The following is a 55544-nucleotide window of genomic DNA, read 5'->3' on the forward strand; positions in this document are numbered from 1 at the left end:
CGACCAATGTCGGGTTGGCTGGGTCAAGGATGTCAAAGGTGGTTTCGACGCTGTATTGCACATCCTGCTGGGCGGAGACGGTCCATGCGCGGTTGATGGTAGTCATTTCAGGCCTCTCGGGAGATGGTGGGTCGTGCGGGGAAGGGGTTTCGGGAACGCAGTGCGTTGTTGGAGGGGACTTCGACCAGCCGCCAGAGCAGGTGGGCGCAGCCGAGGCTGAGCACGAAGGCGGCCAGAATGGTGATGGCTGCGGGCAAGGGCTGCAGCGTGGCCGGTCCGACGATGGTGCGGGTCAGGGTCAGGATGATGTCGTGGACCATGTAGAACGCGAAGGACAGTTCGCCCAGGCGGACCGCTGCGGGGGAGGCGAAGATTCCCGGCGGGGATGTATCTTGCGCTGCGGCGATGACAAGCAGCAGCACGGGTATGACGTAGGCGGCGTCCATTTGCCAGGTGATGGGGAGAAAGAGGGACCCCCCGTAGCCGAGGGCCGCGAGCAGGAGGGACGGGCCGAGCGGGATGGTCGGCAGGTTTCTCTCACGCACCGCCCGGGCTGCGAGCATGCCCAGGGCGAACTCGAGGAGCCTGACCGGTGGCAGTGCATAGACGGCCCAGATTTGCGGGATGGAGGCGCCGAACAGCGGTGATTGGGCGTGGTTGGGGCCGAAGAGTTCCCCTGCTGGGAGCAACCCGGCGGCCAGCGGTGCCAGCGTGATCAGTCCGATCAGTGCAGCGCCGATGAGAAGTAGCCGGTGGCGTGGGATGCGGTTCACCAGTGGAAGAACGAACGGGAACGCGAGGTAGAAGAAGAGTTCGGCTGAGAGTGACCAGCTGGGGTGGTTGATGCTGAAGAAAGCGGTGTCGGCAGGTATCCAGGCGTGGACCAGTAACAGGTTGGCGACCGCTTCACCGATTGTGGAGGCGCCGAGCCCGCCGATGGCCAGGGCGATGAAAAAGGTCACGGCATGGTTCGGGACGATTTTGGCAATTCGTCGCCAGATGAACCTTCCGGGGGTGTCACCGGCGCGGGCTGACCACATGAGGACGAATCCGGAGAGGATGAAGAAAAACGTGACGCCGAACCATCCGCCATTTTTGAGGATGAACTGCAGGGGTTCAACTAGGCCCGAATCGCCGAGGTAGAAACGGCTCAGGCTGATGTGGAAGGCAAAAACAAGCAGCGCAGCGTAGAAGCGGAGCCCTGTCAGGGCGTCAAGGCGGCGGGCAGTTACCGGAAGTGTTCCGGTCGGTTCAGGCAAGAGGGATGCTTTGGGCATGGGAGAACACTCCCTTCGGGTCGTAGGTGGCGCGTGCGCGTTTGAGACGGGGCAGGTTGCCCTTGTAGTAGAGGTCGAACGAAGTCAGCCCGGAGGTGTTCCAAGTGCTGTCGTCCAGGTCCGTGTCTGCGTAGTTGATAAAAGCGCCATCTGCTGTGGAGTTCAGCGGAGGGACTCCTCCGGTGGAGGCGAACATGCCCCGGAAGGTGTTACGGGTCCAGGTGACGTTGGCTTGGTCATCTTCGGGGTTGTCCCAAATGGAGACGACCTGGAATTTGATGATGGAGTCCCGTTGGGGGACGGCTGTCGCGTCCGGGGCGACGGTGTTCACGGCCCCTCCGTAGGAGGCGATCATCAGCAACGCGCCTGGGTTGGTGATCGTTGGATCGTTCAGGCCCCGGTACGCAGCGGCGATTGCTTCGGGCGTGTAGGTTCGACGAAGGTACGCTGACTTGCCTTTGAACCGACGGGTCGAGTCGGGTCCGGTAAAACCGGTCCACTGCGTAGCCTGCATCCACGGCACGAGTCGTCGCTGGGTTACCTTCGCCGGAGGGATTCCCGCCGAGATCGCTGCCAGATAGCGGTTCAGGACGCCTTCGGCGTCAGGGGTTGCTGCATCGACGATGGTGTCCATGGTGATGAAGCCGTTGGAGCGGTGCCAGGTTTTGAGTTGGGCGAAAAGGTTCGCTTCCGGGGTCCCGGGGGCGGCGTGGTTTTCGTGCCACTGGCCGTGGTTGTTCAATAGGCGAGTAAATGATGCTTCATCGATGTCATCCCAGGACCAGGAGACGGTGCTGAGCCAGACGTGACGTGGCGGTGAGGGCAAGGCCTTTTCTGGCCGGTTTTCCGTGGCTGAGGGGCTGCGGAGCCAGTAGCGGGTCGCGATGCCAAAATTCCCGCCCCCGCCGCCGGTGTAGGCCCACCACAGTTCGTGGTGACGGTCCTGCGGGTCCCGGGTGCCGCGGCTGGTGGTGACAGAACCGTCCTGGCGGACGTGGACGGCTTCGACGGCCAGGAGGTGGTCGACGACGAGGCCGTCGCGGCGGTTCATTGATCCATAGCCGCCGCCGGCGATGTGGCCGCCGGCAGCTACGGTGGGGCAGTTCCCGGCGGGGACATAGACGCCCCATTGCTTGTAGAGCAGTTGGTAGACCAGTCCGAGCTGCGCGCCGGCGCCTACCTCGAAGGCATTCATCTCGGGGTCCCAGCGGACTTGGTCCATGGCGGAGAGATCGATGATGGATTTTACGGCCGGGTTGGCGACGAATCCTTCGTAGCAGTGCCCTCCGCTGCGGGCAGATGGTTTCAGTCCCAATCGCAGGACGGTGCGAAGTTCTTCGGCGACCTCGGCTGCTGTCCGGGGGAATGCGATGCGCTGGGCCTGTCCTTTCCATCGCAGGTTCGTGCCTTGTTGCAGGTCATCGAACTGTTCGGAGAGTGAGGTGATGACTTGATAGCCTCCGGTTCGGGCTGGGGTCTCGGTCGCTTGGGCTCGTGCGGGCGCACTGGTCAGGGCGATGGCGCCCAGCAGTGCACCACTGGCGCTGAGCATTGACCGGCGGGAGGCGGTGAGGCTCAAGAGAACGCTCCGATCGCGATGGGGGTCCGGAGCGCAGCGGCGTCCTTTTCGTAGGGCAGGGTACCGTCGGGCATGTTGATGATCTCGAGCTGGAGCCCGAATGGTGAGTTGAGGTACACCCACCTGTCCCCGGCGATGGGTCCATCTGTGATGGTCTCGGGTTCACCCAAGGTGGTGTAGCCGTTGATGGTCCGGAAGGAGTTGACCGTCTGGTCCACGTCGTCGGCGTGGAACGCGCCGTGATGGCCGCCCAGGTCGCTGTTGGCTGGCCGGGGTGAGGGGGAGCTCCCATGGAGTACTGCTACCGGAAGTCCTTGGTCGCTGCTGAAGAGGTAGCCAGTGGCCCCGAATGCTGTGATGGCCTCTTGTTGGCTGAAGCCGAGAGTGGATGTTAGTTGGTGTTGGGCGGTTGCGAAGTCGTATCTGCTCAGCGCAACTGCTCCGAGGAGGCGCTGCACTGGTCTGTGCTGGATTGCCAGATTGATCCCGGAAGGCAGTCCTATCTCATACCCGTTGATCGGGTGTTCGATGGGGCGGACTGTCGCGTTTTCGTTGTAAAGCCTGGCGATCACGCGGTCAGGGTCCGGGGTCTGGAAGATGAGGAAGAAACTGCCCGCCGCTCCCGGGGGAGTGTCCCAGGAGCGGCGTTCGGCGCCGTCGTATTCGAAAAGTTCGAGGTTGATACCGCGAACGTTCATTGCGGTCACCGTCAATGAGCAGGTTCCCCGAGCCCCCAGTTTCGCCGCCATCCATCCGGGTTCCCGATCAGTGATCGGTCCTTCTACGTAGCAGACCTCAGCGCCAAGGGCGTTCTTAAGGTCGTGGGTCGCTTGGCGAAGTGATCTGATAGTGAGACCGAAATGGTCAATTCCACGAATTCGGGCACGGTTCATGATTCCCCCTGGATGTGATGCGAGTCAGGCCTAGGTTGGGCCCTGTGCGGATGTGACGCGTTAGAACGCGGACGCGGTGCGCGTCCAGATGGTGCTGGTGGGTTAGAGGTTGGTGCCGCCGGTGGCGTCGATCTTCTGCCCGGTGATCCAGCGCGCTTCGTCGGAGGCAAGGAAAGCTACGATGCTTGCGATATCGTCGGGCTGGCCAACGCGACCCAGGGCGCTGCTGGCAGCTACCCCGGCTTGGGCTTCTTCGTTTCCGCGGAGCCAGCCAGCGTTGATGTCGGTGTCCACGACGCCTGGGGCGACCGAGTTTACGGTGATTTCCCTGGGCCCAAGGTGTTTGGCGAGGGTCAGAGTGAAGGCCTCAATAGCTCCCTTGGTGAGGGCGTAACCGATGATTTCCGGGAATGCTATGCGGGTGACGCCGGAGGAGATGTTGATGATGCGGCCTCCGTTAGCGATTCGGGTCAGCCCTTCCTTGACGATGAAGTAGGGTGCGTTGACGTTGATGGCCTGCTGGGTTAGGAAATCTTCCCGGCTGAAGTCTTCAATGGCCCCGCGCAGGGTGACCCCGGCATTGTTCACGAGGACGTGGATCGGCTGGTTCAAGGCGCCTGCTTCGGCAGCGGCCTTGTCGTAGGCGGCCCAAAAATCCTGTGCTGCGGTGTCGGCTCCAAGGTCTGCCTGGAAAGGGAAAGCCTTTCCTCCCGCAGCTTCGATGGAGGCCGCCACTTCCGCAGCCGCCTTCCCGTCGTGTCCGTAGTGGACAGCAACAGTCAAGCCTGCGGTGGCAAGGCGGGAGGAGATTGCCGCACCGATCCCTCGGCTGGCTCCAGTCACAACGGCGATGTGGTCTTTGTGTGTTTCGCTCATGAATGAGATACTTACATACGTTTAGCGATCACTACAAGAAAGATTTCGAAAACTTATTGTGGCGCTGGCCACAGCATGAAAAACCACTCTCGTGGAGGCAGCCGGAATAGATGCCGGCTGCTGGGGGCTCTTCTTGAGAGGAACGACGAGAGGACGACGATGTCAGGAAAAGCAGGCCAAGGCCGGAAATTCAATATCGACGACGCCCTGGAAGCAGCCACCTTGGTCTTCTGGGACAGCGGATACGAGGGCACCTCCTTGGCGGAGCTCACAAAAGCCATGGGCATCAACCCACCCAGCCTGTATAAGGCCTTCGGCTCCAAGGAAGACCTCTTCTTCTCCGTCGTGGACCACTACAACGCAACCCACGGAAGCTTCATGTCCACCGCGTTCGCAGAAGAAGAGAGCGGACTGAAACTCATGCGCCGGCTGCTGATAGAAGCCGCCGACCACTACCCGTCAACAACGTTCCCGGGAGGCTGTCTGGTGATCAGCTCCGCCGTCGCGGTCACCTCCGCGAACCGCCACGTCGCAGAACGGCTGTCCAAAATGCGCAACGACAACATCCTGGCCATGGCAGAAGCACTGACCCGGGACCGCGAAGCAGGCCGGATCTCCAAATCCACCGACACCCATGCAATGGCAGCCTTCGTCGGAGCGACGCTACAAGGTATGAGCCAGCAGGCCCGCGACGGCGCAAGCAAAGAGGACCTCCTCCGCATCGCCCACTACGCCATCACCGCCATAGAGGCATGACAGCGAACAGCACGTAGAACGAGTCTCCGTACGTGCCGTCGCGGGAGCAGCAGGGCGGCGCAACCAACAAGCCAGCTCGCGAAGTCGGCGACTCAACAGTGATTGTCCGGCTCCTCAGCAGCAGCGGACGGCGGTCACACGGGCTGGCTGTTTCCTCGACGGACGTCCCACCGGTTCGGGCGTTCCAGTTCCAAGGAAGTGGCACATCCGACCGCACCGCCAATATCGGGTGACGTGCCTGTCTTGTAACTAACGATGATTACCGATCTCGAAACACCTAGTTGCGAGGCATAGTTGCAAGACCCGCCGGGGTTCAGAATGGCAAGCTGCGCAGGGGAGCAGAGCTACATCAGTGAGACGTCTCTTATGCCAAGGGTTACGAGACGTGAGCTACCGCCAGGTCTCATTGGCTGGTTAGACTCGGGCGGTGAAAGCTGCCGCAATTTTGGCGTTTCCTCGCCGCTGCTTCAGGGCGCTCCTGTCATTGCGGGGGTTGCATGAGTCGAAACTCATGTCCATCCAACTCTCATTGTCACGGGTTCTCTACCGGAGGAGACTGGGGCGACGGCATCCCAACTCGGACCGCCTGCGAGGCCACCCGGCTGCGGGGCCTCACAGTAGCTTGTAGTGGCCTGGTGGATCAATGAGTTCTATGACACCCATCGAAAAGGCCGCTCAGCGGTCACGCCATTTCTTGCCCTTGCTGACTATCGCACTGATTGGATGTCTCGGCGGGTGCGAGTATGAGTCCGACGACGCATCCCTGCCGTCTGCCAGTTCTCCGATGACGGAGGCTCGCACGGTCCCACCGCTGCCTGAGAGTCGCGACCCTCGCACGGTCCCGCCGCTGCCGAAGAGTGGCGATATCGACGCCGGCACATATCTAGTCCCCGTCGACGGCTACAAGGAGCCTTTCGAGATCACCGTTCCAGGGGGCTGGTCTGCTCTCGACGGCAACAGCCTGGGCAAGGATGACCCGGATCACCCGGCTGAATGGGCCGTCCACCTGACCCTTGGGTCCGCGTTCTATGTGTCGATGGACGCATGCAACTGGAGGGGTGCCCTTGCCGATGTCGGTCCTGCGGACTGGGCCTTCACTAGGGCTATGGCGGCGCAATCGTCAACGGCAAGCACTCCTCCCGTAAAGATCATGGTGGGCGATTACCCCGGCTTCGAGTTCGACCACTCCGTCGAGGGCGACGTGGACATCCCGGCCTGGCGACAGCGGCAAGTTCTGCATCCACTCAGAAATGATGTACCACTGCACACACTGGTACTCGACTCAGAATGAACACGAGACCTACCGGGTGGTCGACTTGGAGGGCCGGCGGGCTGTCGTTGCGGTGGGCTATATCGACGAATCGATCAATCCGGAGCTGATGAGAGAGGCGCGCGCCGTTTTCGACTCGATCGTGTTCAGGTCCTTCAAGTGACCAGCTGATCCGATAGGCGATCCCGCCCGCGGTCTCCGACTCCTTCTCTGAACTCACCGGGGTGTTTCATAGCCTCTGTGTCTCGAAAAGCTGGGGTTTCGAGGCGAGTTCGAGCGGGCGCCGGAGGACGTTGCCTGCTGGCCCCGCACTAGACCTGGGTGAGTGATTCGAGGCGACACGGAGCGGATTCCCCCCGATGACTTGGCGCCACCCAATAGCCAATGCTCGCCCGGCCTTGGCTGAGGTCCTTCAGCCACAGCCCGATTTGGCCAACCGCCTGATCAGAAGAGGAATCAGCAATAGCGAAGGAGTACCCGGTGCCATCAACCAAGCGTTGGTGCTGTCTTTCAATGAAGGCCAGAGCTGCCTGGGAAGCGGTTTGTGATCCCGGTCTACGATTCCGAGGGTAAGAACATCGTCGGTGAATTCGTCATCGAAGACGGCAACGGTCAAACGGTACAAACCGGCATGCAGCCGTCAGCGCCAAGACGTGAAATCAGAAACAATAGTCGATGGACTATTGCCCTGTGGAGCTTGAGTGGGCCACCCAGGGTGATGCCCAGTTAATTGGCAGCGGCTACGAGTGCGGTGAAGACCCGTTCGGGTTCTTCTGCGATGCGGTTCAAGACGTATAACCACCATTGGTTGCCAAAGATCGAGTATTCGCGGGTGGCGTAGCCGTCCTTGCGCAATCGGTCTAAGGTGGCGGTGCCCAGCCCGAGTAGCATTTCGAATTCCACTTCAGGTCGGCGGATCAGATCCGGGTGTTCTGAGATGAGGTCTTCGATCAGTGTTGCGTCATGGGTGGCGATGGACAGCGGGTGTCCGGTCTCCAGGATGCGTCCCGCTAAACGGAGGTATGCCTCCCGAAGTTCGCCGCTGCCGCGAGGGTGAGCCCTGTCGGCCGGTTCAAGGAATGCTCCCTTGACCAAACGGATGACGCCCGGTCGTTCCAGCACCCGTTCCAGGTCGGCTGCACTCCGGTGTAGGCGTGCCTGGACGGTGATCCCCACAGGTAGCCCCTCAGCGCTCAGCTTGTCGTAGGTGTCCAGGACCAGATCCGTGCGGTTTGAACCTTCCGCGGAGATCATGAGCGAAGTACCCAACGGCGCTACGGCTTTGGCCATCGCGCGGACGTTCTCTGCTGCAAGTCCGGGGTCCACGAGGAGTCCCACGTGAGAGAGGTCGAAGGAAACGGTGCTGATAATCCTTGCCGCCCTGAGTGCGGTGATCAGCTCCAAAAAGACATTCGCTTCCTTACGCGCCAGCTCAGCATCGCGGACGCTTTCTCCTGCGTATTCAATACTGACCAGGTGCCCGCGTGCCATGGTGCGCTCAGCTGCCATCAAAGCATCATCAACGGTGTCACCTGCCGAATACTGCCGGGCGATCCTCGTTGCCACGGATGCCAACGAGGGCGAGGACATCACCTTTTCTTTGAGGTTTTCATCCAACGCCCAAGCGCGCAGCACATCCGCTGCCGCCTCACGATCAGTCATGCTCACAACTCTCCACTTCACGTTTATTCCGTAGTCATTAATACCGTATTGTGCGCTACGATATCTTATTGCTTATTGAAGGGGAAGTGGCATGCCGAGAACACGTGACGTCGAGAAACAAAAACGGGCCCTGACAGAGGCCACATGGGCTGTGCTCACTCGCGCCGGACTGACGGGGCTGACAGCCAGCGCCGTGGCGAAGGAAGCCGGATGCACCACCGGACTTGTGTTCCACACATTCCCCACGAAGCGTGACCTTCTAGTTCACGCGCGCAGGACGTTGACTGAACGCGCTGTCGCCCGGCTCGATGAGGTGGAGGCCAAAGCATCGGACCCGCTCAGCGCACTCCAGGATGTCGTTCGTGCGCTGCCCGCATATCGTCACGGGGCAACCGACGAAGCGCGGGTCTGGGTCAGTTTCCTCGCTGCAGCCGTTGCCGATGAAGACATCGCGGAACATCACCGTCTAGGTAATCGAATGCTGCTGCGCCGCATTGAACGGCTGGCCGAGGCGGCACGACCGGACTGGACTCACGACGATGTCACATCTTTTGCGGTGGACGTTTCGGCGTTGAGTGAGGGACTTAATGCAGTGTCATTGCTCGACACCCAAAGCTATTCCGCGGAGCGACAGGAGAGGTCCATCGACAGGCTCTTGGAGCGCACCAAATAGGTTCCTCGGCTGTACCTCTTCCAGGGGAGTGGAACATTCTCTGCTTGCCAGACAAATTATCTAGTGCGTCTGGTGCACAAAAGTCGGGCGGACGCTTGACTTGACAAAAGAATTCAGCCGCTTGAGACTCAAAGCGGCTTCGCGGTGTGATCGCCAACACATTCTTGGGGCGGGTGTGATGCCAGTAATTCACTAAAAATTCTGGGGAAGGAATTACGACATGCGTAAATCACGATTGGCTCTTTCCGGCGCTGCAGCCGCGGGTGCTATTGCAATCTCAGGGCTGGCCACGGCCCCGATGGCCTCCGCCAGTGCAGCGGCTTCGGTGACCGGGTCCTACGCCTACTACAACTCGTCCACCAACGTCCTAACGAGCCGGGACACCCGCGTGGATGGAGTCTCATCCGTAGCGCAGCTGAGGTACGTTTCGAACGGGACTACCTACATTGCGACGCTGACCAACAGTCAGGGAAGCGGCGAGCAGGCCCAAGCTCAGAGCAGCGGACTCCGAGGGACCGTTTACGTCCGGGCGTGCCTCAACAACCGAAGCGCCGGCACCGGCGTCTACGGCTGCTCAGGCTGGGTCGCCACGGCCGCTTAGGCGCGCAGTAAACGACGCGACGCTTCAGGGTTCCCTGCAACTACGGGAGCCCTGGCGCGTCCTGCGGTTTGACGGTCAACCAGTCGTCGCCGCCAAAGCGACGGCCCCGCAGCGAGATGGTGTCCCGCCATGGAGGCTTCAGGATTGTTGGTTCCGCCGCAGGCTGCGCCCGGACGTTGCTGCTCAGGAGGCGGTCGACTTGCTCAGTGGGTTGTCCGGCGAGGGTTCTCGAGGGCCTGAAGGAACACTGAACAAGGGCATGAGCCACTGAATCAACGGTCCGATCAGAAACGCTTCGGCCACGGTACCGATCCCCAGGGTCCCGCCCAGCAACCAGCCGGCTGCGGCAACTGTTACCTCGATCAATGTGCGGCAAGTGCGGATTGACCAGCCGGTCCGCTGCGCCAGGCCGGTCATCAGCCCGTCCCGTGCACCTGGGCCGAAGGAGGCCCCAAGGTAGCAGGCGCTGCCGACGGCCAGGAGCACCAGCCCCCCGGCAAGGTAGACGACTTGCCAGAGTAGTCCGTTGGCTTGGGGAATCAAAGGTATCGACAAGTCGACGAAGGCGCCGATCAACACGGCGTTCGCCAGAGTGCCCCAACCCGGGCGCATCCTCAGGGGGATCCATAGGAGGAGCACGAGAAAGCTGACCGCGATGATGACCATTCCGGTGCTGATTCCCGTCAGCCGGCCCAGACCTTGATGAAAGATGTCCCAAGGGGAGATTCCAAGTCCAGCTTTGATGAGGACGGCGATGGAAAAGCCGAAGAGCGACAGGCCTGCGAGTAATTGAGTGATTCTGCGTACCAACATCACACCAGCCTCCCCCAAACTGGCTCTGAAATATGTAGCCAGTTTGGACCTCTGGCTACCTCCAGATTCACGCCCCTGTGGATCTCATAAGGCACCCGTATGCCTGTCAGCGGTTGAAACCTCGGGAGCCGTGTCCACACGGGACATTCCGTTGATCAGGGTCACCAGAGAATCGCCATGCGTCAGTTGAGGATGGTGCCCGGCGCCCGTCACCGTGATCAGCTCAACATTTGGAAGTGACTCGAGCTGCTCAACTGCTCCTGGGGTGATGGGGTCCTCGCTTCCCACGATGATGCGGACCGGGCCGCTGAAACGCCCCAGCGCTTCCCGTAGTTCAGCACGCCATTGCTTGGAGCCCGCCAGGGCGAGATGCTTGGCCACCCTCTTGGCGCTGCTTCGCTTGAGGTCACTGAGGCTGGACGTGAGAGCAGCGGCGCTGGCTTCTGATCCGGTCAGCTGGCGTGACAGCCGTGCGGCGTCAATGTGTCGCAAGTAGGTGGATGCCAGCGGCCATAGTTTGGACGAAATACCCATCGGGGCTTGAAGGAAGAACGGTGCGATCAGCGTGAGGGACTTGACCTGTGCCGGGAGCTGGTAAGCCGCCAATACTGCCGCAGCCGCACCAATGGAGTGGCCGATGAGGTCAACGGGTTCGCCGTCCAGTAGAGCTGGCAGCCACTGTTCCCAGTCCTGAACGCCTGTTCCACTGCTGAGGCCGAGTCCGGGCAGGTCGACGACACGCGCGCCGATGCCCGACGCCACGGCTGCCCACGTGTCTGCATTGACCGGCAAGCCGGGAAGGACAACACGGCTGGACCCGGGTACGCCGAGCTCGAATGTGCGCAGACCGCCGACGTCGACGAATCGACGACCGTCAGACATGTCGGCGCCAAACCGATGAGCGGCCAGATGGTCGGCCCACCGCTCCACGGACACCAGAACATCCGGCATCTGAATCCCGTGTTTGTGGGCGAACTCGACGGCGGACTTTGTCGGATAGCGGTCGGCGGACATGAAGGTGAGCGTCTCGGGATCCGCTTTGGTGATCCGCTGCGGGAGTCGCTTGATGATCCCGATCGGCATCCTTAGCCGTGGGACGTTGACGCCGAGGTGCCGGGCGACATGGGTCAGGAGGTCTGCCAGCGGCGGGGTGGCGTCGTCGAGAATCCAATACGCCTTGCCGGCAGCAGCAGGATCGACCGCTGCTGCCGTCATGAAGGCTGCCAGATAGTCGACCGTGACCACCGGGAGGAACGTCGAGCCGTTTCCGGGCAGTGCGGCTACGGTGCCTTGCCAAATCTGCTCGATGGTGGTGGCCAGCCCGATGAGCTGGTCGGACTCCCCGGTCACGCTGTCGCCGATCAGGCTGGAGGGATTGACGATGGTCCAAGGGACCCCACCCTCCAGGGCCCGGGCCTGGAAGATGGCGTCGGATTCCACCTTGGAGGCTTCGTAGGCGCCAAGTTCCTTGTAGACCGCTGCGCGGTGGTCCTCTGACCATGGAACGGTTTTAGGGTCCTGTCCGCCGACGCGGTAGCCCGACACGTGGACGACGCGCTGCAGGTTGGGGAGGTCCCCGGCGAAGTCGATCAGCTTCTCGACGATGCCGACGTTCGCACTGCGTGCCTCTTGGGCGGTCATTCCGAATCGGTAGGACCCGGCGCAGTTGTGGATCTCGGTGATGGACGGGAATGCCGAGGGCCCGCCCGGGATGATCTCGGGAGCATCGAAGTCGACAATGGTCGTTCTGATGCTCCGTGTCAGACCATGCTCCTTGGCCCATCGCTCGACACCCGCTCCGGACTCGGCGGTCCGAACTGCCGCTGTGACGTTCGCGCCAGCTTTGGCGAGGGACAGGACGAGGTGTCGGCCGACCATTCCTGATGCCCCGAAGACCAGGGCGTGACGGGGGTTTTCGTGAGGCGTCATCGTGTCCCGCCAACGGTCTTGCAGCGCTGGTTGATGAGTTCCGCCACGACGTCAGCGGCCGATAACAGGGGTTGGGTGCTTTGCATGGCGCGGGAGACGATCACCGCCCCCTCAATCGTCGATACAACAACGGTTGCCAGAGACCGGGCTTCCTTGGCGTCAACGCCGCTGGCCTCGAGGAGCGCGGACGTCGGGGCGATCCACGCCTCGAAGGCAGCGGCACACGCCTGTCTCAGCCGCTCACTCTCTGCGCCCATCTCCAGGGTGACCACGGAAACCGGGCAACCCAGTCGGAAGTTGCTCTCGCTGACGATGGTGGCCAGAGCCTCGATCGCGGCCCGGGCAGCCTCAGCCGCGCTGCCGGCGGAAGTTGCTGCCTCCGCAATGAGTGTTTCGAACTGTTTCGCGGCGAGCTCGACCGCTGCGATGCCCAGGCCCTCCTTCCCGTCCGGGAAGTGGAAATAGATGGACCCCTTGGGAGCTGCGGCGTGTTCGATCACAGCATTCAGCCCGGTGCCGCTGTAACCGCTGGTCTGGATGAGCTGGAGCATTGACTCTGCCAGCCGAGCTTTTGTCATGTTTCCTTTTGAGGCCATGAAGAAATAATAGACTGGTCTACATATTTTGCAAACTCTCAAGAAGACAGTCTTCGTGAAACGCCAAGTGCCGCCGTCGTACTTCTTGTAAAAGTACGACGGCGGCACTTGCCGTATGCGGGTGGGTGACCGCTAAGCGGTCTGCCCGGCGTGCTGGCCCTCGGAGATCTCCTCGACCACCTTGGCGTTGAACGCGGGGAGGTCGTCCGGGGTGCGGCTGGTGACCAAGCCCTGGTCCACCACCACTTCCTCGTCGGTCCAGTTGGCGCCGGCATTCTTCAAATCCGTCTGGAGTGTGTGATACGAGGTGACGTTGCGGCCCTTGATCACGCCGGCGTCGATGAGAATCCACGGGCCGTGGCAGATGGATGCCACCGGCTTGTGCTGCTCAAAGAAGGCTCGAGTGAAGTTCTGCGCATCTTTGTCAACGCGGAGATGATCGGCGTTCACGACGCCGCCCGGAAGAACCAGTGCGTCAAATTCGGAGGCATCCGCGTCGGCAACTGCGAGGTCGACGTCGAACGTGTCACCCTTCTCCACGCCGTTGAAACCCTGGAGCTTTCCCTTGGAGGGAGCCACGAGGGTGGGTTCGCCGCCGGCATCCTTGACCGCCTGCCATGGGCTGGTGAGTTCCACCTGCTCCACGCCGTCCGTCAAGAGGAATGCGACCTTCTTGCCTGCGATGTTGTGTTCTGACATTGTTCCTCCTCCATTGCGCGGCGGGGTGCTTTTTAAGCGCGGGCCGCCACTGTGAGAGTTGTTTGTCTGACCTGCTCAAGCCTAGGGAATGCAGCTTTACTAAGCAAGCTGACTAATTTGCCGTCGCATCCGATGCTTGTTTAAGTATCGAATATCGATAGAATCAGGTTGTTGTTCGATAAAGGAGTTGTCCATGGGAAAGCTGACGATCCTCGCCCTGCGCATAGTGATCGCGATGGTGCTGGCGGGTTCGCTGTTCGTGCAGGTACGGATGGTGCCCCTGCTTTCCAACGACCTAGTGGAGGCGGGTGCGCCTGATGGGCCGCGGATTGCGTTGCTGGTCATCGTGGTCCTGGGAATTCTGTGTGTACAGGTGGTTGCGGTCTGTGTGTGGCGGCTGCTGACGATGGTGCGGCGTGGGACGGTCTTTTCGCATGGAGCGTTCCGTTTTGTGGACGTGATTTTTGGTGCCATCGCTGCCGCAGCAGTGCTGATGTTTGGCATCGCAGTGATCCTGGCGCCCGGCGATATCGCGCCGGGAGTCGTCATGCTGATCTGTGGCGCAGCGTTGATGATCGGGGGAGTGGCGCTGTTGGTGCTGGTGCTGCGGACCCTCCTTGCGCAGGCCGTTGCCCGGGACGTTGAGGCGGCCGGGTTGCGGGCCGAGCTCGACGAGGTGATTTGATGCCGATCATCGTGGACATTGACGTCATGCTGGCCAAGCGCAAAATGCCCGTCGGGGTGCTCGCCGAGAAGGTAGGCATCACCCCGGCGAACTTGGCCGTACTCAAGAACGGTCGTGCCAAAGCCGTGCGTTTTACTACGCTCGAAGCGCTGTGTGAGGTGCTGGAGTGCCAGCCGGGGGACCTGCTGCGGTGGGAGTCTGCTGATCGCTCGCATACCGCAACCCCATCTGCCGGCGGGCCTCATCCAGCAGTTCCATCGACCCAACCGACTCCGCTGGAGTCATGAACGGGCTCTCGGTCAGCCCGGATTGCAGGCAACGCGTCACCTCACGCAGCTCGTAACTGAATCCGTGTCCGAGCACCTCGAATTTCTCCGTCCGCGGCGTGCCGATGCGTGACTGAATAGTGAGTTCGGCCGGATTGAAAAGCGGAGCAGAGGACCGCAACCAACCTTCCGTGCCTCCCACTGTTATTACACTGGGGCATTCCGCGCCGATGGAGGTGATCAGCTGCGCCTGCGCGCCGCTCTGGTAGTTCAAGGTGAGGGAGTTCTGCAGGTCCACCCCCTCAGGAGTCAGGACTCCGGTGGCGACCATGTTTCGAGGCTCACCGAAAACTCCCAGCGCCCACGTCAGTGGATACACGGCGAGGTCCAGCAACGCTCCACCGCCTGCGGCCGGGTCCCAGATCCGCGCTGTGGGATCGAAGGCGGGCACGAAACCGAGGTCAGCCTGGAGCCAGCGCGGCTCCCCGATCTCCCCCGACTGCAAAATTTCGACCGCGCGGCAGAAACTGGGCAGGAACCGGGTCCACACGGCCTCCATCAGGAATAGTCCACGATCCCGGGCGAGATCCGCCAACTCCCGTGCCTGTACGGCGTTCATGGCGATGGGCTTTTCGCACAGGACATGCTTCCCCGCCGTCAGCGCGGCCAGCGCGACAGCATGATGCTGCGCATGAGGCGTGGCGATGTAGACGACGTCGACGGCGGGATCGGCCAGCAGCCGTTCATAGCCCGGCGTATCTCCGACATCCGAATAAGACGCTGCAAAGCCGAACTTCCCGGCAAAGCTGTGGGCCGACGCCTCCGAGCGCGAACTGACCGCCTGGAGAACGGCGTCCTCCAAGAGCGCGAGGTCTTGCACCACGCGTAAGGCGATGGAGCCCGTGGCCACAACTCCCCAGCGGATGGGACGGCCTGTCGCGACGGAAGGCGCGACGGTGCTGACGGGAGCAGGAAGCATGGAAGAGCCTTTCAAGGCAAGGGCTAAAAGCTAGACGGAATCGCGGATCACGATCGACGTTGGCATCCTGTTGACGCGTTCCGCCGGCTTGCCCTCGATCAGGTGAACCAGGGTCTCGGCCATTTTCTTGCCGAGTTCAACAATCGGGTGATGCACGGTGGTGAGGGCGGGGGTGACGGAGGTGGCAAAGGAATCGTCATCAAAACCCACGACGGCGATGTCCTCCGGGATGCGCAAACCCCGGCCTTGGATGGCGGTGTAGGCGCCGGCAGCCATCTGGTCGTTCGCTGCAAAAACGGCGTCAACAGGCACGCCGCGGTCCAACAATCGATGCATGGCTTTGGCGCCCGAGGCCAACGTGAAGTCGCCCTCCTCCACCAAACTTTCGCCAAGACCTGCCTCCCGCACAGCGGTCCTCCACCCCGCCAGGCGATCCAGGCCCGGGGGCATATCTTGCGGACCGGCAATAGTTGCAACGTTCTTTCGGCCGCTCTGGGTCAACAACCTGGTGACCTCGTAGGCCGCCTGCTCATTGGCCACATCCACGTAATAGCTTTCCTTGCCACCTACCAAGGGGCGTCCTGCGAACACCATGGGAAGGGACCCCGAGAGGTGCGTCCAGGAGTTGTCGCCGCTGTGGTGCGACACCACCAGGACGCCGTCCACGTTGCCTCCGAGCAAGAAGCTGCGGGTTTTCTCCGGCTTCGACTCCGAGGAGATCACCATGTTCAGGGTGTACTCCGTGTCGGTGAGATACAAGGCGATGCCCTGCACCACCGAGGCGAAGAACGGATCCGCGAAGACCTTGGATGTCGACTCCGGAACGATGAGCGTGACCGCGTTTGCCCTCCGTTTGGCCAAGGAACGGGCAGCACGGTTGGGCGTGTAGTCGAGTGCGAGGATGGCTTTCCTCACGGACTGCGCCATTTCCGGGTCCACACTGGGGCTGTCGTTGACCACGCGGGACACGGTGGCCCGCGACACCCCGGCCAAGGCAGCCACCATTTCAAGGGTGGGTACCGGCCGGGGGCCGCTGGTGTCCTGCGTCATGGTCATCTCCGGAACGTAAGAAAAAGTATGCCTCTGAAGGCTACTTTAGGCGTTCACTGTGGCCGTGGCAGAAGCCTTGGCTGAGGCGATGACCCGGGAATAAGCCAGTCCGCTGTCCTTCACCGTGCGCTCAAAGGTGTCGTAATCCACGCGAACCACCCCGAAGCGTTTGCCGTAACCCCAGGACCACTCAAAGTTGTCCAGGAGTGACCACACAAAGTAGCCGCGCACATCGGCGCCCTGGTCCAGTGCCTCGCCCACGGCCGTGATGTGATCCAGCACGAACTGGGTCCGCTCGGCATCATGGACCGCCCCGTCAGGAGTGACGACGTCGTCGTAAGCGGCACCGTTTTCGGTGATGTACAGCGGGGGCAGCGTGGGGTATTCCTCGCCAAGACGCACCAGGAGCTTCCGAAGTCCGTCCGGGTTGACCTCCCAGTTCATGGCAGTGCGCGGCAGGCCGCGGCTGGGGAATGCGATGTCCTCCGAACCGATCCAGCACGACGACGTCGGGCGGGTTGCGCCGCCCGAGTGGCCGTCGCCGTGTTCATCAGTGGGGTGACCACTGATGAGGTCATCGTGGTAGTGGTTGACGCCCAGGAAATCGATGGGAGCGCCGATGATCTCCAGGTCGCCGGGCTTGATGACGTCCCGGATGCCGAACTGCTCAAGGTCGTTGAGCGTGTCCTCCGGGTAAACGCCACGGAGGATCGGATCAAGGAAGATCCTGTTCTGCAGCGAATCGAACCGGCGCGCGGCGTCGAGGTCTACGGGATCGGAAGGATCCCGCGGGATGGAGTTGCTGAGGTTGAGCGTGATCCCCAACTGCTGGGCGCCGCGGCTCCGCAGCTCGTTGACCGCCAGGCCGTGGGCGAGGTGCTGGTGGTGGATCGCTGCGACGGCTGCTTCCGGCTCTTGACGGCCGGGAGCGTGAACGCCGGCCGCATAGCCCAGGAGTGAGGAGCAGAACGGTTCGTTGAACGTAGTCCAGTGCTGAACACGGTCACCCAGTGCTGAATAGACATCGTTCGCATAGTCGACGAAGCGGTAGGCGGTGTCGCGGTTGGCCCAGCCGCCCTTCTCCTCCAGCGCCTGCGGGAGGTCCCAGTGGTAAAGGGTCAACCAAGGGAGGATGCCGGCGTCGAGCAGCTCATCCACCAAGCGGGAGTAGAAGTCCAGGCCGACGGCGTTCGCGGAACGGCCGCCAGGCCGGACACGGGACCAGCTGGTGGAGAACCGGTAGGAATCCAGGCCCAGCTCCTTCATGATCCTGACGTCCTGGGGCATGCGGTGGTAGTGCTGCACCGCGTCCTTCAGCGTCTCGCCGTTGGCAATGGCACCCGGAATACGGGCGAAAGCATCCCACACGGAATCTTCCTTGCCGCCCTCGTGGCTGGCGCCTTCCACCTGGGCTGCGGCGGTGGCCGAGCCCCAGAGGAAGCCCTTGGGCCACTCCCTGTTAAAGGGGGTGACCGCTGGGTGGTTTGTTGCTTCGAATGGCATTAGCCCTTCACTGCTCCTTGCATGATTCCGGAAATAAGTTGACGGCCCGCCAGGACGAAGAGTGCCAGCAGCGGAAGTGTTGCCATGACGGCGCCGGCCAGGACGATCGAATAGTCCACGTAACGGGCCGACTGCAGTTGGCTGAGCGCCGTCTGCAAGGTGGGGTTGCCGGCGTCGAGCACCAGCAGGGGCCAGAGGAAATCAGTCCATGCCGTCATGAACGTGAAGAGGCCCAGGATTGCCATGGCCGGACGCGCGGCCGGCAGTGCAACATGCCAAAAGGTGGAGATCATGGACGCGCCATCCATACGTGCCGACTCGATGAGCTCGTCCGGGATCACGTCCACCAAGTACTGGCGCATGAAGAAGACACCGAACGCTGTGACCAGGGTAGGGATCACGACGGCGCCGATCTCACCTGTCCAGCCCAGCGTGCGCATCAGCATGAACAGCGGGATGATGCCGAGCTGCGTAGGGATGGCCATGGTGGCGATCACCGCAACCATCAGCCAGTTCCGGCCGCGGAAGCGCAGCTTGGCGAACGCGTATCCGGCAAGGGTTGAGAAGCCCACCACCGAGACGGTGATGATGCCCGAGATCAGGACGCTGTTGCCGAGCGCCAGCCAGAATGGGACGGTGTCGAAGACCTCCCCAACGTTGGTCCAGAAGTTGCCACCAGGGAACAGCGGCGGCCAGGTCTCCCCGAGGGCTTCGTTGGAGCGGCTGCCGATGATCACGGACCACCACAGCGGGTAGGCGGAGGCCAGGAAGAACGCCAGCAGCAACCCATAGGTGAGGAAGCCGGGCCGCCGGCCGTTGCCAAAGAGTGCTTTCCTAGCGGTCAGGGCTCGGGAGGTCTGCTGCGGAGCCGGGGTTTGTGGCCGGTTTTGCGTGAGGGTCATTTCCCGCTCCTCGGGGTTGAGTCTGGTGCCGCTGCCGCCTGGGCGGTGAGGCCGGCGTCGTCCGCTTTTGTATTCGCAGCGGAGGAACGCTTCCGACGGCGGCGACTGGCTGCTCCGCGATCATCGCCATTGGTGGCGATACGGCGTGAGATCAGCCAGTTCACGATGCCGAAAAGCAGGATGATCAGAAACAGGAGCCAGGCGATGGTGGAAGCCTTGCCGAAGTTCTGCCGCTGGAAAGCCATCTCCCACAGGTACAGCACAGTGGTCTGGAACTGGCGTGCCGTTCCGCCGGCTGCTACGGGATCGAAGAGCCTTGGCTCGGTAAAGATCTGCAGCCCGCCGATGGTGGCCGTGACAATGACGAACACCATGGTGGGCCGGATGCTCGGCAGCGTGATGCTGAAGAAGCGGCGGACGGAGCCGGCGCCGTCGATTGCTGCGGATTCGTAGATATCGCGCGGTACTGACTGCATGGCGGCCAAGAGGATGAGCGCGTTGTAGCCGGTCCAGCGCCAGTTCACCATGGTGGCGATGGCGATGTGGCTGGGAAGGGTGTCGTTCTTCCACATGATGGGATCGATGCCGAAGCTGGACAGGATGTTGTTGATGAGGCCGTACTGCTCGCCGAACATGTTGGTGAAGATCATGGCGACCGCCACGGGAGTCACAACGTAGGGGAGCAGGATGCTCATGCGCCAGAAGGTCTTGGCGCGCAGGTTCTGGTCCAGCACCGCGGCGATGATGGTGGCCATGATCAGCTGGGGGATGGTGGAAATCAGGAAGATGCTGACAGTGTTGAACAGGGAATTCCAGAAGAACCTGTCTTGAAGAACCTCAGCGAAGTTCTGGAATCCCACGAATTCGCCCTGGCCTTTGAGCAGGTGCCAGTCGAAGAGGGAGACGAAGAAGGTGTAGCCCAGGGGAAAGAGGCCTACCAGGGCAAACAGGATGAAAAACGGGGCGATGTAGAGGTACGGGGACGCCTTCATGTCGAGGACGTTGAGGCGCTGCCGGAACGACGGTTTCGGTTTGGTGGCAGCCGTTCTACCGGCGGCCGGGCGGTTCAAGGTGGTGGTCATGGTCGGGTCTCAGACTCTGTGAGGGGGCCTCCGGTTTCCCGGAGGCCCCACGGCCGGGTGCTGCTAGTTGTTGACCACGAGGTCGTTGAGGAGCTTGACGGCTTCATTCCAGGCTTGATCGGCGTTGCCCTTGCCCGAATCGAGCATCTTGAGGGCGGGTCCGAAGACGTTTTCCTGGATCACAGAGTCATCCGGACCCTTGAACTGGGCGATGACACCTTCTGCGCGGGACTCAAAGATGGCGCCGTAGGGAGCGTTGTTGAACAGTTCGTTCGGCTTTGCTGCTTCCACGATCTTCGCCTGTGCTTCGAGGGTGCTCGGGAAGTTGTTCGCTGCAGCGGACTGCTTGATCTGCTGTTCAGGTGCGGTCAGCCATGCTGCCAGCTTGGCTGCTTCAGCGGGGTGCTTGGAGCTCTTGGGGACCGAGAGGAAAGCGCCGCCCCAGTTGGAAGCACCGCCGGGGAAGACGTCGGCTACGTCCCAGCCGCTGGCTGCCCCTCCGCCTGCTGACTCGAGTTGGCCCTTGATGGTGCCGAGCATCCATGCCGGGCAAACGTGCGTGGCGAAGGAGCCGTCCACGAATGCCTTGCCGTTACCCCAGTCGAACTGGGTCTGGTTGGAGGACAGGCCATCGGCAGTGCCGGCAGCGAGCATGTCGAACTTCGCCCGCATTTCCTTGTTGCCCTCGACGTTCAGCTTGCCGTCCTTGGTGTAGTAACCCTCGTCCATCTGGTTGACCATGGAGTTCCAGACGAAGCCGGACTGGTCATACCAGGCCTTGCCTGTGGCCTCTTTGTACTGGCGGCCGAGCTTGAAGTACGTTTCCCAGCTTGCGTCCTTGCCGCCGAACAATTCCGCGACCTTCTCACGGTCGCTCGGCAGGCCTGCTGCCTCGAAGAGCTTGCCGTTGAAGCACAGGGCCTGCGGTCCGATGTCAGTGCCATAACCGATCACACGACCATTGGGGTCTGTGCCCTGCTTGAACTTCCAGTCCACCCAGTTGCCCTTGATGTCCTCGGCGCCGTGCTCCTTGAGGTCCACAAACTGGTCCGAAACCTCCATAATGGAGCCGAGCCAGCCCTCCTCGATGGCCGTGACGTCGCTGAGTCCGGAGCCGGCGGCCAGCTTAGTGAACGCATCGGTCCGGGCGTTGGAACCGCGATCGATGTTGGTGGCCTCGATGGTGACTCCGGGGTTCTGCTTCTCATATTCGGCGTACAGGTCGTCGTATCCGAAAGTGCCGAAGGTGGTCACGGTCAGCGTGACGGGATTGTCTGCGCTCGCCGCTTTGTCGCCTCCGCCGCTGCAGCCGGCCGCCACGAGGGCAAGAGAGGCTACGCCCGCCATGGCAGTGAATTTCCTTAGTCGCGAAAACTCCACGATCACTCCTTTGTGTGTTCGAGCGACCGTACGCCTATGGCGAGAGAGCGCTCTCTGGGATGTGGGACCAATGTATGTGCTGCAAGTCACGTACGTCAAGAGAGCGCTCTCTGGAGTTGGTTCTGTGTCTTCGTGCGTCGGTGCCGCCGAGGGGTGAGCTCTCATGCTGCCGAGGGGTTAGCTCTCGGGGTTATGGGGGGTTCTTATTGCCGAAAGCTCACCCCTCGGTGGGTGCTTCCCGCCAACAATCCCGAAGGGTCTGATTGGTGCGAGCAAAGGTAATGGTGCTGCCAGGCTCGAGCTCTGACGGTGTTAGCGTTCAAGGGTGCATTCTGTTGACTATGGGGCGGGAACCCCAATCCTGATCATCCACGGATTCTGCGTTGATCACCGCCTTTTGTTGGGGCTCGACCCCGTGTTCGATGCTCACGGTCAGTGGCGGCGGGTCTATGTGGACTTGCCGGGCATGGGCCAATCCGCGGCAGGACCCGAGATCGATAGCGCGGATGCCGTGGCCGAAGCGGTTGTCTCCTTTGCCCGGAAGACCTTCGGTGCCGAAAGGTTCGCTGTCCTCGGAAACTCCTTCGGTGGCATGATCGCCCGTCACCTGGTGGCCGAATTCGGGGAACAGGTACTGGGCCTGGCGCTCCTCTGCCCAGTGGTCGTTGCGGATCACGGTTCCCGAACCCTGCCTGCCAAGATAGTGCTCCAAACAGACCCGATCTTGTTAGCGGCCTTGGAACCCGCGGACGCGGCCGACTATGAGACCATGGCCGTGGTCCAATCTCCCGAGAATTGGTTTCTTTTCCGAGACGCGGCCCTGCCGGGGTTTCGCGTATTCGATCAAGCCGCGATCCAACGGATCTCGAGCAACTACACACTCCGTGCCGAGCCGGAAAGTCGCTTCGCCAACTTTCAAGGACCCGCGCTGATTCTCGCCGGTCGTCAGGACCATGTGGTGGGGTTTGAGGACCAGACTGCGCTGGCGCGCAGCTATGCACAGTCCACCACCGCCGTCCTGGATCGAGCGGGTCACAACGCGCACCTGGACCAGCCGGAGCTAACGGCTGCCCTCCTTTGGGAGTGGCTTGGCCGGGTGGAAAGGTCCATGGGACGCGAGGCCGCGGACTGACGCCTTCAGCTTAACCACGACGGCGGTCCTCGCCCGAGCATTCGGTGAGGACCGCCGTCGTGGTTCAGCTAGCCACGGACATCACGCGTGCTGAACTTGAATCCTGCAAAGGCTACGAGGCCGGCCGTCCAGGTGAACGTTACTATCGCTGCGGTGAGAGTACCCAGGTCCGCGTCCGGGTAGGACCCTGTAACCAAGCCTGGGTCGAACAGCAGAACCCCGGCCACGGTGGGGAGATAGGCAAAGGCCGGAGTCAGCAGGAGCAACATCAGCGACAGTTGTGACACCACAATGAGAGTAAACAGCGGGATCAGCGTCTGCTTGAGCAAGACGCCAAGGGCGAAACCTATGAGGGCTATGGCATCCCAGAAAGCTATGGCACCGACCCAACGGAGAATAAGGCTTGCCGGAATGGTCCCGTTGATCACGGAAAGCTCCCCAAGTCCGGATTGAGACAGCACGCTCAACAGCGGGATGGTCACAACACCCAGCAGTGTGACGAACACTGTCAACGCAGCGCACTTGGCCAAATACAGGCGCTCGCGGTTCGGCACTGCCACCAGGCTGGTCCGTAGTTGGCCCGACACGTACTCACTTGATGCGGAAATGACGCCAATAACAATGATTCCAATCAGTCCCAGGGCAACCCAATCGAAGCCGACCGTTTCCGGACTCGCGCCAGGAGCCAGCCCCGGGTCATTGGTTCGGAGCGCGTCCCCAACCGGCCCCGCTTGGGACCACCCGATGAGGACGACGATGAGCCACGTCAGGGCTGCGGTGATCCACAGAGACCTTAAAGTGATGAGTTTTGTGAGTTCGGCACGGAACAGGCTGGGTTTACTGGCGGTGGCCACGAGTGAACTCATGCGGCGTTTCCTTTGGTCGCATTGCCGGTCCAATCGAAGTAGGCGGCTTCCAGGTCGTGGTGACCTGCTACCAGATCGCTGGCGTTTCCGGATTGAACAATGCGGCCACCGGAAATGACGACGATGTGGTCAGCGACGTGCTGCACCTCATTGATGAGATGGCTGGAGATAAGGACCGTCTTACCGTTGGCGGCGAGGGTTCGGAGCAGTTCACGGATCCAGCGGATTCCTTCCGGGTCCAGGCCGTTAGTGGGTTCATCAAGAACAATAACGTGCGGATCGCCGAGGAGGGCCGCGGCGATTCCGAGTCTCTGGCCCATACCCAGTGAGTAGGCTCCCACGCGCTTCCGGGCGGCGTCCGAAAGCCCGACGAGCTCCAGAACTTCACGGATCCTGGAAAGCGGAATGCCGTTGGATTGAGCCATCCAGATGAGATGGGCCTTTGCCGTGCGGCCCTTGTGGGCTCCTGAGCCATCGAGCTGGGCTCCCACCGTCCACAGGGGAGCGGTGAGGTCCTGGTAGGGCTTTCCTTCAATGAGAGCGGACCCGCTGTCCGCCCGGTCGAGGCCTAGAAGCAGCCGAAAAGTTGTGGACTTGCCGGCGCCGTTCGGACCGAGGAAGGCGGTGACTTTCCCGGGCTCGGCCGTCAGCGAGACGTCGATGATTCCGTCCGACTGCCCGTATTTCTTGCTCAAATTCTTGATCTCGATCATTGTCTGGTCTCCTTGGGTAGTCGATGTCACTTAGCGGCGAACCGGCTGGCGGCGAAACAGAAGATGCGCGGTGATCAGCGCTGCGGCCACCCAAACCGCGAGGACCACCCCACCCGTCGCGGGCCCTAAGTCGCCCGGCGTAGGAGGCGGAAGCTGGTAGAGCTGGGCTCCCGCCTGATCCGGCAGAAACTTGGCAAGGGGTGTGATGTTCACCAGGTAGGTGGAGACAATGAGGGCCATCGCCAAGACCGTGCCCATGGCCGCCAATCCGCTGCGCAGGACCACCGACAATGCGTAGGTGAATACGGCGATGAGGACCCAGTAAAGGATCACGCCCCAAAGGACTCCGGATGTGGCTTGTGGAGTCGCTGCTATCTGGCTGCTTTCGGCTGTGCAGTCGATGGCCACGCAACGAATCCCTGCCGACCCGAACACGCTCAGGACAGCCGTGATAAATGCAGCGGCGACGACCACGACTGCTTTGGCTGCCAACACGGCGCTTCGCTGCGGGAGGCTGATTAAGGTGCTTCGGAGAGAACCGCTGTCCGATTCCTGGTGCATCGACCATGCCGCAAGGAGAATTACCCCGATCTGCCCGTGGTGAAGGATGACCAGAAAAGCGGTTCCTCCTAAGAGTCCGGCTGCCTCTTCCGGCCTGCCAGCCCTATGTGCGGCCGCGATGAGGTTCGTTAGTACCCAGGACAGAAGCACTGTCAGCATGACAGTTCCAACCATGGTGTTGAGGCAAAGCCGCAGGGTGAGGAGCTTGGTGGTTTCGGCCCTGACGGCGCGGGCCATGGTGGTTCGTGACCCCGGCCGCACGCCGAAGGTCGCTATGGAAGATGCTGGCATAACTCAAGTCAATCCGGCTCAGCACTACTTGTCTGTCTGCAGGTGTCGACAGTCGTGGCACCCACTTAGACGGTCGAAGGACCCACCAGTCCGCCCTCGTAGGCGATGACAACGAGTTGGGCCCGATCCCGTGCGCCTAGTTTCGTGAGGATTCGACTCACGTAAGTCCGCACAGTGGTTCGCGTGAGGAACAAGGCGGCCGCAATCTCGTTGTTGGATGCGCCTTGTCCGATGAGGGTCAAGGTTTCGCGTTCGCGGACGGTCAGTCCGCTGATACGGTCGTGTGCGGCCGGGCGCAGGGTGAAGCGGTCTATGAGACGGCGGGTGATCTCCGGGGCGAGTAGGGCGTTCCCTTCATGGGCGGTACGGATTGCCTTGAGGATGTCCGGCAGAGGGGCGTTCTTCAGGAGGAACCCTGATGCTCCGTGGCGGAGTGCTTGGTAGACGTAGTCGTCCAGATCGAAGGTGGTCAGCATAACCAGCCGGGTGCGTGACTTCCGGGAGGCCAGAATGCCTGCAGCCTCAAGCCCGGTCATTCGAGGCATTCGAACATCCATCAGCGCTACGTCGGGTTGATGCTGGATGATGGCTTCCACTGCCTCTGCACCGTCGGCAACCACGGCGGAGACGGTCATGTCCGGTTCATCGCCGATCAATAAGCGCAGTGACGTCCTGATGTGAGCATCGTCGTCTGCGATGAGAACACTGATCTCATTCATCGGGTTTCCACCCTCCCTGCAGTTCCCGGCAGTGAAACAGCCACGCGGTATCCACTGGCATCCCGTCCTGCGTCGAAGGTTCCTCCCAATAACTGAGCCCGTTCACGCATTCCTGTGAGTCCGTGACCGTTCTTGGAAGCCAAAGCTGCCCCCGGGCCGTCGTCGAGGATGATGATTCTCAGGTGGTCGCCCTCGGTCCTGATAGTGATCCGGCAGGTTTGTGCTCCGGAATGACGGATCACGTTGGTGAGGGCTTCCTGAATGATGCGGTAAGCCGTGGTTCGCTGCGCAGCGGGAAGATCCCCGGCGCCTTGATCGGCGTCGATGTGGACTGATATGCCGGCCCGTATGGCCGGCCGGGAGAGTTCCTGCACCAATTCCACGAGTCTTCCCGGTGGGGTCTCATCAGCAGTTTCATCACGTTCCTGAAGCATCAGGACGTGCAATTCACCCAACGCATCCCGGGCATCGGACTCAATTCCTTGCAAGGCGGACCGTAGATCGTCGGTGGTGGATGATTTCACATGCGCTACGACGCCGGCCCGCACTCCGATCCCTCCCAGGGTGTGGGACAGAACATCGTGGATATCGCGGGCGAGGCGGAGCCTTTCCTGAGCCCGGGCATTGCGCTCGGTCTCGTACCGCATGCGTTGAGTGCGGATGCCCAGGACCCATGCCGCACCGATGATGACAGCGCCCAGGATGACCCCCCGAATGCTCGCTTCGGCGCCCTCGGCGGACACCAGAAGCAACCATGCGAACAGAAGAACTTCCAGCGCGACCAGCCACGTGGGAAACAAGCGGGTGCCGAATCGCTCCGCGGCGACGTAGAGACAGAACCCGGTGACCAGGAAAGGATCCTCCGTCATTCCGAAGGCCCATCCCACCGCCGTCACAACGCCGGTCCACACGGCTGCAAGCCAAGGAAACCGTGACCGAAGGCAGAGACCCAGGACAAGCAGTGCGCCAAGGACCAGTTGAACAGGCCTGCCAGGTGGTTCCGGGGGAGCAACGGTGATCCAAAGCCCCGCCACCACAATGAGGCCGATCAATCCGTTCAGCAGGGCGGGGGCGATCGTCCTGCGGAAAACGGAAGAGCGGGTCTGAGTCACAGTCAGTACCCCAACTGCTCCCGCAACGCCGTGAGTTGGTGCGACGACTCCACAGCTTGCTCGTGGTCAACGGACACCAGCGCCTGAACCAGGACATCACTGAGCACAATCGATGGCAACGCCTCAGTGGTCATGCCGGTGGGTGTGTGTGGAGCGAGGATCACGGCGTCGGACAGGTTGTGCAGGGCAGAGTCGGGTTCGTCCGTCAGTAGAACGGTGGACGCACCAACTGAACGTGCTCGCTTCAGCAGCACCTCGACGTCGACCGTTACACGTCCCGGCGCGAAGACGACCACCACATCCTGGCTCCCAAGTTGGAGCAAATCATCCGCGAGCCGGAAGCCGTCGCTGGAGATGCACCTGGCCCGCCGGCCGATCCTGTTACAGCGCAGGGCCAGGTTGAGGGCGGCAATTCCGGACGCGCCCACACCGTAACTGACAATCGTGGAACCTCTCATGAGGAGTTCGACGGCGGGAGCGATCGCCTCCGCCGGGTCGGCGCTGGAGGCGAGTTCCAGCCTGTCCTTGGCCTCGGACCACACGTTGTGCCAGATGTCTTCGATGCTGGCACCCATGTGGTCGATGCGCTGTTGCATGCGAACTTCCGGCGCCACCGTTGAGGTGAAGGGGGTGGCGATGTCTCTTTTGAGTTCCTGCAATCCGGAGTATTCCAGCGACTGAACCGTTCGGACCACCGTGGCGCTGCTGGTCCCACTCTCGGCGCCGAGCTCCTGCGCGCTCGCGTAGAGAAGACGCTCGGGAGAGCTGTTGGTGAGGAACGTGCTCACTGTCCGCTCGGCCTTGGAGAGCTTGTCCCAATGCTCGCGGACACGACCACGCAGGTTAATCATGCCCCGATTTTTCGTAACGTCTGTTACAGAAGTCACATTGGATGTATTGTTCATTCTAAAGAAGCCCTCACTTGTAACGGTTGTTCCAAAGATACCCCTTCCCGCCGCGGATGACAGTGAGCCCCAACCGAATGAAAGGCCCTACGGATATGAGCAACACATCCTTGCGGATCGTGGAGATCTCCGGACCTCCCTTGGAGCGGGGGAGGCAGTACGGAAACGCTGCCGCAGACCTGATCACCAAAGCCATCGATTTTTACACCGAAGCGTTCCAACAGCAGACGGGACTGACCTGGGAGCAACTGCGCGGGCGGGCCGAGCGCTGGATGGGGCTGTGCACTGACACTGCGCCGGATCTGGTCACGGAAATGCGTGGCATCGCCGAAGGCAGTGGCCGGGACGTCCTGGACATCATGGTGCTGAACCTTCGCGGTGAAATCATCTACGACGCTGGCTTCGCCAAGGCGCCTGAACCCGAAGAGCGCGACAACGTGGACGGGTGCACTTCCTTTGTACTGACCGATGGTGCATCCGGTGATGGCCACATGTACGTCGGCCAAAACTGGGATTGGCGCCACGGCGCACAGGACACCGTGATGATCCTGCGGGTTATTCAGGACCCCAAGCCCACGCTGATCATGCAGGTTGAGGCAGGCCAGATTGGCCGGCACGGAGCGAACTCCGCCGGCATTGCCCTCAACGCCAACGGATTGGGTGGCCGGTTCAACGACGAACTCGGGATGCCGCAGACCTTCATCCGGCGCATGGTGTTGGATCAATCAGAACTTCCGGATGCGTTGAACACGCTCTTCCGCCAGAAGCCCCACATCGCCAGCAACGCCGTGCTGTCCCACCGCTCCGGATTCTCCATTGACGTGGAAACCACCCCGGGAAGCAACGGTTGGATGTACCCGGACACATCCGGGGTGCTGGTGCACGGAAACCACTACGAAGCTTTCATGCCAGTACAACTGGCGGCCACCTACCGTCCGGTCTCCGTGGATTCCCTCTTCCGGGTTCCACAAGCGCGACGGGGGCTGGAACGGGTCCGCACCGCCACAAGCACCGTGCACTCCCGCGAACTTATCAAGTCAGCGATGTCGGACCACCTGGGTTACCCCGAATCCGTGTGCACCCACCCTGACGAGCGCCGCCCCCGTGTCCGACAGTGGTCCACGTTGCTCTCAAGCTGTGTTGACCTCACAAGCGGTGACTACCTGGTCACCAACGGAACCCCGTGCGACCACCACTACGAACAAATGCCCTGGAACCTCTACGACGGGCCCGGTTCCGCCCACGACTCCCTCAACCCCACCATTGCAGAGGTATCACTGTGAAACGCAACGATAGATTCAAGCCTTTTGCCCGGACCGGCGTGATCGCCGGTGCAGCCGCCTTCACTCTGGCGATCAGTGCCTGCAACGCGGCAGGTCCGCAAGCCCAGGGCACCCCCACCGATGTTTCCTTCGGCCCCACCACCTCTGAAGCTGCAGGCCCGATCGACTCGTTCACGTGGATGATCACCCAGGAGCCGGCAACGTTCGATCTGGACAAGGACAGCGGTACGGCCGAGAACACCATCATGTCCAACGTCTGCGAACGCCTGATGAAACTCCAGTCAGACCTGACCACCACGCCTCATCTGGCAGAGAGCGCCGAATGGACCTCGGACACCACGGTGGTGTTTACGCTCCGGAAGGACGTGACATTCCACGACGGCACTCCAATGACCGCCGATGACGTGCTCTGGAGCATGCAGCGGCATGCAGCAAAGGGCGCCGACGAATCAGACGAATACGCCAACGTCACCGACATGGCCAAGACGGGCGAAAACCAGATCACCGTCACCCTCAAGCAACGCGACGCCATCTTCCTCCAGGCCATGGCCGGTAACGGCGGTATCGTCCTGAACCGCAAGGTTGTTGAAGCCCAAGGCGCCAACTTCGGGTCGCCGTCGGCTCCTGACGCCTGCTCAGGTCCCCTCAAACTCGAGAAGTGGTCGGCAGGTTCCAACATCACCCTCACCAAGGCCGCTGACTACTGGGACGCTGACAACGCTTCCCTGACCAGCGCCGTGACTTTCCGCTGGGCTGACGACAATGCGATCGTGAATGCCTTGACCAGCGGCGAAGCCCAAGGTGCCTACTTGGACAGCCCTGCCACGGCCGGACCGCTGCAGAAGAGCGACAAGGTCCAGATCGCCCAAGGGCCGTCCACCAACGTCTGGTCGCTCATAGCCACCGAGCGCGGAGCTTTGAAGGACGAGCGGATCAGGCAGGCATTGTCGCTGGCCCTCAACCGGCAGGGTGTAGCCCAGGCAGCATTTGGCGGGCTGGCCAAACCCTGGAAGACGCCGGTGGGTCCGGGCGCTTGGGGCTACGAAGAGCCCACGTTCAGCAGCGCCTACGAAGCATTGACCGGCGCACCCGCGCAGCCGTCCGAGGAAGACCTGGAGAAGGCGAAGAAACTGGTGCAGGAAGCCGGCGTGCCCGCGGAACCGATCGTTGTTGCCAACAGCGGCGACTCCATCAGGAACGTCATCTCCAGCGCACTGGTTGAAGCAGCGCAGAAGATCGGGCTGACGGCCGAAATCGTCACCATCCCGCGCCAGCAATACGGCGACTTTTACTCGGACGCATCCCTGCGTGCACAAGCAGACCTCTTCTCGGACGAGTACTACATCTCCAAGAACGACCCCGTGGGCTTCTACAAAAACGGGGCCTCCACGGCCCGGGTGAACTTTGTGAAATTCACCGGCGAGGGCTACGACAACAAGGTCAAGGAAGCCCAGGCCACCACCGACGACGCCGCCCGCGCCAAGCTCGCCATCGAACTGGAGAAGCAGTGGACCGACGCCGTGGTCTGGATTCCTGTGGCACACACACCCGCAACCATCGCCATGGCGAAAGACATCACCGGAGCACCGTCGTCGGCATCGTTCCTTTACTACCCGTGGGCCGCGGACGTCGGCAGCAGCAAGAAGTGACGCCATGATCCGTGCAGCAACCCGCATCGCGGGAATGATCCTGACCTTGGTGGTGAGCTCGTTCGTCATCTTCGCCGCGATGTATGCGGCGCCAGGGGACCCGGTCACGTTCCTGATCGGCAACCCGGAGAACGTGACGCCTGAGCGCGTTGCCGAAGTGAAGGCGCAGTACAACCTGGATCAACCGCTCATTGTTCAATACGGGCTCTGGGCCTCCCAGGCCTTTGTAGGCAACCTCGGCACGTCGTTCCAATATCACCAGCCAGTGGCTGAGCTGATGGCCACCCGGCTTCCGGCAACACTCGCGTTGGTGGCCATGGCGTCAGTGTTGTTCATCGTGGCCGGTGTTGGCCTGGGCATCCTGTCCGCGCTGCGCCAAGGCAAGCGCACGGACTCCACCATCACCGCGGCCACCACCCTTGCGGCGTCGGTTCCGTCCTTCGTGATCGGCCTGCTGCTGGTGTCCATCTTCTCGGTCCAGCTGGGATGGTTTCCCGTCTCGGGCGCTGGCGAAGGTTTTCTGGACCGGCTGCACCACCTTGCGCTGCCAGCAGTGGCACTGGCTGTTGGCGCCGTCGCAATTGTCAGCCGGGTGACCCGCCAATCCATGGTGGAGCAAATGTCCATGGACCACGTGGAGGCGGCCCGCAGCTTCGGGCTGGCGCCCGCCAAACTGATCCGTCGGCACGTTCTCCGCAATGCGTGGGGACCCATCCTCACCATGGTGGCGCTTGTGGTGGCCAGCATGCTGGCCGGAACGGTCGTCGTCGAGAGTGTCTTTGGCATTAGCGGCGTCGGCAAGCTGCTGGTGGATGCCATCAACACGCACGACTTCCCCGTGGTGCAGGCCGTGCTCCTCTACATGGTCATCACGTACATGGTGGTGACCACCCTGGTGGACCTGGTCCACCCGCTGCTTGATCCGCGCATCAAGGCAAAGGACAAGAAATCATGAGCTCCCTTTCGACGTCCACGCTGGCGTCCACCCCGGTTATCGGCAGGAAGAAGCGCGACGTTGCCTACCTTCTGAGCCTCGGCTTCCTCATCGTTGTGGTTGTTGCCGCTCTGCTTGCACCGTGGGTGGCCCCGTACGCCGCCAACGCCGTGGACTTCACCGCGATCTGGCAGGCGCCGGGTGCAGCGCACCTGCTCGGTACTGACCAGGTTGGCCAGGACTTGTTCTCCCGGCTCATCCACGGCGCCCGCGAATCGTTGCTCGGACCCCTTGCACTCTTGGCGCTGGCTACGGTGTTCGGGGTGACGATCGGAACCGTCGCGGCCTGGAACGGTGGCTGGATCGATGTCCTCCTGGCGCGCATCACCGATGTCATGTTCGCCTTCCCCGGGCTTTTGTTCGTGGTTTTGGTCATCGCCGTCTTTGGCAAAGGACCCGCGACGGCGATTGTCGCCTTGGCGCTCGCCTACGCACCGGTGATCGCCAAGTTCACGAGGTCGTTGGCGTTGGCCGAGATGGCCCGGCCCTACGTGGATGCCTACCGCGTGCAGGGTGTAGGCGGATTCTTCCTGTGCGTCCGCTACATCATCCCCAACCTGACGCCACCGCTCCTCGGCTATCTTGTGGTGCTGTTCGGCGAAGGCCTCATGAGCCTCGCGACGCTCAGCTTCCTGGGATTCGGCGCACAACCGCCCAGCTCCGAGTGGGGACTCATGGTCCAGGAAGGCCAGTCCGGCATCATCCAAGGCCACATCTGGCCGACGCTGGTTCCCGGCGCCGCCATCGCCGCCGTTGTGGTGGCCGTCAACGTGGTGGGCGTGCGGCTGTCCGACCGCCTGAACTCCCGGTTTGAGAGGTAGGAAAATGCTGCTCGACATAGACAATCTGAGCCTCACCATCACCACGAATGGCCTCAGCCACCAAATCCTGGACCAAGTGAGCCTCTCCGTTGACGCCGGGGAAGTGGTGGGCCTGGTGGGCGAGTCCGGTTCCGGTAAGTCCACCACCGCGCGAGCCGTGCTGAGGCTGTATCCCGAAACGGCCGGCGTCGACGGTTCCATCATGGTGAGTGGGACGGAAGTCCTGTCGGCGTCCCGCTCTGATCTTCATAGGGTTCGGTCTTCCGAGGTTGCCATGATTCATCAGGACCCGCGGGCGGCGCTCAACCCGGTGCGGCGGATCGGCGACTCGCTGACTGAGCGGCTGGTCCACGTGCTGGGTGTCAGCCGTTCGGATGCTGCCGCGGCTGGGCTGGAACTCCTTGCCGCTGTGGGGATCCGGCAGCCTGAAGAGCGGATGCGCCAGTACCCGCACGAGCTCTCCGGCGGCATGCTTCAGCGGGTTGTCATTGCCGCGGCGCTCACCGGACAGCCAAAACTGCTGCTGGCAGACGAGGCCACCAGCGCGCTGGACGTGACTACCCAAGCCGAAGTCCTGGCGATCCTGCGAGACCTTCAGACGCAGCGCGGCCTGGGAGTTCTCCTCATCACCCACGACCTCCACCTGGCAGCCGCGTACTGCGACCGCGTGTACGTAATGTACCGCGGGCGGATCGTGGAGGAACTGCGCGGCAACGACCTCTTCCACGGGGCGCAACACGAATACACCCGCCGGCTGTTGTCGGCCGTTCCCGCAATCGGCCACCTCCCCAATTCAGAAAGCAGGGCATCATGAGCGAAAACGTCCTCGAGGTTCAAGGGCTGCAGAAGGCGTTCCGCGTGGGGACGGGCGAGGTTGTAGCCTGCAACAACGTCAGCTTCGCCATTCCGCCGGGCGGTTCCATGGGACTGGTGGGGGAGTCGGGGTCCGGCAAGAGCACCATCGCCCGCATGCTGGTGGGACTTGAAACGCCCGACGCCGGCACTATCCACGTGCGGGGACGGCAGCTTGGGACGCGGGAACGGGGACGCGCGGCCCGCCTGCGGCGTGCCAAGGAAATCCAGATGGTGTTCCAGGATCCGTACGGCTCATTGGACCGGCGGCTGACCGTTGCACAGTGTTTGGATCAGGCGATGCGGTTGCATGGGGTTTCTGGTTCTTCGCGTGTTGCTGCGCTGTTGGATCAGGTTGGCTTGCTGGCGAAGCATGGTGACTCCAAGCCGCACCAGCTCAGCGGTGGTCAGCGGCAACGCGTGGCGATTGCCCGGTGCTTGGCCATTGAGCCGTCGGTGATGGTGTTGGACGAGGCTGTGTCCGCGCTGGATGTTTCGGTGCAGGCCCAGATCCTTGCCTTGTTGAACGAGATCCGGGCGTCTTCCGGGATCGCGCTGTTGTTCGTGAGCCACGACCTCGCCGTGGTTTCCGAGGTCACGGACGACGTGCTGGTTATGTACCGGGGGTCGATCCTCGAGCAGGGACCCACGGGCCGGGTGCTGAATGCGCCGGAGCACAGCTACACGAAGCTGCTCATTTCCTCGATGCCGGGGCCGGGATGGGATCCGAAGGACGTGCTGCAGAGGCGGGCGGCGTTCGAGGCGGAGGTGGGGGTGTGAGGGTATTGCCTTTGCCGGATTCTTGTCCGGAATCCGGGGACGCGGATTGTCCGTTTTGCTCGGGGCCGGAGACGGACTGACATGACGCTAGCTGGTCGAGAAGTTGCTATGAGAGCTGAACTTTCGCTTCAAGGTAGCCGTCATGTCTGACCGAAGACCCGCGAGACCAACTGCCCGTTGGAGCCGTAGGTCTCAGTCCAGCCGTTTAGCGTCGTTGCACGGAATCCCATGTCCACGCCTTCAAAGGACGTCCAGGGATCTTCCATATCGTGGGGTTTCACAAGCGCACCGCCCGAGAGTGACACTGAGCTCGGGTTCCGTTCAGAGCCACGAAGGACAACTGCGCAACGGTTGCTCGGCGGCCACTCCGTTACCACGTCGTCGTAATACACGAATTCAAGGCTCGCCAGATAGCCGTCCTGGTCGAGGAGGCAGAGCACTGACGACGGGACGCCGGTGGGGTGGCTAAGCTCTTCCAGCTCAGCTGGCAAGAGGCGGGTCCAAGGTGCACCTGGAGCCTTTGTTCGATCGACTTGGATCGCGATCGAAGGGCAGCCGCAAATGCAGTCCGATTCGACTCCGATGATGTTCATTGCCTGCTTGCGAAATTCGCTTACGCCCTCGAACTCCATGGAAAGAAGTCGGTTGAGGATTTCCAGCTCAGTGTCATTGATGGGACGCATGACTTAGCCTCGCAGTACCCCTACTTCCCCTTCTTCCCCGTCCGCTTAGCAGCAGCGTTCATCGCCGACTTCACTGCAGGCGGCAGCCCCGCCGTCTCGGTTTCCGGCTCGGCCACAGTCCCGCGCCAGCGAGCCAGACCCTTCATGCCGTGGTAGATCACCAGGGCAGCAGCGGAACCAAGGGCAATGCCCGTGAACTTCAGCTCGCCAATGGTCCAGGTGTAGTCCGCAATGCCGATGATCAAAGCCACAGCGGCCGTCGTCAGGTTGATCGGGTTGGAGAAATTGACCTTGTTCTGCACCCAGATCTTGACGCCGAGCACGCCGATCATGCCGTACAGCATGGTCGCGGCGCCGCCCAGGACGCCCGGCGGTACGGTCGCAATCAGCTCGCCGAATTTCGGGGAGAAGCTCAGCAGGATGGCGAAGACACCGGCAACCCAGTAGGCCGCCGTCGAGTAGACCTTTGTGGCCGCCATGACGCCGATGTTCTCCGCATATGTCGTGGTACCGGAACCGCCGCCGAACCCGGCAAGAACCGTCGCGGCGCCGTCGGCCATCAGCGCGCGGCCGGAGACGCCGTCGAGGTTCTGGCCTGTCATCGCGGCCACCGACTTCACGTGCCCCACGTTCTCAGCCACCAGCACCAGCACAACCGGCACGAACAGACCCACCACGCCGATGTGGAATTCGGGCGTCTGAAACAGCGGGAGGCCAATCCATGCGGCGGCGTCCATCTTTTCGTACGACACCTCTCCACGCATCATCGCCACGAGGTAACCCACCACAACGCCCACCAGGATGCTCAGGCGCCCCAGAATCCCGCGGAATAGAACGGAAACCAGGATGATCGTGACCAACGTGATCAGTGCGGTAACCGGCGCGAGATCGAAGTTCGCCTTTGCGGCCGGCGCCAGGTTCAGGCCGATCAGCGCCACGATGGCGCCGGTGACGATCGGCGGCATCAACCGGTTGATCCACTCGGCGCCGAACTTCTGGACCACCGCACCGATAAGCGCCAGGACGACGCCGGCCAGCACCACGCCGCCCAAGGCGCCACTCACGCCGTACTGCTGCTGGGACGCCATGATCGGGGCGATGAACGCGAAGCTCGACCCCAGGTAGCTGGGCACGCGGCCCTTGGTGATCACCAGGAACAGCAGGGTGCCGATACCCGAGAAGAGCAGGGTGGTGGCCGGAGGCATGCCCGTGATGATGGGGACCAGGAAGGTCGCGCCGAACATGGCTACCACGTGCTGCATGCCGATGCCGATGGTCAGGGGCCACGCCAGCCGCTCGTCGGGTGCCACCACGTGGCCGGGCCGGACGGACTTGCCGTTGCCGTGGAGCTTCCATTTCATGCCGAGCATGCTCATGGCGGGGCCTTCCTCAGAAGAGTGTTGGGATTCGGTGCAACATTACCGCCATTGCGGGGCCTGCTCTACGCGCCTCGCGCGGTGAATAACGCGCCAAGCGGGCCTCACAACGCAAGGAAACGACACGCGAAGTCACGCTGTGTGCTCAACGTCACGGGCCGTCACGGGAAGAGGACAACGGAAGTTGAAGTTGCAACCATGGAAAGCAGAAGTGCCCGGCCGGCTCAGGGTCAGGCCCAGCGAAAGGTTCACCAAATGACGATTGCCCACGAAGAAGCAGTCATTGACGCCGCAGCAGTCGACGCCATTTTTGCCGAAGCCCGCACCGCCAACAGCTTCGCCGGTGAGGTCACCGAAGAGCAGGCCCGCGCCATCTACGAGCTCACCAAGTTCGGCCCCACCGCTTTCAACTCCCAGCCGCTCCGCGTGACCTACGTCCGCTCGGATGAGGCCCGCGCCAAGCTGGTGGACACCCTCTCCAACGGCAACAAGGCCAAGACCGCCTCCGCCCCGCTGGTCGCCATCCTCTCTTACGACACCGACTGGCAGGGTCAGTGGGACAAGTTCCTGCCCGCCTACGGCGCGCCCAAGGCCATGTACGACGCCGATCCCGCTTTCGCCGCTGCTACGGGCAACAACAACGCTCATTTGCAGGCCGGCTACTTCATCCTGGCCGTGCGCTCGCTCGGTTTCGCCGCTGGCCCGATGACCGGCGCCGACTTCTCCGCCATCGACGCCGAGTTCTTCCCGGCCGGCGACCAGAAGAGCTTCCTCGTGGTCAACATCGGCCAGCCCGGCCCCGACGCCTGGGGCGAAGCCAAGCCGAAGTTCGCATACGACGACGTTGTTCGCACTGTCTAAGACCTCACATCGCAAAAACGCCCGCTCACAGGAATGTGGGCGGGCGTTTTGCATTGCCGGCGGCTTGAGGCCGACGCTCTTTCAGGTCCCTCGGGCTTGCAGCCAACGCTCTCTCACTCCCGCTCGGGTCGATTTCCCCGATCCCGATGATCTGCCGCTCTGATGACGCAGCGGACGAGTAGGGTCACCGCCACGATCACTACGGCGGCCACAAGCAGCAGTATGAGTAAAACCATGACGTGCCAAGCCTCTAGCCTCATATTCCCCCAGCGTTGCATGTCCTTCCCTCGACTCTAGGGATGTGAGAGATGGTTGGCCGGAAGCCCGAGGGATGTGAGAGAGGGTTGGCCGGGAAGTCCGAGGGTTGTGAGAGAGGGTTGGCCGGAAGCCCGAGGGTTGTGAGAGATGGTTGGCCGGCGGGTGGCAAACTAATGCCTATGCGGAACCTCATTTGGGTGGCGTTCACGGAGCCCGTATCTCCGGGGCTGGTTTTTCCGCGCAGCGACTGGCCGCTGCACATCACGCTGTTAAGGTTCGACGTCGGGACTGACGTGAGTGCCGACGTCGCCGGTGTGTTGGCGGACTTGGCCGAAGCACCCGTCAAGGGAGCGCTGGGTGCGCAGCTGCGGGTGGGCGGAGAGGCGGGTTTCGGGCATATGGGGTCCATCCCGGTCAGTCTCATCGAGCACAACCCGCTGCTTCAGGGGCTGCACGAAGAGATTGTCGAGGCAGCAAAGGCAGCAGGCGGGCGCATCGCCACCCCCAACTACATCCTGGACCACTACAGGCCGCACATCTCGCACCACGACGGCAAGCGCCCCAAGTCCGGAGACGTCGTCGTGCTTGACCACGTAGCGCTGGTGGACATGGCGCCCGAAGGTGACCACACCATCCGCCGAGTCCTCAGGCTCTGGACGCAGGACGCGGAAGGCGATTGAAGACGCGGAAACGGGCTGAGGACACTCGAATCCAGGTGTCCTCAGCCCGTTTCGGTGGCGCCAGCAGATATGCGCGTCGCCGGCGTCGCAGGCTAGGCGGAACTAGGCGATAACCCCGTCCACCAGCGCCTTGGCCTCTTCCTGCACCTGCTTCAAGTGGTCCGCGCCCTTGAAGGACTCGGCGTAGATCTTGTAAACGTCCTCGGTACCGGAGGGGCGGGCCGCGAACCAGGCGTTCTCGGTGACCACTTTCAGGCCGCCGATCGAAGCGCCGTTGCCGGGTGCCTCGGTGAGCTTGGCCGTAATGTCCTCGCCTGCAAGGGACGTGGCGGTGACATCAGCGGCGGAGAGCTTGCCCAGCTTGGACTTCTGCTCGCGCGTGGCGGCGGCGTCGATGCGGGCGTAAACGGGTGCTCCGAACTGGTCCGTCAGTCCCTTGTACAGCTGTGAAGGAGAGGACCCCGTGACGGCGGTGATCTCCGAGGCCAGGAGGGCCAGCAGGATGCCGTCCTTGTCCGTGGTCCAGACGCTGCCGTCGAGCTTGTTGAAGGAAGCGCCGGCGGATTCCTCGCCACCGAAGGCGCCTTCGCCGGACAGCAGGCCCGGAACAAACCACTTGAAGCCCACGGGAACCTCAACCAGCTTGCGGCCCAGTCCACCGGCAACGCGGTCGATGATCGAGGAGGAAACCAGCGTCTTGCCCACCACGGATTCCGGGTTCCAGCCGCTGCGGTTCCGGTACAGGTAGTCGATGGCGACAGCCAGATAGTGGTTCGGGTTCATCAAGCCACCGTCCGGTGTCACGATTCCGTGGCGGTCGGCGTCGGCGTCGTTACCTGTGGCGACGTCATAAGCGGCGGTGCCATCAGCACCAACGGCCATCCGCTTGATCAGGGATGCCATGGCCGACGGCGACGAGCAATCCATGCGGATCTTCTCGTCCCAGTCGAGGGTCATGAACGCCCACTGTGGATCGACTGTGGGGTTCACAACGGTGAGGTTGAGCTGATGGCGCTCGCCGATCTCGCCCCAGTAGTCCACGGAGGCGCCGCCCATGGGGTCGGCTCCGATGCGGACACCGGCGTTGCGGATGGCGTCGAGGTTCAGCACCGAGGGGAGATCGTCCACGTAGCTGCTGAGGAAGTCGAACTTGCCGGTGGTGTCAGCACTCAGGGCATCGTTCAACGGGATGCGCTTGACCCCACGGAGGCCATTTTCCAGAAGCTGGTTGGCGCGGTCGGCGATCCATCCGGTGGCATCCGTGTCAGCAGGGCCGCCGTGGGGAGGGTTGTATTTGAAGCCGCCGTCGCCGGGAGGGTTGTGGCTGGGAGTGACCACGATGCCGTCGGCCTGGGGGGTGCCTGGCGCCGCTTCGCGGTTGTACTTGAGGATCGCGTGGCTCAAAGCCGGGGTGGGAGTGTAGCCGTGGCGGGCGTCCACCAGGACGGTCACGCCGTTGGCGGCGAGCACCTCCAAGGCGGAGTTCTGCGCCGGCTCGCTGAGGGCGTGGGTGTCACGACCAATGAACAGCGGGCCGGTGATGCCCTGGCGTCCACGGTATTCAACGATTGCCTGCGTGATCGCGAGGATGTGCGGCTCGTTGAAGGATGCCTTCAAGCTGGATCCGCGGTGTCCCGACGTTCCAAACGCCACACGCTGCGCGGGATCACCCAAGTCCGGAGCTACGTCGAAATACGCGTCCAGCAGGGCTGTGATGTCAACAAGGTCCTGGGGAAGGGCAACTGTGCCCGCTCGGCTAGCCATGGGGTCCAGCATGCCAGACCCTCGCGGCTGCTGACAGGAAATGACCGTGTTGAGCGCCCTGTGACGCCGAAAGGCACCAAACTTGCCGCGACCGAAGCCCAGCGACGCGAAGATTAAGCGTTCGTTCAGCGGCGGGTGGTATGGCAGAAAAATGCTCCGGCCCGGTTGGTGAAACCGGGCCGGAGCGGTCCAAAACCAGTGCTAGACGGCCGTGTAACCGCCATCGACCAGCACGTAGGAGCCGGTCATGAAGCTGGCCTTGTCGGAGAGGAGGAACGTGGTGACGTTCGCGATCTCATCGGCCTTACCCAAACGACCCAGCGGGTGTTTGGCCTCAAGCCCGTTGATGACTTCCTTCGGGGCGGCGGCCAGCAAGGGAGTGTCGATGTAGCCAGGGCCGATTGCGTTGACGCGGAGACCCTGCGCGCCGTATTCGGCAGCAGCGTTCTTGGTCAAGCCCACCACGGCGTGCTTGGCAGCGGTGTAGGCGGCGTTGCCGGGGGCAGCGACGGCGCCATGGATCGAGGCCATGTTCACAATGGCGCCTTCGGAAGCGCCAGCGGCCAGGATGGCCGGGATCTGGTAACGCATGCCGTACAGGACGCCGCTCAGGTTGATGGCGATGACCCGGTCCCAATCCTCGATATCGACGTCGCCCACCGGAGCGCTTGCCCCGCCGATGCCCGCGTTGTTCACGGCGTAGTTGAGGGCGCCGTACGTCTCCACGGCAAAGTCGACCGCCTTCTTGCTGTCCTCGGCCACGGCAGTGTTGGCCTGGAACGGAACTGCAGTGCCGCCGTCGGCCGTGATCTGGTTGGCCACGCGTGTGGCGGCGTCGAGGTTGACGTCAGTAACTACTACCTTGACGCCGTTCTTTGCGAGGTCCTTGCTGATCGCTTCCCCAAGCCCTGAGCCGCCGCCGGTGACGAGCGCGGTCTTGCCTTCGAAGTTACCCATGATTCCTCCTTCGCGGGACGGATCCCGCCGATTTACTTGGTGAGCGCTGCTTAAGTCGCTACTCCTATAAACCGAGTCCGACTCGAGAATATTCCATGCTTATGCATGAATCTTTGCGGATGGGTTGTTATGCCCATGCCATCAATGCGCGCTACCTTATGCGGCGCCCCGGACGGCGGTAGTGTTGGGAGCAAAGACCACTTTCAGGGGGATTCCTATGTCAGATCAACCATCCAAGGCCAACGAGGACAAGCCGGCGGGCTACGAACCGCCGCAGTACGTCCCGCCGGCACAGTTCAGCGCACCCGAGTCGACCGCGCCGGGCCAAGGCGCACCGCACCAGGGCGCACCGGACCAGGGCGCATCAAGCGAGAGCGCCAACGCCACGCAGCCCCTCCCGCCCTATGAGCAGAGCGCGCACGGGGACTCCTACGCGCAGGACGCGTACACGCATAACGCCCAGGGCCAGAATGACTTCTACGCCCAGCCGCAGCCGCCCGCCAGCACGGGTTCCTACACGCCGGGCGACTACAGCCAGCAGCCGCCGTCGCCGTACGGCCAGCCGCCCAGCCCGTACCAGCAGCAGCAGACGTTCGGTCAGCAGCCCTATGGCCAGCAGCCTTACGGCCAGCCGCAGTCGCCGTACGGCCAGCCTGCGTACTACGCCATGCAGGCCGAGCCCAAGGGTTTGAGCATTGCCAGCATGTGCTGCGGTATTGCCATCTTTGTTGGGTTCGGATTCTTCATCCTGCCGCAGATCGCCGCCGTGATCCTGGGCCACCTCGGCCTCAAGCGCGAGCCTGCGGGCAAGGGCATGGCCATCGCCGGCCTGGTGATGGGATACATCGGCATTGCGCTGACGGTGATCTTCGGCATCATCTTCTTCGCTGCGATCGGTGCTTCCACCAGCAGCTACAACTACTAAATAAACGCGTACGACGGCGGCCCTTGCGTCAGGTGGGAAACCCACCGAACGCAAGGGCCGTCGTCGTCGTTTAACGTCAGTCCGTTACGGCTGTTACCGAACGCCACCCATCAGCTTCTTGATTGCCGGCGACGCTGCAGCCAGGCCAACAGCCAGGACCACTGCCACGCTGCCGATGCCCAGGAAGTACGGGAGCTCGTCATCGGGGTTGTAGAGGCCGGCGAGGATTCCGGCCAGCGTGGTGCCGAGCGAGACGGACAGGAAGAACAGCGCCACCATCTGGGTGTGGAAGGCCTGCGGGGCGAGCTTGGTGCTCACAGACAGGCCGATGGGGGAGAGGAACAGTTCCGCCAGGGTGAACATGAACAGGATTCCCACCAAGGCCAACAGCGGGGTCTTGCCTTCGCCGGCCAGCGGGATGAACGCAAGGAACGCCAGGCCCATGATGAACAGGCCGGCGGAGAACTTCAGCGGCGAACTCGGCTGCTTGGAGCCCAGCTTGGTCCAAAGGGCAGCCATGACGCCGGCGAAGATGATGATGAACACCGGGTTGATGGACTGGACCCATGCGGCAGGCATTTCCCAGCCGAACAGGTTGCGGTCCAGCTTTTCCTGGGAGTACACGGCGATGAACGTGAACTGCTGCTGGAACAGTGCCCAGAACCCGGCTGAAGCGATGAACAAGGGGATGAAAGCGACCACGCGCTTGCGCTCCACGCCAGTGACCAGCGGGCTGCGGAAGATCAGGAACAGGTAGACCACTGCGGCGCCGATGGCAGCGTAGGCCATGCTCCGGGCCAGGTTGTTGGCGTTGACGATCCCTGTACCGAGCAACACGCCAATGACGATCAGGATGGCTAGGAAGATCAGGCCGTACTTGGTGCGGTCCTTCGCCGGCAGGGGGTTGGGGACGCGGTGTGCTTCCTCGGGGAGCCTCTTGCGGCCCAGCGAGTAGATGACCAGGCCGATCGCCATGCCCACGGCCGCGGCGCCGAAGCCGATGTGGAAACCGTAGCTCGTCTGGAGCCAGCCGGTGACCAACGGGCCGATGAGCCCACCGATGTTGATGCCCATGTAGAAGATGGAGAAGCCGGCGTCGCGGCGCTCATCCTTCTCGCCGTAAAGGCTGCCGACCAGCGCCGTGGCGTTGGCTTTCAGGCCACCGGAGCCGATGCCCACCAGCACCAGGCCCGCGATCAAGCCCGGAATGCCGGGAAGCAGGGCCAGCGCGATGTGGCCGGCCATGATCATGATGGCTGAGCCGAATAGGACTTTTTCTGAGCCGAAGAGACGGTCGGCGAGCCAGGCACCGAGAATCGTCGACAGGTAAACGCCGCCACCGTACGCGCCCACCAAACCAGCGGCGAGGCTCTGGTCAATGGAGAGACCGCCCTGCTCGGCGGTGAAGTACATGTAGTAGAGCAGGATTCCCTGCATGCCGTAGAAGGAGAATCGCTCCCACATTTCCACGGAGAAGAGGCTGGCCAACATCTTTGGGTGGCCGAAGAATGACGTATCGCCCGCTGGCTTTGCGGACTCAGCCGTGGTTTGAGGTGTGCTCATTTTCTTAATGCTGGCACTGACTGCGGGCATTGTCACATCGATGAATGCCCGGGGCAACCACTTTCCATATGTTAGACGCGCGACCCAGGCACGCCCAGCGGGCCTCAGCGGCTCTCGAGGACCGCCGCGAGCTGGAGGAGCACCAGTTCAGATCCCGGCTGGCCAACCAGCTGAATCCCCATTGGCAGTCCGCCCTGCGTCGTATGCACCGGAATGCTGATCGCCGGAAGTCCGCACACGTTCACCATGGACGACCACGGGGCGTACTCGCACTGCCGTTTGTAGTCCTCGTCGGCGTCACCTGCCCACTCGCTCGGCCAGAGTTCACCACTGTGCCCGCCTCCGGTAAACCAACCGATCGGCCGCGGTGTCTGGGCCAGCGTCGGCATGAGCATCAGGTCCCAGCCCGAGTACTGCGTGATGGTGTCGTGCTCGAACTGCCGCAGGAAACCCAGGGCCTCGTTGACCTTCAACGCGCTCCGCTGTTGTGCCCGACGCCGGAACGTCCTGGTCAACGGGGTCAGCAACGCCTCGCGCTGGGGTGCTATCCGAGCACTCCCGACGCCGGCGGTCCAGGCTGTGGTGAATGCCTCGGGATAGCGGTTGTCGTAGCGGATTTCGGCTTCGGTAACGCTGTGGCCCGCCTTTTCCAGCAGCCGGATCCCCAGCGATAGGGCGTCCATCGCTTCCTGCCCGATCTGGAACGGGTAGATGCCGGCCCACGGGCTATCCAGGGTCACACCGATTCTCATGGGTTCCGGTGCCCGCCCCACGTTGGCGAGGTATCCGCCGTCGGGCGCTTGGTCGCGAGGGACCAGCGCGTCCATCAGGAGCGCTGCATCTGCTGCTGTTCTTGCCAGCGGCCCGGCGACTACCAGCTTGGCGGCGTCGCCCGCGCTCGCACCCGATGGCACCACGCCCCGCCCCGGTTTCAACCCGACCAGGCCGCACGCGCCGGCCGGGATCCGGATGGACCCGCCGCCGTCGGTCCCCGGAGCGAACGGCACCAGGCCGGCGGCCACAGCGGCAGCGCTGCCACCCGACGACCCACCAGAGCTTCGACCCAGTGAATGCGGATTGCGCGACGGCGGTGCAACGCGGTTTTCGCTGTAGGCCGTCAGTCCGAACTCTGGAACCTGGGTCTTGCCCAGTGAGATGGCGCCGAGGCCCTTCAGCGTCGCGGCGAGGGCGCCATCCTCGGGCGCGGGCTTGTGCTCAAGGGCCGCGCTGCCGTGTGTGGTGGGAACGCCGGCAACATCGGTGAGGTCCTTGAAGGCCGTGGGCATGCCGTGGAGGACGGGAAGTTCATTCAGGCGTCCCTCCCGGTTCAGCCTGGCGTGCAGCCCATCCGCGGCGGCCGCGTCCTGCAGGGCCTGTTCCGCGGTGACCGTGACGAAGGCGCCCAGCTGCTTGTTTCCGGCTTCGATCATGGACAAGAAGTGGGTGGTGGCTTCACTGGCTGAGACTTCGCCCGAAGCCAGGGCATCACGGAGCTCAACAGCCGTCATTCGTGATATGTCATGCACGTAAGGATCAGCCAAGGAAACGCGACTCCAACCGTTCCTCCACAGCAACAGCATCTACGCTCTCGCCCGCTCCGGCGGTCACCCGGAAGGCGGCCTTGTTCTTCACTTCGGACACCACCTCTACAAGTTCCGTCCCCCGGTAAACCAGCCCGACGCCGTCGTCCGTGCAGTGCGTCTCACCCAGAGTGCCGTTGGCCACCAACTGGTGAATGGCAGGCGCGCGGCGAAGTTCTGAGTCATAGTGGACCCCGTTGCCGTAAGGGAGGAAGCCCAGGGCGTTGGTAACGGGCTTGAGCTCAGGCCCAAAGGAATCAGTCACGCCGCCTTGGTACCAACAGATGGAGCCGGCGGAAACCCCGGCCAGGACCACGCCGCTTTCCCAAGCCCGGCGCAGAATCCCGTCCAGTCCATGCGCGCGCCAGACGGCCAGCAGATTCACCACCGAACCGCCATTAACCCACACCACGTCCTGCTCCAGGAGATGGGCCTCCGGGTCCTCGATGTTGGGCATGGTGAAAAGGTTGAGGTGGCTGAAATCGAAGCCTGCGATGCGGGCGGCCTGGTCCATTTCCGCGGCCCACCAACGCTGGTCACCGGAGGCCGTGCCGATGTGTGTGACGCGGGGAGCCCGGCCGGTGACGCCGGACAGTTCCACGGCGTAATGCATCAGGTGGTTGAACTCGATCCTGGTCCGATCGCCGGGCTTGTAGCCGCCGGATGTCGCCAGAATCGTGGGGTGCCCAGCAGCCATGGGGTACTCCTAACGCGCGAGTGTTGGGGGGGAGTGCTTGGGTCCCAGTCTTAGCGTCCCGGGCTTGGGGCGCAAGCGTGGTCCGCCTGCGAAGTTACGGTGCCACGCAGTGGGGACTAGGCTGGATCCTGGACTTAATCGATGGGAAGGGACCGCTATGAGCGACTTCGATACCGTGCCTGTGGGCGACATTCCGGCCGACGCCAGCATTCTGGACGTCCGCGAAGACTACGAGTGGGTGGCAGGCCATGCCGAAGGAGCGCGCCACATTCCCATGGACCAGCTTCCGGCACGCCTGGATGAGCTGGATCCAGACGACGACCTCTTTGTCATCTGCCGCACCGGCGGTCGCTCTTTCCGCGCCGTGCAGTGGCTCGTAGGACAGGGCTACTCTGCCGTGAACGTAGCAGGGGGCATGGATATGTGGTTCGAGACCGGCAAGCCGATGGTCTCGGACAATGGACTGAAGCCGGTTGTTCTCTAGCCTGCTTATATAACCAGCAAGGAATATCTCTTGACGCCACCAGTGACCTACACGTTCCTCGGTCCCGAGGGCACCTTCACCGAGGCCGCCCTCCTGCAAGTACCGGGTGCTGCTGACGCCACGCGGATTCCCTGCACCAACGTCAACACGGCCCTGGATCGGGTCCGTGCCGGCGAGGCTGATGCGGCCATGGTGCCCATCGAGAACTCGGTGGAGGGCGGGGTCACTGCCACCTTGGACGCGATCGCCACTGGCCAGGAGCTCCGGATCATCCGTGAGGCCCTTGTTCCCATCACCTTCGTGCTCGTGGCGAGGCCCGGCGTCGAACTTTCCGACATCAAGAGGATCTCGACGCACGGGCACGCCTGGGCGCAGTGCCGCTTGTGGGTGGATGAGCACCTTCCGAACGCCGATTACGTTCCGGGGTCGTCCACGGCGGCCTCCGCGATGGGCCTGCTGGAGGACGATGCGCCGTATGAAGCCGCCATTTGTGCGCCGCTGGTCGCTGCGGAACAACCCGGCCTGAATGTTCTGGCGGAGGACATCGGCGACAACCCCGAGGCCGTCACGCGGTTCATTCTGGTGAGCAAACCCGGCCTTCTTCCAGGCCGCACCGGAGCTGACAAGACCACCGTTGTTGTCCCGCTGCCTGAGGACCATCCCGGCGCGCTCATGGAGATCCTGGACCAGTTCGCGTCCCGCGGAGTGAACCTCAGCCGCATCGAATCCCGGCCCACCGGACAGTACCTGGGCCACTACTTCTTCAGCATCGACGCCGACGGTCACGCTACGGATTCACGGGTAGCGGACGCCCTGGCCGGCCTCCACCGCATCAGCCCGGCCACGCGGTTCCTGGGCTCCTATGCCCGCGCCGACAAACAGCCGGCCGTGGTGGCCCCGCATACGTCCGACGCCGCCTTTGCCTCGGCGCACGCGTGGGTTGACTCGATCCTCAAGGGCTCCTAGGCGCTTTCCACAGCGTGGAAAGCGCGCTCTTTCGCAGTCATGCTTCTATGCGTATGCTTGCCTGATCCATCAACGATGGCTGAATGCCAAACGAAGGGAGCGGTCATGACTGTCCACAGCGATGACAAAGACGGCCAGGGCATGATCGTCAATCCCAAGCCCTCAAGTGAAAACAAAGATGACTGGGACGGCGACGACGCTGACCGTGCGGATCGCCTGCGCTTCGAAGAGGAGCAGGCCATGATCAAGGAGCAGTCCGAGGCCCGGGCCGCAGCCAAGGCAGCGGCTGAAGAAGCCGGGAAGAACGCGGCACAACCCGAAAAGGGCGCTGTTTAGCCGGTTTTGGCTTTAGGCACGCGCACCAGCAGGGACCCTGGCGCCACCTGGACGGTCACCGTTGTAGCCTCGCCCGAGGGGTCGCCGTCCAGCTGTGTTGCCATGGGTTCCTGGCTGCGGATGACCACCTTGCCGGAGCGGTAGAAGCTCATCATCGGCAGGTTCGCGTTGTGCTTGAAGAGGACCTTGGTGTACATGGCGAGCCAGCCGAAAGCGCTGCGGGGACTCATGACCACAATGTCCAGCATGCCGTCGTCGACCATGGCCTGGGGGATGAAGTCGATGCCGCCGGGGATCAAACCACAGTTGGCAAACAGTACGCTGCGGATCTTCCGGGCCTGCTCGGGCTGGTCATCCATGGTGATGGTGACTCGTTTGCGGCGGCCGGGAAGGTGGCGGACGCCGGCTTCGGTATAGGCCAGCCAACCGACGCTCTTCTTGAGCTTGTCCCTGGTATCGCCAACAACCTCGGCATCAAGGCCCATGCCGGCGATGACCAGGAACGTGTGCTCGGCGGACTCGCCGGTGATGTCGTTGTCCACGCCCATGGTGGCGGTATCGATGTAGCGCTGGTGGCCGAACAGCGCCACCTGGATGCAGTCCTCAAGGTCGGTGACGTCCAAATCCACGTTGCGCGCCAGCAGGTTTCCGGTGCCCAGTGGGATGAGGCCCATGGCAACGTTCTTGTGCGCCAGGGACTCAGCCACCACGCGCACTGTACCGTCGCCGCCGCACGCCAGGACGACGTCGGCCCCGTACGCAAGAGCCTCCCGGGACTGGCTGTAACCGGGATCTTCCAGGGTGGTTTCGTAGAATTTGGGGGCGTCCCATCCCGCGAGGTCGCAGGCGTCCAAGATGGCCTGCCGGGCAACATCCGCGTTGTTCTTCACGGGGTTCAGGATGACTGCCACCCGCTGGTCCCCGGCTCCGGGCTTGTGCGTATCCTCCCGAACAGCGCTTCTGATGTGCCGGGCTTTCAATCGGCGCACACCCCACCAACTGGAGACGGCAAAGGCCACGCCCCCAGCGAGAATCACGTACAGGATCCAGTCGCTCATGGTGATCCAACACTATCCCCTGGGCAGGTCCCTCCATGCCGAGTCTCCGCGACGGGTGTCCTTTCCCGCTGCGGGCCGGAAATCCGCGGCGCATTCGATACTCTTGTCTGGTGATCGACGTAAAAGACCTCAGCGAAAATCCGGACAAGTACCGTGCCAGCCAGCGCGCCCGTGGCGCCGACGAGTCCGTTGTGGACGCGATCATCTCCGCTGACTCCGACCGCCGTGCCGCGCTGATCCGCCACGAGACGCTCCGCGCAGAGCAAAACGCTTTCGGCAAGAAGGTTGCGCAGGCCAAGGGCGAGGAAAAGCAGGCGCTGCTTGCCGAGGTCAAGGAACTGGCCAACTCGGTCAAAGCAGCTGCCGCTGAAGCCTCAGCCGCCCAGGCAAAGCAGGAAGAACTGCTCCGGGTCATCCCCAACCTCGTGGTGGACGGTGTACCCGAGGGTGGCGAGGACGACTACGTCGTGGTCAAGACCGTCGGTACTCCGCGCGAATTCACGGACTTCGAGCCGAAGGATCACCTGGAAATCGGTGAACTGATTGGCGCGATCGACATGGAACGCGGCGCCAAGGTTTCCGGCTCGCGTTTCTACTTCCTTCGCGGTGTTGGCGCCCGGCTGGAAATGGCCCTCCTGCAGATGGCCATGGAGCAGGCCATCGACGCCGGTTTCGTCCCCATGATCACCCCTACTTTGGTGCGCCCGGAGACCATGCAGGGCACCGGTTTTGATGTCAAGCACGACGCCGAGATCTACCGTCTCGCTGAAGACGACCTTTACCTTGTTGGAACCTCGGAGGTGGCCCTCGCCGGCTACCACGCAGACGAGATCCTGGACCTCTCCGCAGGCCCCATCCGCTACGCGGGCCAGAGTTCCTGCTACCGCCGCGAGGCAGGTTCCCACGGCAAGGACACCCGCGGCATTATTCGCGTGCACCAGTTCAACAAGGTGGAGATGTTCATCTACACCACGGTTGAGGAAGCAGCTGCCGAGCACGAGCGCCTGCTCGCGTGGGAAGAGGAAATGCTGGCAAAGTGCGAGCTTCCCTACCGCGTGATCGACACTGCCGCCGGCGACCTCGGCATGTCCGCGGCCCGCAAGTTCGACTGTGAAGCGTGGGTTCCCACCCAGAACGCCTACCGCGAGCTCACCTCGACGTCCAACTGCACCACGTTCCAGGCGCGCCGCCTCAACATCCGCGAACGCGTGATCAACGACGAAGGTGTTGCCAAGGGAACCCGCGCCGTTGCCACGCTGAACGGCACGCTGGCCACCACGCGCTGGATCGTTGCCATCCTTGAGCACCACCAGAACCCGGACGGCTCCGTCAACGTTCCCAAGGCGCTGCAGAAGTACCTTGGCGGGCTTGAGGTTCTGCCGGTTATCTAGCGGGGCTTGCGGGCAAGCACGATCAGTTCGCCTTGCCCGCTGCCCACGTCCTCGCCGGCCCAGCCGCCGCAGACGTGGTCCACCGTGAAGCCTGCTGAGGCTAGATCGTGGCGGAGCTGATCTTCCGTGCGGAAGGCCAGCACGGATGTCTCGGGTTTGTCGATGCTCCCGTCCACGACCCGGTGTTCAGTCAGTGCAACAAGCCCGCCCGGCCGAGGATCACACTCCATCCACGTTTCCAAGGCAGTGCCGTCGGGGAGGGCGCAGCGCCGCCGCGTCTTCGCCGGAGTCCAGTATTCCCACGCTCTGGCTGCAGGGTCTCGGGAATCGAAAGCCAATCGACCTCCCGGGACGAGCGCACGGTTGATGTCGGCAAGCGTTCGGGACCAGTCGCCGTCGTCGTAGATCGCTTGAGCCACGTGCGCCGTCATGATCGCTACGTCAAAGGCAGCGTCGCGGGGGATCGCCGCCGATGTCCCGTCCAACCAGGTGACGCCTTCAGCCCCGGGTTTCTGTCGCGCAGCCGCAAGGGAACCCGAGTTGGGGTCGATGCCAACAACGGCATGGCCAGCCGCGGCAACCGCCAAGGTGATCCGACCGGTACCGCAGCCCAGATCCAGCACCCGGCTGTCCGGCCGCTCATTCACCAAAGCCAGGAAAAAGTCGTCATCCGCGGCCCACTGATTCTCCGCGTCGTAGAGGGCTGACAGTTGGGCTGAGGTCATTCGGGAAGACATCCGCCCACCCTAACGGTCTCGTCGCCGGATCCCCGGGAAATCGGGCACAAAAAAGGAAGGGAAATGATCCCTTCCATACTCAATTTATAACCCACCCGGGGGCTTGCGGCAAGGCCCCCTGCATGCCGAACAATGGATCCACGAACCCCATCGCCCAGAGAAAAGGGACTCGTGCCATGCCCGAAACCAGCCCCCTGAAAACCAGGGCATTCGCCCTGCCGGAGCACCTTGCCCGCAAGGCCGTGCCCATGTTGATCGGCAGCGATGAGCAGCAGTTTGAAGCCATCGCAACCAGCCTTTCAGAATCCCTCACGGAGTTGTCCAACCGTCTCGATGCCGTGCGAAAGCAGCCCGGCGGCCGGGGCCAGGCGGCCCTGGACCGGGACCAGGAAATTCATCGGATCACCGCGCGGCTGCGGGCTCTCAACCGCTTCGGACTGGATCTTTGCTTGGGCCGTATGGTCACCGCTGACAATCCGGAGCCCACCTACATAGGGCGGCTGGGACTCAATGACACAGAAGGCCGCAGGCTCCTGATCGATTGGCGCTCGCCGGCGGCGGAGCCCTTCTTCGGAGCGACCCACGCCAACCCGATGGGTTTGGTAAGTCGCCGCCGCTACCGCTGGACCAGAGGGCGGATCAGTGACTACTGGGACGAAGTGTTCACGGCGGATGGCTTGGAAAGTAACGCTGCACTGGATGACCAATCCGCCTTCATCGCCAGTTTGGGCAGCAGCCGCACGGCTCGAATGCGGGACGTGCTGGGGACCATCCAGGCGGACCAGGATCAGATCATCCGGGCAGGCTCGCGGGGTGCCCTGGTGGTCGACGGCGGTCCTGGTACCGGTAAGACCGTGGTCGCCCTGCACCGCACGGCATATCTGCTCTATTCGGACCCTCGGCTGAGCCAGCGAGGTAACCATCGAAGGAGCGATGTCCTGTTCGTCGGCCCCCACCAGCCCTACCTCGCTTACGTTGCGGATGTTCTTCCCAGCCTGGGCGAAGAGGGAGTCCAGACCTGCACGCTGCGGGACCTGGTCCCGGAAGGTGCCACGGCCGTCGTCGAAAGTGATCCCGACGCCGCCCGGCTCAAGTCGTCCGTTGAGATGGTGAAGGCGATTGAGGCTGCCGTGAGGTTTTACGAGGCGCCGCCGTCCAGGGGCATGGAGGTTGAGACGCCGTACGCCGACATCTGGCTCAGCACCGAAGACTGGGCCGAGGCCTTCGATGCCGCAGAGCCCGGCACCCCGCACAACGAGGCACGCGACGACGTGTGGGAGGCGCTGCTGGAAATCCTCATGGACAAGGTGGCCGAGCGCGATGTTCCCACGGGCTTGCTCCGGAGGATGTTGGCCCACAACGCGGGGCTGCAGGAGGAATTCAACAAGGCCTGGCCGTTGCTCTCCTACGGGGCGCTGGTGGCCGACCTCTGGCGTGTACCTGCTTATCTGCAGCTGTGCGCACCATGGTTGCAGCCTGATGAAAGGGCGGTACTGCGGCGTCAAGACCCGGAGGAATGGACGACGGCGGATCTGCCGCTTTTGGATGCAGCCCGCCAACGCTTGGGCGACCCTGAAGCTTCCCGACGCAGGCGGAAGCAGGAAGCGGCGCTGGCCGCGGAACGGGAGCTCATGGATCGGGTGGTAGATGACCTGATTGCAGCTGACGACTCAGAAAACCTGGAGATGTACATGTTGCGGGGCGATGACATGCGGGACAAACTGCTGGGCAGTGATGCGGTGCCCGCAGCTGATCCCGATGTCCTGGCAGGACCGTTCGCGCACATTGTGGTGGACGAGGCCCAGGAGTTGACCGACGCTGAGTGGCGGATGCTGCTTCTTCGCTGCCCGTCGCGGAGCTTTACGGTGGTGGGGGACCGCGCCCAAGCCAGGCACGGGTTCACTGAGACCTGGGAGGAACGCCTGGAGCGGGTGGGCCTGGGTATCATTTCCGTGGCCAGCCTCAGCATCAACTACCGCACGCCGGAAGAAGTCATGGCGGAAGCTGCGCCGGTCATCAGGGCGGCCCTCCCGGACGCCAACGTCCCCACATCGGTTCGCAAAAGTGGCATCCCCGTGGTCCATGGGAAAGCTCAGGAGCTCAACTCCATCCTGGAAGTCTGGCTCGCCAAGAACCCGGAGGGCACGGCCTGCGTCGTCAGCCAGCCGGACGCCGTGGCAACGAAGCCCACACTGGACCGCGTCAGCTGGCTCACGCCTGAATCATGCAAGGGTCTCGAGTTCGACCTGGTGGTTGTCATCGACCCGGCCGGGTTCGGCGCAGGCATGGAAGGTGCAGTGGACCGCTATGTCGCCATGACCCGGGCCACCCAGCAACTCGTGATCCTGGGGAGGAATGTGGAACCATCCGAATGATTCACCGTCCGTTAATCCACAGCTGTGGCGCCGGTCCTAGTTCGGTGTCGGAAGTGTCTGCTCTACTGTAAGCATGACTATTTTGACTGATACTCCAGTTGCTGGCATCGATGACCAGCCAAATAACAACAACAACCTCATGATCGCCTTGGACGTTGACGGCACCTTGGTTGACCACGACGGCCACATGTCACCAGCCGTTCGCTCTGCTGCGCAGGCAGTGGTTGCCAGCGGCCACGACGTCATGATCGCCACGGGCCGCTCACTCAACGCGACGCTGCCCATTATTGAACAGATCGGCCTCGAGAGAGGTTACGCAGTGTGCTGCAATGGCGGCGTGACACTTCGACTGGATCCCTCGCTGGACAAGGGCTACGAGATCATCCACAAGGCAACCTTCGATCCCGCTCCGGCTCTGAAGGCCCTGCGCGAACGGCTGCCCAACGCCAAGTACGCGCTGGAAGACGAGGACGGCAACTTCCTCTCCACCGAGCGCTTCCAGGATGCCAGCTTCGGTGTGGAGTCCATCGGCGTGGACTTTCAGACCATGTTGGATGCCACCGCGGTCCGCGTGGTGGTCTTCAGCAGCGAGAACACCTCGGATGAGTTCAACGAGGCCATCAAGCACATCGGACTTTCCGGCGTGACCTACTCGGTGGGTTGGACAGCCTGGCTGGACATCGCCGCGGAAGGTGTCACCAAGGCAAGCGCCCTTGAAGCCCTGCGCCGGAAGCTCGGCACGGACCGGAACAACACGGTGGCCGTCGGTGATGGCCGCAACGACATCGAGATGCTCACCTGGGCAGGCCGGGGCATTGCCATGGGCCAGGCCCCCGACGAGGTACTCGCCGTTGCGGACGAGGTCACCGCGTCAGTGCTCGACGACGGCGCAGCCTTGGTTCTGCGCGGCCTGCTGTAACTGCGCATTAGCGGGCGGCGGGGTACCTAGACTGGGGCTGTGTTCTATGAAGAGTGCCCCGCGCCGCCCGGACTGCAGCCGTTCGTTACCCAGCTGTGGTTTGTCCGTGCTCAGCCTCAGGCCCGGTACGAGAAGATTCTCCCCGGCCCTTCGGCACACCTGATTCTGAATCTGTCTGACCCGTACAGGCTGATCACCCCGCCTGAGGGTGGAACAGCCCCCACCCTGTCGGAAGCCGGCGCAACGGAAGTTTCCACGGGCTTTTACGCAGGCCTGCAACGCAGTTATGTCATCAGTGAAAACCCGGACCAGCTGTTCAACATTGGTGCCCGTCTGGCTCCCTATGGACTGGCAGCGTTTACCAACCGGCCGCCGTCGGAATTTCAGAACCGGGTGGTGGATGCTGAAAGCATCTTTCCTGGTTTTTCCTTGCTCCGCTCTCAACTGACCACCGCAGGGCCTGAAGAGGCCTTCGCGGCACTGGCAAGTTTTCTGGAAGCGCAGCTCAGGCCGGGGTACGCGGCCGATCCCCGGACAATGCACGCCGTGGAAACCCTTGCTAAAGAGGACGTCGAAATCAGCGTGGTGGCTGCGGGATTGGGGATCAGCGCGTCCACGCTGGAGCGCATCATGATGCGGGATTGTGGGACCACGGCCAAGGCTTATTCGGACGTGTGCCGGTTCAACAGGCTCGTGAACCAGGCGGCAGCCCTGCCTATGGGCTCCATCCCGGGCCGGGAACTCCTTCACTTGGCCGATTACTACGACCAGCCTCATCTGATCCGGTCTTTCAGGCGCTTCAGTGGTTTTACCCCCACCGAATACCTTCAGGTGGTGCAGAACTACGGGGCGGAATATGCCACGTTTATCCCGCTCGAGGAAGTAGCCGGATAGCCTGCGGTTTTTTTACAAGACCGCGAGCTTGACCGGGCGTACTGTCCATTCAGGAACTGCTCACCCTGGAGAGGACACTGATGGACGTTCAGATCAATGGGCTCGCTGTGTTGTTGGCTGCGTTGGCCACGTTCGTAGTGGGTGGGCTCTGGTATTCGTTGCTGTTCGCCAAACCGTGGCAGAAGGCGGCCGGGGTGGGCGATGAACAGTTGAAGTCCGGGACGGCTCGCGTCTTTGTGGGCTCGTTCCTCCTGGCGGCTGTGATGGCCGTTGTCCTGGCTGCGTTCATCGGCCGGGCCGGGTTCATGTTCGGGACCTTTGCCGGGCTGGCCGCGGGCCTGGGATGGGTGGCAACAGCCTTGGGTGTTAATTACCTGTTCGAGCGCCGCAGCCTCACACTTTTTGCCATCAACGGCAGCTACAACGTGGTCACTTTCACGGTGATGGGCGCAATCATCGGAGCCATGCAGGGGTAGCGCCCCGTAGGTACAAAAACAAGTTGAACTACTTGAACTACTTGAACACCGTCTGGACCGGCCCTCCGCCGGCGGACTCAACAATGGCTTGCGCAACCACCCGGAGCTTGACGTTGCGGTTGCTGGAGGCCTTCTTGATGAGTTCCATCGCCTCCTCCTGGGTGCAGCGGTTCTGCGCGATGATGATCCCGGTGGCGATGTCGATCACGGTCCTGGACTCCATGGCCGCCCGCAGGTTGGCGGCGGTTTGGCTGTGCTGGGCAATCAGGATGGCCAGCTGAAGGCCCTTGGCGGCCTGCCCCACGTAGTCGTTGGCGCGCTGCACGGCTGCCTGGTCAAAAGCGTTGGGGCGGTCGGAGTACAGGTTGAGACCCGCCATGGCTGTGTCGTCCGGCAGTGGGAAGGGAACCGCAAG

The 55544-nt window shown here is 62.6% G+C and carries 56 protein-coding genes and 1 pseudogene (2 of these 57 running past the window's edge); 24 read left to right on the plus strand and 33 right to left on the minus strand.

The window, feature by feature from the left end; translation table 11 throughout:
• The 5 genes from QEH68_RS00565 to QEH68_RS00585 form a co-directional block, all read right to left on the minus strand.
• Nucleotides 1–106 carry the 5' portion of a sedoheptulose 7-phosphate cyclase gene (locus tag QEH68_RS00565; RefSeq protein WP_280625473.1) on the minus strand. The gene continues 1040 nt to the left of window position 1, outside the view, so 106 of the gene's 1146 nt are visible here — the first part of the coding sequence; it begins with the start codon at nucleotides 104–106; its stop codon lies off the left edge, out of view.
• Between the two features lies 1 nt (nucleotide 107).
• The gene (locus tag QEH68_RS00570) at nucleotides 108–1277 is read right to left on the minus strand and encodes an acyltransferase (RefSeq protein ID WP_280625475.1); all 1170 of its coding nucleotides are present in this window, start codon (nucleotides 1275–1277) and stop codon (nucleotides 108–110) included.
• Nucleotides 1252–2856, minus strand: coding sequence for an FAD-binding protein (locus tag QEH68_RS00575; protein ID WP_280625478.1), 1605 nt, complete (start codon nucleotides 2854–2856; stop codon nucleotides 1252–1254). Before QEH68_RS00575 ends, QEH68_RS00570 begins: the two co-directional genes overlap by 26 nt.
• Nucleotides 2853–3554, minus strand: coding sequence for a hypothetical protein (locus tag QEH68_RS00580; protein ID WP_280625482.1), 702 nt, complete (start codon nucleotides 3552–3554; stop codon nucleotides 2853–2855). The genes QEH68_RS00575 and QEH68_RS00580 overlap by 4 nt, the downstream gene beginning before the upstream one ends.
• Before the next feature lie 297 nt (nucleotides 3555–3851).
• Nucleotides 3852–4625 carry an SDR family oxidoreductase gene (locus QEH68_RS00585; RefSeq protein ID WP_280625485.1) on the minus strand — a complete coding sequence of 258 codons (774 nt, stop codon included), beginning with the start codon at nucleotides 4623–4625 and terminating at the stop codon, nucleotides 3852–3854.
• A 159-nt stretch (nucleotides 4626–4784) separates the two neighbouring features.
• Here QEH68_RS00585 and QEH68_RS00590 point away from each other — a divergent pair, with 159 nt between their 5' ends.
• Nucleotides 4785–5381 carry a TetR/AcrR family transcriptional regulator gene (locus tag QEH68_RS00590; protein WP_280625488.1) on the plus strand — a complete coding sequence of 199 codons (597 nt, stop codon included), beginning with the start codon at nucleotides 4785–4787 and terminating at the stop codon, nucleotides 5379–5381.
• A gap of 784 nt (nucleotides 5382–6165) precedes the next feature.
• On the plus strand, nucleotides 6166–6672 hold the full coding sequence (locus tag QEH68_RS00595; RefSeq protein ID WP_280625491.1) for a hypothetical protein: 507 nt from the start codon (nucleotides 6166–6168) through the stop codon (nucleotides 6670–6672).
• A gap of 290 nt (nucleotides 6673–6962) precedes the next feature.
• Here the strand turns inward: QEH68_RS00595 and QEH68_RS00600 are convergent, their stop codons facing one another.
• Both QEH68_RS00600 and QEH68_RS00605 read right to left on the minus strand, forming a co-directional pair.
• Nucleotides 6963–7145, minus strand: a complete 183-nt coding sequence (locus QEH68_RS00600) for a GNAT family N-acetyltransferase (protein ID WP_280625494.1) — start codon at nucleotides 7143–7145, stop codon at nucleotides 6963–6965.
• A 232-nt stretch (nucleotides 7146–7377) separates the two neighbouring features.
• Nucleotides 7378–8313, minus strand: coding sequence for a proline dehydrogenase family protein (locus tag QEH68_RS00605; protein ID WP_280625499.1), 936 nt, complete (start codon nucleotides 8311–8313; stop codon nucleotides 7378–7380).
• 91 nt (nucleotides 8314–8404) lie between these two features.
• Here QEH68_RS00605 and QEH68_RS00610 point away from each other — a divergent pair, with 91 nt between their 5' ends.
• Together QEH68_RS00610 and QEH68_RS00615 are read left to right on the plus strand one after the other, a co-directional pair.
• The gene (locus QEH68_RS00610; RefSeq protein ID WP_280625504.1) at nucleotides 8405–8986 is read left to right on the plus strand and encodes a TetR/AcrR family transcriptional regulator; all 582 of its coding nucleotides are present in this window, start codon (nucleotides 8405–8407) and stop codon (nucleotides 8984–8986) included.
• Between the two features lie 220 nt (nucleotides 8987–9206).
• Nucleotides 9207–9587 carry a hypothetical protein gene (locus tag QEH68_RS00615; protein ID WP_280625508.1) on the plus strand — a complete coding sequence of 127 codons (381 nt, stop codon included), beginning with the start codon at nucleotides 9207–9209 and terminating at the stop codon, nucleotides 9585–9587.
• A gap of 183 nt (nucleotides 9588–9770) precedes the next feature.
• Here QEH68_RS00615 and QEH68_RS00620 read toward each other — a convergent pair whose 3' ends face one another.
• The 4 genes from QEH68_RS00620 to QEH68_RS00635 form a co-directional block, all read right to left on the minus strand.
• Entirely contained in the window at nucleotides 9771–10400 is a 630-nt protein-coding gene (locus QEH68_RS00620) for a hypothetical protein (protein WP_280625510.1), read from the minus strand.
• 84 nt (nucleotides 10401–10484) lie between these two features.
• Nucleotides 10485–12329 (minus strand): alpha/beta fold hydrolase, encoded by a 1845-nt coding sequence (locus QEH68_RS00625; protein ID WP_280625515.1) that lies wholly within the window; start codon nucleotides 12327–12329, stop codon nucleotides 10485–10487.
• Entirely contained in the window at nucleotides 12326–12907 is a 582-nt protein-coding gene (locus QEH68_RS00630) for a TetR/AcrR family transcriptional regulator (protein ID WP_242703469.1), read from the minus strand. Before QEH68_RS00630 ends, QEH68_RS00625 begins: the two co-directional genes overlap by 4 nt.
• 150 nt (nucleotides 12908–13057) lie before the next feature.
• Complete coding sequence (locus QEH68_RS00635) at nucleotides 13058–13624, minus strand: type 1 glutamine amidotransferase domain-containing protein (RefSeq protein WP_280625520.1); 567 nt, start codon at nucleotides 13622–13624, stop codon at nucleotides 13058–13060.
• A gap of 193 nt (nucleotides 13625–13817) precedes the next feature.
• Here QEH68_RS00635 and QEH68_RS00640 point away from each other — a divergent pair, with 193 nt between their 5' ends.
• Together QEH68_RS00640 and QEH68_RS00645 are read left to right on the plus strand one after the other, a co-directional pair.
• The gene (locus QEH68_RS00640) at nucleotides 13818–14309 is read left to right on the plus strand and encodes a DUF2975 domain-containing protein (protein ID WP_207595671.1); all 492 of its coding nucleotides are present in this window, start codon (nucleotides 13818–13820) and stop codon (nucleotides 14307–14309) included.
• Complete coding sequence (locus QEH68_RS00645; protein ID WP_337340186.1) at nucleotides 14309–14596, plus strand: helix-turn-helix transcriptional regulator; 288 nt, start codon at nucleotides 14309–14311, stop codon at nucleotides 14594–14596. The genes QEH68_RS00640 and QEH68_RS00645 overlap by 1 nt, the downstream gene beginning before the upstream one ends.
• A 595-nt stretch (nucleotides 14597–15191) precedes the next feature.
• Here QEH68_RS00645 and QEH68_RS22515 read toward each other — a convergent pair.
• The 6 genes and pseudogenes from QEH68_RS22515 to QEH68_RS00675 form a co-directional block, all read right to left on the minus strand.
• Nucleotides 15192–15554, minus strand: a pseudogene (locus tag QEH68_RS22515) (Gfo/Idh/MocA family oxidoreductase); the annotation flags it as partial.
• A gap of 30 nt (nucleotides 15555–15584) precedes the next feature.
• Complete coding sequence (locus QEH68_RS00655; protein ID WP_207597414.1) at nucleotides 15585–16604, minus strand: LacI family DNA-binding transcriptional regulator; 1020 nt, start codon at nucleotides 16602–16604, stop codon at nucleotides 15585–15587.
• Nucleotides 16605–16649: 45 nt separating this feature from the next.
• On the minus strand, nucleotides 16650–18107 hold the full coding sequence (locus tag QEH68_RS00660; RefSeq protein WP_280625526.1) for a GH1 family beta-glucosidase: 1458 nt from the start codon (nucleotides 18105–18107) through the stop codon (nucleotides 16650–16652).
• Nucleotides 18107–19009 carry a carbohydrate ABC transporter permease gene (locus tag QEH68_RS00665; RefSeq protein WP_280625528.1) on the minus strand — a complete coding sequence of 301 codons (903 nt, stop codon included), beginning with the start codon at nucleotides 19007–19009 and terminating at the stop codon, nucleotides 18107–18109. Before QEH68_RS00665 ends, QEH68_RS00660 begins: the two co-directional genes overlap by 1 nt.
• Nucleotides 19006–20091 (minus strand): sugar ABC transporter permease, encoded by a 1086-nt coding sequence (locus QEH68_RS00670; protein ID WP_280625530.1) that lies wholly within the window; start codon nucleotides 20089–20091, stop codon nucleotides 19006–19008. Before QEH68_RS00670 ends, QEH68_RS00665 begins: the two co-directional genes overlap by 4 nt.
• A gap of 63 nt (nucleotides 20092–20154) precedes the next feature.
• A complete protein-coding gene (locus tag QEH68_RS00675; protein ID WP_280625533.1) occupies nucleotides 20155–21471 on the minus strand; it encodes an extracellular solute-binding protein in 1317 nt (438 codons plus the stop codon).
• A gap of 325 nt (nucleotides 21472–21796) precedes the next feature.
• Between QEH68_RS00675 and QEH68_RS00680 the strand changes: the two genes are divergently transcribed.
• The gene (locus QEH68_RS00680) at nucleotides 21797–22603 is read left to right on the plus strand and encodes an alpha/beta fold hydrolase (protein WP_280625535.1); all 807 of its coding nucleotides are present in this window, start codon (nucleotides 21797–21799) and stop codon (nucleotides 22601–22603) included.
• Between the two features lie 68 nt (nucleotides 22604–22671).
• Here the strand turns inward: QEH68_RS00680 and QEH68_RS00685 are convergent, their stop codons facing one another.
• The 6 genes from QEH68_RS00685 to QEH68_RS00710 all read right to left on the minus strand — a co-directional run bounded on the left by QEH68_RS00685 (nucleotide 22672) and on the right by QEH68_RS00710 (nucleotide 27716).
• Nucleotides 22672–23469 carry a hypothetical protein gene (locus QEH68_RS00685; RefSeq protein ID WP_280625536.1) on the minus strand — a complete coding sequence of 266 codons (798 nt, stop codon included), beginning with the start codon at nucleotides 23467–23469 and terminating at the stop codon, nucleotides 22672–22674.
• A complete protein-coding gene (locus QEH68_RS00690; protein WP_207595679.1) occupies nucleotides 23466–24182 on the minus strand; it encodes an ATP-binding cassette domain-containing protein in 717 nt (238 codons plus the stop codon). The genes QEH68_RS00685 and QEH68_RS00690 overlap by 4 nt, the downstream gene beginning before the upstream one ends.
• Before the next feature lie 30 nt (nucleotides 24183–24212).
• Nucleotides 24213–25034 (minus strand): hypothetical protein, encoded by an 822-nt coding sequence (locus QEH68_RS00695; protein ID WP_280625541.1) that lies wholly within the window; start codon nucleotides 25032–25034, stop codon nucleotides 24213–24215.
• A 65-nt stretch (nucleotides 25035–25099) separates the two neighbouring features.
• Complete coding sequence (locus QEH68_RS00700; protein WP_280625543.1) at nucleotides 25100–25753, minus strand: response regulator transcription factor; 654 nt, start codon at nucleotides 25751–25753, stop codon at nucleotides 25100–25102.
• Complete coding sequence (locus QEH68_RS00705; RefSeq protein WP_280625548.1) at nucleotides 25750–26865, minus strand: sensor histidine kinase; 1116 nt, start codon at nucleotides 26863–26865, stop codon at nucleotides 25750–25752. Before QEH68_RS00705 ends, QEH68_RS00700 begins: the two co-directional genes overlap by 4 nt.
• 2 nt (nucleotides 26866–26867) lie before the next feature.
• Nucleotides 26868–27716 (minus strand): MurR/RpiR family transcriptional regulator, encoded by an 849-nt coding sequence (locus tag QEH68_RS00710; protein ID WP_280625556.1) that lies wholly within the window; start codon nucleotides 27714–27716, stop codon nucleotides 26868–26870.
• A gap of 149 nt (nucleotides 27717–27865) precedes the next feature.
• Here QEH68_RS00710 and QEH68_RS00715 point away from each other — a divergent pair, with 149 nt between their 5' ends.
• Genes QEH68_RS00715 through QEH68_RS00740 form a run of 6 tightly spaced genes read left to right on the plus strand, consistent with a single transcriptional unit; the run spans nucleotide 27866 to nucleotide 34149 of the window.
• Complete coding sequence (locus QEH68_RS00715) at nucleotides 27866–29053, plus strand: C45 family peptidase (RefSeq protein ID WP_207595684.1); 1188 nt, start codon at nucleotides 27866–27868, stop codon at nucleotides 29051–29053.
• Nucleotides 29050–30702 carry an ABC transporter substrate-binding protein gene (locus QEH68_RS00720; RefSeq protein ID WP_280625587.1) on the plus strand — a complete coding sequence of 551 codons (1653 nt, stop codon included), beginning with the start codon at nucleotides 29050–29052 and terminating at the stop codon, nucleotides 30700–30702. The genes QEH68_RS00715 and QEH68_RS00720 overlap by 4 nt, the downstream gene beginning before the upstream one ends.
• A 4-nt stretch (nucleotides 30703–30706) precedes the next feature.
• Nucleotides 30707–31657, plus strand: a complete 951-nt coding sequence (locus QEH68_RS00725; RefSeq protein ID WP_280625602.1) for an ABC transporter permease — start codon at nucleotides 30707–30709, stop codon at nucleotides 31655–31657.
• Entirely contained in the window at nucleotides 31654–32517 is an 864-nt protein-coding gene (locus QEH68_RS00730) for an ABC transporter permease (RefSeq protein WP_207595687.1), read from the plus strand. Before QEH68_RS00725 ends, QEH68_RS00730 begins: the two co-directional genes overlap by 4 nt.
• A 4-nt stretch (nucleotides 32518–32521) precedes the next feature.
• Nucleotides 32522–33331: an ABC transporter ATP-binding protein gene (locus QEH68_RS00735; RefSeq protein ID WP_280625624.1), complete on the plus strand. Its 810-nt coding sequence runs from the start codon at nucleotides 32522–32524 to the stop codon at nucleotides 33329–33331.
• Nucleotides 33328–34149 (plus strand): ATP-binding cassette domain-containing protein, encoded by an 822-nt coding sequence (locus QEH68_RS00740; RefSeq protein WP_280625627.1) that lies wholly within the window; start codon nucleotides 33328–33330, stop codon nucleotides 34147–34149. Before QEH68_RS00735 ends, QEH68_RS00740 begins: the two co-directional genes overlap by 4 nt.
• Nucleotides 34150–34289: 140 nt before the next feature.
• Here QEH68_RS00740 and QEH68_RS00745 read toward each other — a convergent pair whose 3' ends face one another.
• Both QEH68_RS00745 and QEH68_RS00750 read right to left on the minus strand, forming a co-directional pair.
• Complete coding sequence (locus QEH68_RS00745; RefSeq protein ID WP_280625629.1) at nucleotides 34290–34832, minus strand: hypothetical protein; 543 nt, start codon at nucleotides 34830–34832, stop codon at nucleotides 34290–34292.
• A gap of 20 nt (nucleotides 34833–34852) precedes the next feature.
• Nucleotides 34853–36208 (minus strand): solute carrier family 23 protein, encoded by a 1356-nt coding sequence (locus QEH68_RS00750; protein ID WP_280625631.1) that lies wholly within the window; start codon nucleotides 36206–36208, stop codon nucleotides 34853–34855.
• A gap of 255 nt (nucleotides 36209–36463) precedes the next feature.
• Here QEH68_RS00750 and QEH68_RS00755 point away from each other — a divergent pair, with 255 nt between their 5' ends.
• Complete coding sequence (locus QEH68_RS00755; RefSeq protein ID WP_189018464.1) at nucleotides 36464–37069, plus strand: malonic semialdehyde reductase; 606 nt, start codon at nucleotides 36464–36466, stop codon at nucleotides 37067–37069.
• A gap of 437 nt (nucleotides 37070–37506) precedes the next feature.
• A complete protein-coding gene (locus QEH68_RS00760; RefSeq protein ID WP_207595693.1) occupies nucleotides 37507–38007 on the plus strand; it encodes a 2'-5' RNA ligase family protein in 501 nt (166 codons plus the stop codon).
• A 102-nt stretch (nucleotides 38008–38109) separates the two neighbouring features.
• Here the strand turns inward: QEH68_RS00760 and pgm are convergent, their stop codons facing one another.
• Both pgm and QEH68_RS00770 read right to left on the minus strand, forming a co-directional pair.
• Nucleotides 38110–39771, minus strand: coding sequence for a phosphoglucomutase (alpha-D-glucose-1,6-bisphosphate-dependent) (pgm, locus tag QEH68_RS00765; protein WP_242703470.1), 1662 nt, complete (start codon nucleotides 39769–39771; stop codon nucleotides 38110–38112).
• Nucleotides 39772–39972: 201 nt separating this feature from the next.
• Complete coding sequence (locus QEH68_RS00770; RefSeq protein ID WP_207595695.1) at nucleotides 39973–40728, minus strand: glucose 1-dehydrogenase; 756 nt, start codon at nucleotides 40726–40728, stop codon at nucleotides 39973–39975.
• Nucleotides 40729–40945: 217 nt separating this feature from the next.
• Here QEH68_RS00770 and QEH68_RS00775 point away from each other — a divergent pair, with 217 nt between their 5' ends.
• Nucleotides 40946–41653 carry a DUF4190 domain-containing protein gene (locus tag QEH68_RS00775; RefSeq protein WP_280625641.1) on the plus strand — a complete coding sequence of 236 codons (708 nt, stop codon included), beginning with the start codon at nucleotides 40946–40948 and terminating at the stop codon, nucleotides 41651–41653.
• 93 nt (nucleotides 41654–41746) lie between these two features.
• On the opposite strand, the gene QEH68_RS00780 is transcribed toward QEH68_RS00775, so the two are convergent.
• The 3 genes from QEH68_RS00780 to QEH68_RS00790 form a co-directional block, all read right to left on the minus strand.
• Entirely contained in the window at nucleotides 41747–43246 is a 1500-nt protein-coding gene (locus QEH68_RS00780; protein WP_207595697.1) for a peptide MFS transporter, read from the minus strand.
• A 74-nt stretch (nucleotides 43247–43320) separates the two neighbouring features.
• Entirely contained in the window at nucleotides 43321–44724 is a 1404-nt protein-coding gene (locus tag QEH68_RS00785) for an amidase (RefSeq protein ID WP_242703471.1), read from the minus strand.
• Between the two features lie 25 nt (nucleotides 44725–44749).
• Nucleotides 44750–45493: a peptidase E gene (locus QEH68_RS00790; RefSeq protein WP_280625671.1), complete on the minus strand. Its 744-nt coding sequence runs from the start codon at nucleotides 45491–45493 to the stop codon at nucleotides 44750–44752.
• A 157-nt stretch (nucleotides 45494–45650) separates the two neighbouring features.
• Between QEH68_RS00790 and QEH68_RS00795 the strand changes: the two genes are divergently transcribed.
• The 3 genes from QEH68_RS00795 to QEH68_RS00805 all read left to right on the plus strand — a co-directional run bounded on the left by QEH68_RS00795 (nucleotide 45651) and on the right by QEH68_RS00805 (nucleotide 47279).
• Complete coding sequence (locus tag QEH68_RS00795) at nucleotides 45651–45977, plus strand: rhodanese-like domain-containing protein (RefSeq protein WP_024818941.1); 327 nt, start codon at nucleotides 45651–45653, stop codon at nucleotides 45975–45977.
• Between the two features lie 30 nt (nucleotides 45978–46007).
• Complete coding sequence (pheA, locus tag QEH68_RS00800; RefSeq protein ID WP_207595700.1) at nucleotides 46008–46943, plus strand: prephenate dehydratase; 936 nt, start codon at nucleotides 46008–46010, stop codon at nucleotides 46941–46943.
• Nucleotides 46944–47048: 105 nt separating this feature from the next.
• On the plus strand, nucleotides 47049–47279 hold the full coding sequence (locus QEH68_RS00805) for a hypothetical protein (RefSeq protein WP_280625687.1): 231 nt from the start codon (nucleotides 47049–47051) through the stop codon (nucleotides 47277–47279).
• Here QEH68_RS00805 and QEH68_RS00810 read toward each other — a convergent pair.
• Nucleotides 47276–48337: a diacylglycerol kinase family protein gene (locus QEH68_RS00810; RefSeq protein WP_207595702.1), complete on the minus strand. Its 1062-nt coding sequence runs from the start codon at nucleotides 48335–48337 to the stop codon at nucleotides 47276–47278. The two genes, QEH68_RS00805 and QEH68_RS00810, sit on opposite strands and share 4 nt — an antisense overlap.
• A 110-nt stretch (nucleotides 48338–48447) precedes the next feature.
• Between QEH68_RS00810 and serS the strand changes: the two genes are divergently transcribed.
• A complete protein-coding gene (serS, locus tag QEH68_RS00815) occupies nucleotides 48448–49728 on the plus strand; it encodes a serine--tRNA ligase (RefSeq protein WP_280625691.1) in 1281 nt (426 codons plus the stop codon).
• Here serS and QEH68_RS00820 read toward each other — a convergent pair.
• Nucleotides 49725–50465 (minus strand): class I SAM-dependent methyltransferase, encoded by a 741-nt coding sequence (locus QEH68_RS00820; RefSeq protein WP_280625693.1) that lies wholly within the window; start codon nucleotides 50463–50465, stop codon nucleotides 49725–49727. The genes serS and QEH68_RS00820 overlap by 4 nt on opposite strands.
• Nucleotides 50466–50641: 176 nt before the next feature.
• Between QEH68_RS00820 and helR the strand changes: the two genes are divergently transcribed.
• From helR to QEH68_RS00840, 4 genes are all read left to right on the plus strand, one after another.
• Entirely contained in the window at nucleotides 50642–52840 is a 2199-nt protein-coding gene (gene helR, locus QEH68_RS00825; protein WP_280625695.1) for an RNA polymerase recycling motor ATPase HelR, read from the plus strand.
• Nucleotides 52841–52913: 73 nt separating this feature from the next.
• On the plus strand, nucleotides 52914–53759 hold the full coding sequence (locus QEH68_RS00830) for an HAD family hydrolase (RefSeq protein ID WP_280625698.1): 846 nt from the start codon (nucleotides 52914–52916) through the stop codon (nucleotides 53757–53759).
• Nucleotides 53760–53798: 39 nt separating this feature from the next.
• Complete coding sequence (locus tag QEH68_RS00835) at nucleotides 53799–54653, plus strand: AraC family transcriptional regulator (protein ID WP_280625700.1); 855 nt, start codon at nucleotides 53799–53801, stop codon at nucleotides 54651–54653.
• A gap of 80 nt (nucleotides 54654–54733) precedes the next feature.
• Nucleotides 54734–55129, plus strand: coding sequence for a DUF1761 domain-containing protein (locus QEH68_RS00840; RefSeq protein WP_280625701.1), 396 nt, complete (start codon nucleotides 54734–54736; stop codon nucleotides 55127–55129).
• A gap of 37 nt (nucleotides 55130–55166) precedes the next feature.
• Here the strand turns inward: QEH68_RS00840 and QEH68_RS00845 are convergent, their stop codons facing one another.
• Nucleotides 55167–55544, minus strand: partial view of a GAF and ANTAR domain-containing protein gene (locus QEH68_RS00845; RefSeq protein ID WP_207595709.1) — the 3' portion only. The gene runs 363 nt beyond the window's last position; only the last 378 of its 741 coding nucleotides appear in the window; its start codon lies off the right edge, out of view — the gene reads right to left on this strand; it ends in the stop codon at nucleotides 55167–55169.

Source organism: Paenarthrobacter sp. OM7 (assembly GCF_029873575.1).
Taxonomy (GTDB): Bacteria; Actinomycetota; Actinomycetes; order Actinomycetales; family Micrococcaceae; genus Arthrobacter.

Bases quoted from the DNA above. Each gene is read 5' to 3' on its own strand.
- QEH68_RS00570 (WP_280625475.1), bottom strand. From the start codon at position 1,277: ATGCCCAAAGCATCCCTCTTGCCTGAACCGACCGGAACACTTCCGGTA.
- QEH68_RS00580 (WP_280625482.1), bottom strand. From the start codon at position 3,554: ATGAACGTTCGCGGTATCAACCTCGAACTTTTCGAATACGACGGCGCC.
- QEH68_RS00585 (WP_280625485.1), bottom strand. From the start codon at position 4,625: ATGAGCGAAACACACAAAGACCACATCGCCGTTGTGACTGGAGCCAGC.
- QEH68_RS00590 (WP_280625488.1), top strand. From the start codon at position 4,785: ATGTCAGGAAAAGCAGGCCAAGGCCGGAAATTCAATATCGACGACGCC.
- QEH68_RS00595 (WP_280625491.1), top strand. From the start codon at position 6,166: ATGACGGAGGCTCGCACGGTCCCACCGCTGCCTGAGAGTCGCGACCCT.
- QEH68_RS00605 (WP_280625499.1), bottom strand. From the start codon at position 8,313: ATGACTGATCGTGAGGCGGCAGCGGATGTGCTGCGCGCTTGGGCGTTG.
- QEH68_RS00610 (WP_280625504.1), top strand. From the start codon at position 8,405: ATGCCGAGAACACGTGACGTCGAGAAACAAAAACGGGCCCTGACAGAG.
- QEH68_RS00615 (WP_280625508.1), top strand. From the start codon at position 9,207: ATGCGTAAATCACGATTGGCTCTTTCCGGCGCTGCAGCCGCGGGTGCT.
- QEH68_RS00620 (WP_280625510.1), bottom strand. From the start codon at position 10,400: ATGTTGGTACGCAGAATCACTCAATTACTCGCAGGCCTGTCGCTCTTC.
- QEH68_RS00625 (WP_280625515.1), bottom strand. From the start codon at position 12,329: ATGACGCCTCACGAAAACCCCCGTCACGCCCTGGTCTTCGGGGCATCA.
- QEH68_RS00630 (WP_242703469.1), bottom strand. From the start codon at position 12,907: ATGACAAAAGCTCGGCTGGCAGAGTCAATGCTCCAGCTCATCCAGACC.
- QEH68_RS00635 (WP_280625520.1), bottom strand. From the start codon at position 13,624: ATGTCAGAACACAACATCGCAGGCAAGAAGGTCGCATTCCTCTTGACG.
- QEH68_RS00640 (WP_207595671.1), top strand. From the start codon at position 13,818: ATGGGAAAGCTGACGATCCTCGCCCTGCGCATAGTGATCGCGATGGTG.
- QEH68_RS00645 (WP_337340186.1), top strand. From the start codon at position 14,309: ATGCCGATCATCGTGGACATTGACGTCATGCTGGCCAAGCGCAAAATG.
- QEH68_RS00655 (WP_207597414.1), bottom strand. From the start codon at position 16,604: ATGACGCAGGACACCAGCGGCCCCCGGCCGGTACCCACCCTTGAAATG.
- QEH68_RS00660 (WP_280625526.1), bottom strand. From the start codon at position 18,107: ATGCCATTCGAAGCAACAAACCACCCAGCGGTCACCCCCTTTAACAGG.
- QEH68_RS00665 (WP_280625528.1), bottom strand. From the start codon at position 19,009: ATGACCCTCACGCAAAACCGGCCACAAACCCCGGCTCCGCAGCAGACC.
- QEH68_RS00670 (WP_280625530.1), bottom strand. From the start codon at position 20,091: ATGACCACCACCTTGAACCGCCCGGCCGCCGGTAGAACGGCTGCCACC.
- QEH68_RS00685 (WP_280625536.1), bottom strand. From the start codon at position 23,469: ATGAGTTCACTCGTGGCCACCGCCAGTAAACCCAGCCTGTTCCGTGCC.
- QEH68_RS00690 (WP_207595679.1), bottom strand. From the start codon at position 24,182: ATGATCGAGATCAAGAATTTGAGCAAGAAATACGGGCAGTCGGACGGA.
- QEH68_RS00695 (WP_280625541.1), bottom strand. From the start codon at position 25,034: ATGCCAGCATCTTCCATAGCGACCTTCGGCGTGCGGCCGGGGTCACGA.
- QEH68_RS00700 (WP_280625543.1), bottom strand. From the start codon at position 25,753: ATGAATGAGATCAGTGTTCTCATCGCAGACGACGATGCTCACATCAGG.
- QEH68_RS00710 (WP_280625556.1), bottom strand. From the start codon at position 27,716: ATGATTAACCTGCGTGGTCGTGTCCGCGAGCATTGGGACAAGCTCTCC.
- QEH68_RS00715 (WP_207595684.1), top strand. From the start codon at position 27,866: ATGAGCAACACATCCTTGCGGATCGTGGAGATCTCCGGACCTCCCTTG.
- QEH68_RS00725 (WP_280625602.1), top strand. From the start codon at position 30,707: ATGATCCGTGCAGCAACCCGCATCGCGGGAATGATCCTGACCTTGGTG.
- QEH68_RS00730 (WP_207595687.1), top strand. From the start codon at position 31,654: ATGAGCTCCCTTTCGACGTCCACGCTGGCGTCCACCCCGGTTATCGGC.
- QEH68_RS00735 (WP_280625624.1), top strand. From the start codon at position 32,522: ATGCTGCTCGACATAGACAATCTGAGCCTCACCATCACCACGAATGGC.
- QEH68_RS00740 (WP_280625627.1), top strand. From the start codon at position 33,328: ATGAGCGAAAACGTCCTCGAGGTTCAAGGGCTGCAGAAGGCGTTCCGC.
- QEH68_RS00745 (WP_280625629.1), bottom strand. From the start codon at position 34,832: ATGCGTCCCATCAATGACACTGAGCTGGAAATCCTCAACCGACTTCTT.
- QEH68_RS00750 (WP_280625631.1), bottom strand. From the start codon at position 36,208: ATGAGCATGCTCGGCATGAAATGGAAGCTCCACGGCAACGGCAAGTCC.
- QEH68_RS00755 (WP_189018464.1), top strand. From the start codon at position 36,464: ATGACGATTGCCCACGAAGAAGCAGTCATTGACGCCGCAGCAGTCGAC.
- QEH68_RS00760 (WP_207595693.1), top strand. From the start codon at position 37,507: ATGCGGAACCTCATTTGGGTGGCGTTCACGGAGCCCGTATCTCCGGGG.
- pgm (WP_242703470.1), bottom strand. From the start codon at position 39,771: ATGGCTAGCCGAGCGGGCACAGTTGCCCTTCCCCAGGACCTTGTTGAC.
- QEH68_RS00770 (WP_207595695.1), bottom strand. From the start codon at position 40,728: ATGGGTAACTTCGAAGGCAAGACCGCGCTCGTCACCGGCGGCGGCTCA.
- QEH68_RS00775 (WP_280625641.1), top strand. From the start codon at position 40,946: ATGTCAGATCAACCATCCAAGGCCAACGAGGACAAGCCGGCGGGCTAC.
- QEH68_RS00780 (WP_207595697.1), bottom strand. From the start codon at position 43,246: ATGCCCGCAGTCAGTGCCAGCATTAAGAAAATGAGCACACCTCAAACC.
- QEH68_RS00785 (WP_242703471.1), bottom strand. From the start codon at position 44,724: ATGACGGCTGTTGAGCTCCGTGATGCCCTGGCTTCGGGCGAAGTCTCA.
- QEH68_RS00790 (WP_280625671.1), bottom strand. From the start codon at position 45,493: ATGGCTGCTGGGCACCCCACGATTCTGGCGACATCCGGCGGCTACAAG.
- QEH68_RS00795 (WP_024818941.1), top strand. From the start codon at position 45,651: ATGAGCGACTTCGATACCGTGCCTGTGGGCGACATTCCGGCCGACGCC.
- QEH68_RS00805 (WP_280625687.1), top strand. From the start codon at position 47,049: ATGACTGTCCACAGCGATGACAAAGACGGCCAGGGCATGATCGTCAAT.
- QEH68_RS00810 (WP_207595702.1), bottom strand. From the start codon at position 48,337: ATGAGCGACTGGATCCTGTACGTGATTCTCGCTGGGGGCGTGGCCTTT.
- QEH68_RS00820 (WP_280625693.1), bottom strand. From the start codon at position 50,465: ATGTCTTCCCGAATGACCTCAGCCCAACTGTCAGCCCTCTACGACGCG.
- helR (WP_280625695.1), top strand. From the start codon at position 50,642: ATGCCCGAAACCAGCCCCCTGAAAACCAGGGCATTCGCCCTGCCGGAG.
- QEH68_RS00830 (WP_280625698.1), top strand. From the start codon at position 52,914: ATGACTATTTTGACTGATACTCCAGTTGCTGGCATCGATGACCAGCCA.
- QEH68_RS00840 (WP_280625701.1), top strand. From the start codon at position 54,734: ATGGACGTTCAGATCAATGGGCTCGCTGTGTTGTTGGCTGCGTTGGCC.